The 57,671-nt window shown below is 59.5% G+C and carries 51 protein-coding genes; 16 read left to right on the forward strand and 35 right to left on the reverse strand.

Going from position 1 to position 57,671, the window contains the following annotated elements; translation table 11 throughout:
* Positions 1–255 precede the first annotated feature (255 nt).
* From dtd to hutC, 16 genes are all read right to left on the reverse strand, one after another.
* Entirely contained in the window at positions 256–693 is a 438-nt protein-coding gene (dtd, locus tag ACIQU2_RS04910) for a D-aminoacyl-tRNA deacylase (protein ID WP_347802184.1), read from the reverse strand.
* Complete coding sequence (pip, locus tag ACIQU2_RS04915; protein ID WP_403139037.1) at positions 690–1,661, reverse strand: prolyl aminopeptidase; 972 nt, start codon at positions 1,659–1,661, stop codon at positions 690–692. The genes dtd and pip overlap by 4 nt, the downstream gene beginning before the upstream one ends.
* Before the next feature lie 113 nt (positions 1,662–1,774).
* Positions 1,775–2,695, reverse strand: a complete 921-nt coding sequence (locus ACIQU2_RS04920; protein ID WP_403139039.1) for an alpha/beta hydrolase — start codon at positions 2,693–2,695, stop codon at positions 1,775–1,777.
* A gap of 147 nt (positions 2,696–2,842) precedes the next feature.
* Positions 2,843–3,790, reverse strand: a complete 948-nt coding sequence (locus ACIQU2_RS04925; protein WP_403139042.1) for a choline ABC transporter substrate-binding protein — start codon at positions 3,788–3,790, stop codon at positions 2,843–2,845.
* Positions 3,791–4,021: 231 nt separating this feature from the next.
* A complete protein-coding gene (hutG, locus tag ACIQU2_RS04930) occupies positions 4,022–4,825 on the reverse strand; it encodes an N-formylglutamate deformylase (RefSeq protein ID WP_347802180.1) in 804 nt (267 codons plus the stop codon).
* A gap of 10 nt (positions 4,826–4,835) precedes the next feature.
* The gene (gene hutI / locus ACIQU2_RS04935; RefSeq protein ID WP_403139044.1) at positions 4,836–6,041 is read right to left on the reverse strand and encodes an imidazolonepropionase; all 1,206 of its coding nucleotides are present in this window, start codon (positions 6,039–6,041) and stop codon (positions 4,836–4,838) included.
* 17 nt (positions 6,042–6,058) lie between these two features.
* Positions 6,059–7,468, reverse strand: coding sequence for an amino acid permease (locus tag ACIQU2_RS04940; protein ID WP_403139047.1), 1,410 nt, complete (start codon positions 7,466–7,468; stop codon positions 6,059–6,061).
* Positions 7,469–7,578: 110 nt separating this feature from the next.
* Positions 7,579–9,111, reverse strand: a complete 1,533-nt coding sequence (gene hutH, locus ACIQU2_RS04945) for a histidine ammonia-lyase (RefSeq protein ID WP_403139049.1) — start codon at positions 9,109–9,111, stop codon at positions 7,579–7,581.
* Between the two features lie 129 nt (positions 9,112–9,240).
* Positions 9,241–10,764, reverse strand: coding sequence for a histidine ammonia-lyase (hutH, locus tag ACIQU2_RS04950; protein WP_403139051.1), 1,524 nt, complete (start codon positions 10,762–10,764; stop codon positions 9,241–9,243).
* A gap of 142 nt (positions 10,765–10,906) precedes the next feature.
* The gene (locus ACIQU2_RS04955; protein WP_403139054.1) at positions 10,907–11,737 is read right to left on the reverse strand and encodes a glycine betaine/L-proline ABC transporter ATP-binding protein; all 831 of its coding nucleotides are present in this window, start codon (positions 11,735–11,737) and stop codon (positions 10,907–10,909) included.
* Entirely contained in the window at positions 11,734–12,585 is an 852-nt protein-coding gene (locus tag ACIQU2_RS04960) for a proline/glycine betaine ABC transporter permease (RefSeq protein ID WP_283189675.1), read from the reverse strand. Before ACIQU2_RS04960 ends, ACIQU2_RS04955 begins: the two co-directional genes overlap by 4 nt.
* Before the next feature lie 70 nt (positions 12,586–12,655).
* The gene (locus ACIQU2_RS04965; protein ID WP_347802175.1) at positions 12,656–13,624 is read right to left on the reverse strand and encodes an ABC transporter substrate-binding protein; all 969 of its coding nucleotides are present in this window, start codon (positions 13,622–13,624) and stop codon (positions 12,656–12,658) included.
* A 67-nt stretch (positions 13,625–13,691) separates the two neighbouring features.
* Positions 13,692–15,164, reverse strand: coding sequence for a purine-cytosine permease family protein (locus ACIQU2_RS04970; RefSeq protein WP_403139058.1), 1,473 nt, complete (start codon positions 15,162–15,164; stop codon positions 13,692–13,694).
* 151 nt (positions 15,165–15,315) lie between these two features.
* Entirely contained in the window at positions 15,316–17,004 is a 1,689-nt protein-coding gene (gene hutU, locus ACIQU2_RS04975; protein WP_403139060.1) for a urocanate hydratase, read from the reverse strand.
* A gap of 450 nt (positions 17,005–17,454) precedes the next feature.
* The gene (locus tag ACIQU2_RS04980) at positions 17,455–18,024 is read right to left on the reverse strand and encodes a HutD family protein (RefSeq protein WP_403139063.1); all 570 of its coding nucleotides are present in this window, start codon (positions 18,022–18,024) and stop codon (positions 17,455–17,457) included.
* Positions 18,025–18,034: 10 nt separating this feature from the next.
* A complete protein-coding gene (gene hutC / locus ACIQU2_RS04985) occupies positions 18,035–18,745 on the reverse strand; it encodes a histidine utilization repressor (RefSeq protein WP_177326944.1) in 711 nt (236 codons plus the stop codon).
* Positions 18,746–18,891: 146 nt separating this feature from the next.
* Here hutC and ACIQU2_RS04990 point away from each other — a divergent pair, with 146 nt between their 5' ends.
* The gene (locus ACIQU2_RS04990; RefSeq protein ID WP_403139066.1) at positions 18,892–20,256 is read left to right on the forward strand and encodes a formimidoylglutamate deiminase; all 1,365 of its coding nucleotides are present in this window, start codon (positions 18,892–18,894) and stop codon (positions 20,254–20,256) included.
* A 122-nt stretch (positions 20,257–20,378) separates the two neighbouring features.
* Here the strand turns inward: ACIQU2_RS04990 and ACIQU2_RS04995 are convergent, their stop codons facing one another.
* Together ACIQU2_RS04995 and ACIQU2_RS05000 are read right to left on the reverse strand one after the other, a co-directional pair.
* Positions 20,379–20,948, reverse strand: coding sequence for a lipocalin family protein (locus ACIQU2_RS04995; protein WP_403139068.1), 570 nt, complete (start codon positions 20,946–20,948; stop codon positions 20,379–20,381).
* Between the two features lie 31 nt (positions 20,949–20,979).
* Positions 20,980–21,234: a lipoprotein gene (locus ACIQU2_RS05000; RefSeq protein WP_046052167.1), complete on the reverse strand. Its 255-nt coding sequence runs from the start codon at positions 21,232–21,234 to the stop codon at positions 20,980–20,982.
* A 30-nt stretch (positions 21,235–21,264) separates the two neighbouring features.
* On the opposite strand from ACIQU2_RS05000, the gene ACIQU2_RS05005 reads away from it, so the two are divergent.
* Both ACIQU2_RS05005 and ACIQU2_RS05010 read left to right on the forward strand, forming a co-directional pair.
* Entirely contained in the window at positions 21,265–21,474 is a 210-nt protein-coding gene (locus ACIQU2_RS05005; RefSeq protein WP_347802169.1) for a hypothetical protein, read from the forward strand.
* A gap of 40 nt (positions 21,475–21,514) precedes the next feature.
* A complete protein-coding gene (locus tag ACIQU2_RS05010; RefSeq protein WP_403139071.1) occupies positions 21,515–23,407 on the forward strand; it encodes a methyl-accepting chemotaxis protein in 1,893 nt (630 codons plus the stop codon).
* A gap of 135 nt (positions 23,408–23,542) precedes the next feature.
* Here the strand turns inward: ACIQU2_RS05010 and ACIQU2_RS05015 are convergent, their stop codons facing one another.
* The 5 genes from ACIQU2_RS05015 to ACIQU2_RS05035 form a co-directional block, all read right to left on the reverse strand.
* A complete protein-coding gene (locus ACIQU2_RS05015) occupies positions 23,543–24,145 on the reverse strand; it encodes a DUF924 family protein (RefSeq protein ID WP_403139074.1) in 603 nt (200 codons plus the stop codon).
* Between the two features lie 3 nt (positions 24,146–24,148).
* The gene (locus ACIQU2_RS05020) at positions 24,149–25,159 is read right to left on the reverse strand and encodes a class 1 fructose-bisphosphatase (protein ID WP_403139077.1); all 1,011 of its coding nucleotides are present in this window, start codon (positions 25,157–25,159) and stop codon (positions 24,149–24,151) included.
* A 238-nt stretch (positions 25,160–25,397) separates the two neighbouring features.
* The gene (locus ACIQU2_RS05025; protein WP_403139080.1) at positions 25,398–26,771 is read right to left on the reverse strand and encodes a DUF3999 domain-containing protein; all 1,374 of its coding nucleotides are present in this window, start codon (positions 26,769–26,771) and stop codon (positions 25,398–25,400) included.
* A complete protein-coding gene (locus tag ACIQU2_RS05030; RefSeq protein ID WP_403139082.1) occupies positions 26,768–30,355 on the reverse strand; it encodes a DUF2339 domain-containing protein in 3,588 nt (1,195 codons plus the stop codon). Before ACIQU2_RS05030 ends, ACIQU2_RS05025 begins: the two co-directional genes overlap by 4 nt.
* A 185-nt stretch (positions 30,356–30,540) precedes the next feature.
* Positions 30,541–32,991: a glycogen/starch/alpha-glucan phosphorylase gene (locus ACIQU2_RS05035; RefSeq protein ID WP_403139083.1), complete on the reverse strand. Its 2,451-nt coding sequence runs from the start codon at positions 32,989–32,991 to the stop codon at positions 30,541–30,543.
* Positions 32,992–33,245: 254 nt separating this feature from the next.
* Between ACIQU2_RS05035 and ACIQU2_RS05040 the strand changes: the two genes are divergently transcribed.
* Positions 33,246–33,689: a YkgJ family cysteine cluster protein gene (locus ACIQU2_RS05040; RefSeq protein ID WP_223431148.1), complete on the forward strand. Its 444-nt coding sequence runs from the start codon at positions 33,246–33,248 to the stop codon at positions 33,687–33,689.
* A gap of 216 nt (positions 33,690–33,905) precedes the next feature.
* Here the strand turns inward: ACIQU2_RS05040 and typA are convergent, their stop codons facing one another.
* A complete protein-coding gene (typA, locus tag ACIQU2_RS05045) occupies positions 33,906–35,726 on the reverse strand; it encodes a translational GTPase TypA (RefSeq protein ID WP_403139085.1) in 1,821 nt (606 codons plus the stop codon).
* 139 nt (positions 35,727–35,865) lie between these two features.
* Positions 35,866–37,320, reverse strand: coding sequence for a tRNA uracil 4-sulfurtransferase ThiI (gene thiI / locus ACIQU2_RS05050; protein ID WP_347802162.1), 1,455 nt, complete (start codon positions 37,318–37,320; stop codon positions 35,866–35,868).
* A gap of 330 nt (positions 37,321–37,650) precedes the next feature.
* Between thiI and glnA the strand changes: the two genes are divergently transcribed.
* The 6 genes from glnA (at position 37,651) to ntrC (ending at position 43,754) form a co-directional block, all read left to right on the forward strand.
* The gene (gene glnA / locus ACIQU2_RS05055; protein ID WP_403139089.1) at positions 37,651–39,057 is read left to right on the forward strand and encodes a type I glutamate--ammonia ligase; all 1,407 of its coding nucleotides are present in this window, start codon (positions 37,651–37,653) and stop codon (positions 39,055–39,057) included.
* Positions 39,058–39,229: 172 nt separating this feature from the next.
* Positions 39,230–39,817: a hypothetical protein gene (locus ACIQU2_RS05060; RefSeq protein WP_403139092.1), complete on the forward strand. Its 588-nt coding sequence runs from the start codon at positions 39,230–39,232 to the stop codon at positions 39,815–39,817.
* 66 nt (positions 39,818–39,883) lie between these two features.
* Entirely contained in the window at positions 39,884–40,393 is a 510-nt protein-coding gene (locus tag ACIQU2_RS05065; protein ID WP_403139094.1) for a DUF4124 domain-containing protein, read from the forward strand.
* Positions 40,390–41,010, forward strand: coding sequence for a DUF4124 domain-containing protein (locus ACIQU2_RS05070; protein ID WP_403139096.1), 621 nt, complete (start codon positions 40,390–40,392; stop codon positions 41,008–41,010). Before ACIQU2_RS05065 ends, ACIQU2_RS05070 begins: the two co-directional genes overlap by 4 nt.
* Positions 41,011–41,235: 225 nt before the next feature.
* A complete protein-coding gene (gene glnL / locus ACIQU2_RS05075) occupies positions 41,236–42,321 on the forward strand; it encodes a nitrogen regulation protein NR(II) (RefSeq protein ID WP_008024908.1) in 1,086 nt (361 codons plus the stop codon).
* Positions 42,318–43,754, forward strand: coding sequence for a nitrogen regulation protein NR(I) (gene ntrC, locus ACIQU2_RS05080; protein WP_046052178.1), 1,437 nt, complete (start codon positions 42,318–42,320; stop codon positions 43,752–43,754). The genes glnL and ntrC overlap by 4 nt, the downstream gene beginning before the upstream one ends.
* A gap of 551 nt (positions 43,755–44,305) precedes the next feature.
* Here the strand turns inward: ntrC and ACIQU2_RS05085 are convergent.
* Complete coding sequence (locus tag ACIQU2_RS05085; RefSeq protein ID WP_111449420.1) at positions 44,306–44,746, reverse strand: hypothetical protein; 441 nt, start codon at positions 44,744–44,746, stop codon at positions 44,306–44,308.
* Between ACIQU2_RS05085 and ACIQU2_RS05090 the strand changes: the two genes are divergently transcribed.
* Positions 44,745–45,200: a tRNA (cytidine(34)-2'-O)-methyltransferase gene (locus tag ACIQU2_RS05090; protein WP_007949025.1), complete on the forward strand. Its 456-nt coding sequence runs from the start codon at positions 44,745–44,747 to the stop codon at positions 45,198–45,200. The two genes, ACIQU2_RS05085 and ACIQU2_RS05090, sit on opposite strands and share 2 nt — an antisense overlap.
* Positions 45,201–45,312: 112 nt before the next feature.
* Here the strand turns inward: ACIQU2_RS05090 and secB are convergent, their stop codons facing one another.
* Genes secB through ACIQU2_RS05105 form a run of 3 tightly spaced genes read right to left on the reverse strand, consistent with a single transcriptional unit; the run spans position 45,313 to position 46,509 of the window.
* Positions 45,313–45,798 (reverse strand): protein-export chaperone SecB, encoded by a 486-nt coding sequence (gene secB, locus ACIQU2_RS05095; RefSeq protein ID WP_403139101.1) that lies wholly within the window; start codon positions 45,796–45,798, stop codon positions 45,313–45,315.
* Positions 45,799–45,839: 41 nt separating this feature from the next.
* Positions 45,840–46,094 carry a glutaredoxin 3 gene (gene grxC, locus ACIQU2_RS05100; protein ID WP_008149430.1) on the reverse strand — a complete coding sequence of 85 codons (255 nt, stop codon included), beginning with the start codon at positions 46,092–46,094 and terminating at the stop codon, positions 45,840–45,842.
* Position 46,095: 1 nt separating this feature from the next.
* Positions 46,096–46,509, reverse strand: a complete 414-nt coding sequence (locus ACIQU2_RS05105) for a rhodanese-like domain-containing protein (protein WP_347802156.1) — start codon at positions 46,507–46,509, stop codon at positions 46,096–46,098.
* A 153-nt stretch (positions 46,510–46,662) separates the two neighbouring features.
* On the opposite strand from ACIQU2_RS05105, the gene gpmI reads away from it, so the two are divergent.
* From gpmI to ACIQU2_RS05130, 5 genes are all read left to right on the forward strand, one after another.
* Positions 46,663–48,192 carry a 2,3-bisphosphoglycerate-independent phosphoglycerate mutase gene (gene gpmI, locus ACIQU2_RS05110; protein WP_347802155.1) on the forward strand — a complete coding sequence of 510 codons (1,530 nt, stop codon included), beginning with the start codon at positions 46,663–46,665 and terminating at the stop codon, positions 48,190–48,192.
* 253 nt (positions 48,193–48,445) lie between these two features.
* Positions 48,446–49,750, forward strand: coding sequence for a murein hydrolase activator EnvC family protein (locus tag ACIQU2_RS05115; RefSeq protein ID WP_403139105.1), 1,305 nt, complete (start codon positions 48,446–48,448; stop codon positions 49,748–49,750).
* 31 nt (positions 49,751–49,781) lie between these two features.
* Positions 49,782–51,101, forward strand: a complete 1,320-nt coding sequence (locus tag ACIQU2_RS05120; protein WP_056745477.1) for a S41 family peptidase — start codon at positions 49,782–49,784, stop codon at positions 51,099–51,101.
* Between the two features lies 1 nt (position 51,102).
* Entirely contained in the window at positions 51,103–51,870 is a 768-nt protein-coding gene (locus ACIQU2_RS05125; RefSeq protein ID WP_403139108.1) for a divergent polysaccharide deacetylase family protein, read from the forward strand.
* 340 nt (positions 51,871–52,210) lie between these two features.
* Positions 52,211–53,611, forward strand: a complete 1,401-nt coding sequence (locus ACIQU2_RS05130) for a trypsin-like peptidase domain-containing protein (protein ID WP_403139111.1) — start codon at positions 52,211–52,213, stop codon at positions 53,609–53,611.
* A 75-nt stretch (positions 53,612–53,686) separates the two neighbouring features.
* Here ACIQU2_RS05130 and ACIQU2_RS05135 read toward each other — a convergent pair whose 3' ends face one another.
* From ACIQU2_RS05135 to hisB, 6 genes are all read right to left on the reverse strand, one after another.
* The gene (locus ACIQU2_RS05135; RefSeq protein WP_403139113.1) at positions 53,687–54,442 is read right to left on the reverse strand and encodes a substrate-binding periplasmic protein; all 756 of its coding nucleotides are present in this window, start codon (positions 54,440–54,442) and stop codon (positions 53,687–53,689) included.
* A gap of 78 nt (positions 54,443–54,520) precedes the next feature.
* On the reverse strand, positions 54,521–55,291 hold the full coding sequence (gene hisF / locus ACIQU2_RS05140) for an imidazole glycerol phosphate synthase subunit HisF (RefSeq protein WP_403139115.1): 771 nt from the start codon (positions 55,289–55,291) through the stop codon (positions 54,521–54,523).
* A gap of 9 nt (positions 55,292–55,300) precedes the next feature.
* Positions 55,301–56,038: a 1-(5-phosphoribosyl)-5-[(5-phosphoribosylamino)methylideneamino]imidazole-4-carboxamide isomerase gene (hisA, locus tag ACIQU2_RS05145; RefSeq protein ID WP_008149420.1), complete on the reverse strand. Its 738-nt coding sequence runs from the start codon at positions 56,036–56,038 to the stop codon at positions 55,301–55,303.
* Positions 56,039–56,080: 42 nt separating this feature from the next.
* Positions 56,081–56,341 (reverse strand): DUF2164 domain-containing protein, encoded by a 261-nt coding sequence (locus tag ACIQU2_RS05150; protein ID WP_054616495.1) that lies wholly within the window; start codon positions 56,339–56,341, stop codon positions 56,081–56,083.
* The gene (hisH, locus tag ACIQU2_RS05155) at positions 56,342–56,980 is read right to left on the reverse strand and encodes an imidazole glycerol phosphate synthase subunit HisH (protein WP_347802150.1); all 639 of its coding nucleotides are present in this window, start codon (positions 56,978–56,980) and stop codon (positions 56,342–56,344) included.
* A complete protein-coding gene (gene hisB, locus ACIQU2_RS05160) occupies positions 56,980–57,573 on the reverse strand; it encodes an imidazoleglycerol-phosphate dehydratase HisB (protein WP_129439274.1) in 594 nt (197 codons plus the stop codon). The genes hisH and hisB overlap by 1 nt, the downstream gene beginning before the upstream one ends.
* Positions 57,574–57,671 lie beyond the last annotated feature (98 nt).

The following is a 57,671-nucleotide window of genomic DNA, read 5'->3' on the forward strand; positions in this document are numbered from 1 at the left end:
CATGGAAAAACCGACCCTACAGACCACTCTTGCCAAGTTGGCGAGCATTGTTCCGACTCCTGTGGGGCTAAATGATTCCCCAAGAGGTCCAGGACAAGTCTCTACCTAAGTCAAAATGGACCAACGAACGCTGATCCCCGTAGCGCGCGATTATCTAGTAGGCCGCGTTACAACGCATCAGGGGTAACAAAGTATTTATCTTGAAAAACGCCTGTTTTCAGTCGAAAAGGGCTTAAAAACATGTTTCAAGCGCTTTCAGGTCTGTAACAGGAAGGTTACCGGGCCGTCGTTGACCAGGTGCACCTGCATATCCGCGCCGAATCTACCTGATGCCACAGTGCCATGCACCTGTTTCGCCTTACCTAATAGATAGTCGAAAAGTTCCTCGCCCAGGGCCGGAGGGGCAGCGGTCGAAAAACTCGGACGCAACCCGCTCCGGGTATCGGCGGCCAGGGTGAACTGTGAGACCAGCAGCAACCCACCGCCTACATCCGCCAGGGACAGATTCATCTTGCCCTCGGCGTCACTGAACACACGATAGTTAAGCAGTTTCTGCAGAAGTTTGTCGGCGCTGGCCCGAGTATCCTCGGGCTCGACCGCCACCAGCACCAGCAAACCCTGATCAACGGCGCCAACCACCTCCCCCGCTACCTCGACTCGCGCACCACGCACGCGTTGCAGCAGGCCCTTCATGCTTCTTCAGGGGCCAGGTCGAGCAGACGATGGGCCATCAGATCGGCGGCGCGAACCAGTGCGTCAGTAATGCCAGGTTCGGAGGCGGCATGGCCGGCGTCACGGATCACCTTCAATTCACTGTTCGGCCAGTTCTGATGCAGTTCCCAGGCGTTGTCCAGCGGGCAGATCACGTCGTAGCGACCGTGGACGATCACGCCAGGCAAATGGGCGATCTTGCCCATGTCGCGGATCAGCTGGTTGGGCTCAAGGAACGCATTGTTGGTGAAGTAGTGGCATTCGATGCGCGCAATCGACAGTGCGCGCTGTGGCTCGGAGAAACGATCGACCACCAGCGGGTTCGGGCGCAGGGTAGCAGTCCGGCCTTCCCAGGTGGACCAGGCCTTGGCCGCGTGCATCTGGGCAATCTGATCGTTGCCGACCAGGCGTTTGTGGAAAGCCGAGAGCAAGTCTTCGCGCTCGTCCAGCGGGATCGGCGCGATGTAGTCCTGCCAGTAATCGGGGAACAGACGACTGGCGCCACACTGGTAGAACCACTCGATTTCCTGCGGGCGGCAGAGAAAAATCCCGCGCAGAATCAGACCGTGCACACGCTCCGGGTGGGTTTGCGCGTAGGCAAGCGCCAGGGTCGAGCCCCATGAACCGCCGAACAACACCCACTTATCGATGCCAAGGTGCTGGCGAATTCGCTCAAGGTCGGCGACCAGATCCCAAGTGGTGTTGTTTTCCAGGCTGGCGTGGGGCGTGGAACGACCGCAACCGCGCTGGTCGAAGGTCACAATGCGATACAGGTTCGGATCGAAATACCGACGGCTCTGGGCATCACACCCGGCGCCGGGGCCACCGTGAATGAACACCACTGGCAAACCTTTCGGCGAACCGCTTTCGTCGACATACAGCGTGTGGGTTTCATCGACGGCCAGATCGTGCCGGGCGTGGGGTTTGATCTGCGGGTACAAAGTCTGCATTGCGCGCTCCGTAAGGGGTCGAGGTCATCCCTGGGGGGACTTCTATTATTCTGCCGTCCGGCATCATAAACCCGAATTACGCCAATGAGCATGCCTTGCAGAGTCAGAGTTCTTCAGCCCGTTTTTTCAGACAAATAGCCGAGCAGCGTTTCATAGAGTGCGTCGACCTCGGCGACCTGCCCCCGAGCCCGCAGACAACCGTGGACCAACCCCTCGCCGTAGTACAGCGTCGCTGCCACACCTGCTGCGTTCAGTCGCTCGGTGTAGAGCATGCCGTCATCGCGCAGTGGGTCGAATTGCGCCACGGCGATCAAGGCCGGCGGCAGCCTACTGAAATCCTCGGCGAGCAACGGCATCGCATAGGCCCCTGGCTGCCCAGTGCCGCGCAAGTACAGGGCGTGATAACAATCCAGATCGCTGCTGCTGAGCAAGGGAGCATCGACGCATTCACTGCGCGACGGCAATCGGTGATCACCGCCCAGCCCCGGATAAATCAGCACCTGCGCCGCCGGCAATGGCTCGCCCGCATCGCGCAACGCCAGGCACAACGCAGCCGCAAGGTTGCCACCGGCGCTGTCCCCGGCCACCAGCGTTCGCTCGGGATCGAGCCGGAATGGCCCGGTCCGTAGCGCGCGCCAGACACCCAGGCAGTCTTCAAACGCCGCCGGAAACGGATGTTCCGGCGCCAACCGATAATCGACGGCGATCACCAGCACACCGAGCGTCGACGCCAGTTCGGCGCAGATGAAGTCGTGGGAATCCAGGTCCCCCACCACCCACCCACCGCCGTGCAGATACACAATGCACGGGCAACCGCTGGTCGGTGGCGAAACCGGCGGTTGATAAGACCGCACCGGCACGCCGGCCAATTCAAAGTCGACCACATAAAGCCCGTCGGGACGTGACGGAGTGAACGCCCGGCACATGTCGCTGTAGGCCTGGCGCAAACCACCGAGACTGCTGTCGGTACTGTTGAAGCTGACGGTTTTCTCGACGAAAGCCGTCATCTGTGCAGAAAGCGGGTAAGGAGCCATGAGCCGGTGCCCGTTCAAGGAGATAGGTAGGGTCAACCCCCTGTGGGAGCGAGCCTGCTCGCGAAGAGGGCGTGTCATTCAAATTGATGTTGCCTGACACACCGCCTTCGCGAGCAGGCTCGCTCCCACAGGGTTTTGCGGTTACGGTCAGTTTTTCAAACTGGCCTGAACCGTTGCCACGCCATCCTTTCCATCAAAACTATTGACACCTGCCAACCAGCGCTGGAGATCGTCCGGATGATCACGCAGCCATTGCTTGGCAACGTCCTGAGGCGTCTTGCGCTCCATGATCGGCACCATCAACTGGCTTTCCTGGGCGGCGGTGAAGGTCAGGTTTTCCAGCAGACGGTTTACGTTCGGACAGCGCTGGGCGTAGTCCGGGGCGGTCACGGTGGAAACGGTGGCGGCGCCTTCGTTCGGGCCGTAAACGTCTTCGCTGCCAGTCAGGTAGGCGATTTTCATGTTGATGTTCATCGGGTGCGGGGTCCAGCCGACGAACACCACGAATTCCTTGCGATTCACCGCCCGCTGTACAGCGGCAAGCATGCCGGCTTCACCCGACTCGATCAGCTTGAAGTCTTTCAAGCCAAATTGATTGGTCTCGATCATGGTTTTGATGGTGGTGTTGGCGCCACTGCCGGGCTCGATGCCGTAGATCTTGCCGCCGAGTTGATCCTTGAATTTGGCGATATCGGCGAAGGTTTTCAGGCCCGCTTCGGCGACATATTCAGGTACGGCGAGGGTTGCCTGAGCGTCGGCCAGGCTCGGTTTGTCCATGACCTTCACCTGATTGGCAGCCAGGAACGGCGCGATGTTTTTGTCCATCGCCGGTTTCCAGTAACCGAGGTAGATGTCCAGGCGCTTGTCGCGGATGCCGGCGAAGATGATTTGCTGCACGGCGCTGGTTTGCTTGCTTTCGTAACCGAGGCCGTTGAGCAGTACGTCAGCCATGCCGCTGGTGGCGATCACGTCGGTCCAGTTGACCACGCCCATGCGCACGGCCTTGCAGGAAGCGTCGTCACTGGCCAGAACGCTGGTGCTCAGGAGAGCAGTGCCGCAGAGGACTGAGAGACAGCGGGTGAACAGTCTTTTCATTGGGGGAGTCTCGTGCGGCAGATTATTGTGAGGGCCGATGTCTTCGTGCACCGTGCCCAGAACATTACGCAGCGTCGAGAAGGTAAAAGCGAACTGTAGCGACCGTGTTTTGCACGGTGGCGACAGCCCGAAAAGATCGCAGCCTTCGGCAGCTCCTACAAGATCGGGTTTTCACACGGCCAATGTAGGAGCTGCCGAAGGTTCGGGCCGCGTTCGGACGATCTTTTGATCTTATGCGCTGTAGTGCTTTTGGCCCCAGGCCAACAGCCCTTGCAGCAATTCCTTGAGCACCACCTGTGTCGGCGCCGCCAGGTCCGGGCGATAACGGAACGGCTCGAACTCTTCCATGTACGTGCACTGGCCCAACTCCAGTTGCACCGCATGAATATTCTCGGCCGGATTGCCGTAATGCCGGGTGATGTGCCCGCCCTTGAAGCGACCGTTCAGCACATGGCTGTAATCGCCGTGGCGCGCGCAGATGGCTTCCAGCTGAGTGGCCAACTGTGGATCGCAACTGGCGCCGTTAAAGGTGCCAAGGTTGAAGTCCGGCAGTTTGCCGTCGAACAGGTGCGGGATGATCGAGCGGATCGAGTGCGCATCGAACAGCAGCGCGTAGCCGAACTCAGCCTTCAGTCGCGCCAGCTCGTTCTGCAAAGTGCTGTGGTACGGCGTCCAGACTTGCTCCAGATACGTCGCCCGCTCCGCCGCTGACGGCTCATGCCCTTCGCGGAACAACGGAATACCGTCGAACAGCGTCGCCGGGTACAGGCCGGTGGTGGCACCGACATACAAAGGCTTGTCGTCAGACGGTCGATTCAGGTCGATGACAAAACGCGAGTACTCGGCGGCCAAGGTGCTGGCACCCAGCTCGGCAGCAAATTCATAGAGCTGCGGGATATGCCAGTCAGTGTCCGGCAGGCTTTTCGCGTCGGGGATCAACCCGGCTTCGACCGCCGGGGTCAGGCGCAGGCCGGCGTGGGGCATGCTGATCAGCAGCGGCACGCGACCTTGTTTGAAGTTCAGAACCTTATCCACAACTGTTCTCCTAAATGCTCACTTCAACGCCGTGACGCACGACGCGTTTTTCCAGGTCACCGCCCAGCCAGTACGACAGGTCGGCCGGACGATCGATTTGCCAGGCGACGAAATCTGCACACTTGCCGACTTCCAGCGAACCGTGGGTTTCAGCCATGCCCAACGCGGTGGCAGCATGAATCGTTGCACCGGCCAGCGCTTCTTCCGGAGTCATGCGAAAACAGGTGCACGCCATGTTCAGCATCAAGCGCAACGACAGCCCCGGTGAAGTTCCAGGATTGAGGTCGCTGGCGATGGCGATTTTCACCCCGTGTTTGCGCAGAGCCTCCATCGGCGGCAATTGGGTTTCCCGCAGAAAGTAGAAGGCGCCGGGCAGCAGCACCGCGACGGTGCCGGACTTGGCCATGGCGATGGCGTCGTCTTCGGTCATGAATTCCAGGTGATCGGCCGACAGTGCGTGGTAACGCGCCGCCAGACTCGAACCATGCAACGACGACAACTGTTCGGCGTGCAGCTTCACCGGCAGACCGAGTTGTTGCGCGGTGATGAACACCCGTTCAACCTGCGCCGGCGAAAACGCCAGGTACTCGCAGAACGCATCCACCGCATCCACCAGCCCTTCGGCGGCCAGGGCCGGGAGCATCTCGGCGCAGATGTGATCGATGTAGTCGTCGGCACGATCCGCGTATTCCGGCGGCAAGGCATGAGCGGCCAGGCAGGTGCTGCGCACGCTGACCGGCAGTTCGGCGCCGAGACGGCGGATGACCCGCAGGATCTTGCGTTCGCTGGCCAGGTCCAGACCGTAGCCGGATTTCATTTCGACCGTGGTCACGCCGTCGCGCATCAGGCTCTTCAGACGCTTGGCGGCGCTAGCGAACAGCTCGTCTTCAGTGGCCGCGCGAGTGGCGCGCACGGTGCTGGCGATGCCACCACCGGCCGCTGCGATTTCTGCATAGCTGACGCCTTGCAGACGCTGTTCGAATTCACCGCTGCGGTTACCGCCGAACACCGTGTGGGTGTGGCAGTCGATCAGGCCCGGCGTCACCCAGGCCCCTTTAAGATCATTGACTGCCGGGTACTCACCCGGCGGCAGTTCACCGCGCGGGCCGATCCACTCAATGTGCGCACCTGACGTCACGATGGCCGCATCCTCGATGATCGAGTAGACGCCTTGCGCCATGGTTGCGACGTGGCAGTGTTGCCAGAGAGTTTTCATCCGTGGCCTCCGTTAGGTTATCGATGAGAAAAAGAAGGTTCCTGCTCCACCGGTACTGCCTTCCCTGCCGCCGGTTTCACCCACGTCAGGTAGGCCAGCACCAGCAATACAATCCAGACCACACCGACGATCAGCGCCGCCTGGGTGTCCGGGAAATAGCCCAGCACGCCAAAGATGAACAGCATGAAGGCAATCGCCGCCATCGGCGCATAGGGCCAGAACGGCACCGGGAATTTCAGTTGGGCGACCTGCTCGGCACTCATGGAACGACGCATGGCCACTTGGGTGAACAAAATCATCAACCAGACCCACACCGTCGCAAAGGTGGCGATGGAGGCGATCAACAGAAATACGTTTTCCGGAATCAGGTAGTTCAGCAGCACGCCCAACAGCAACGCGACACTCATTACCACCACGGTCATCCATGGCACGCCATTGCGCGACAAGCGGGCGAAGCCCTTGGGCGCATGCCCTTGCTGGGCCAGACCGTACATCATGCGGCCAGCGCCGAAGATGTCACTGTTGATCGCCGACACCGCCGCCGAGATCACCACAATATTGAGAATGGTCGCCGCCGAGCTGATCCCCAGGTTGTCGAAAATCTGCACGAATGGACTGCCTTGGCTACCGATCTGCTGCCATGGAAAGATCGACATCAGTACGAACATCGTCAGTACGTAGAACAGCAGGATACGCAACGGTACGGCATTGATCGCCCTGGGCAGCACGCGCTGCGGGTCTTTGGCTTCACCGGCTGTCACGCCGATGATTTCAATGCCGCCAAACGCAAACATCACCACCGCGAACGAAGCGATCAGGCCGCCCACGCCATTGGGCATGAAGCCGCCATGGCTCCAGAGATTGCTGATGTCGGTCGCCTGGGCGCCAGGCGCCGTGCTGATGCCGAACAGCATGATGCCGAAGCCACCCAGGATCATCGCGACGATGGCCGCGACCTTGAGCAACGACAGCCAGAACTCCATTTCACCGAAGACTTTGACGTTGCACAGGTTCAAGCCGCCGACCACCGAAACGATGCCCAGTACCCAGATCCAGCGGGCCACTTCCGGAAACCAGAAGCCCATGTAAATACCAAATGCGGTGACGTCGGCCATGCCGACGATGACCATTTCAAACGCGTAGGTCCAACCGAGAATGAAGCCCGCCATTGGCCCCAGGTAGGTGCTGGCGTAGTGGCCGAAAGAGCCGGTCACCGGATTGTGCACCGCCATCTCGCCGAGGGCGCGCATGACCATGAACACCGCCGCGCCACCGATCAGGTAAGCGAGCAGCACCGCGGGCCCGGCCATTTGAATGGCCGAGGCAGAACCGTAAAACAGCCCGGTGCCGATCGCCGACCCCAGTGCCATGAAGCGAATATGTCGGGCAGAGAGCCCGCGTTTCAAACCCTTTTCTGTCTGATGCATTGCTCGTCCTTAATTATTCTTATTCGACGCAAAATCGAATCGCGAGCAAGCTCGCTCCCACAGGTTCAACGCAATCCAATGTGGGAGCGAGCCTGCTCGCGAAGAGGCCATTACAGGCTAGGCAGCAACTTCGCCGTCACCAACTCGTTCAAGCAACGCGTGGCCAACAACTCGCTCGCCGCATTGATATCCGGGGCGAAAAAGCGATCCTTCTCATAGAAAGGCACTTCTGCACGCAGAATCCCGCGAGCTTTTTCCAGTTTTGGCGAGGTTTTCAGACCATCGCGCAGATCCAGACCTTGGACCGCAGCCAACCATTCAACCGCCAGAACGCCACGGGTGTTTTCGGCCATTTCCCACAGGCGCTTGCCGGCAGCCGGGGCCATGGAAACGTGGTCTTCCTGGTTCGCGGAAGTCGGCAGGCTGTCCACCGAGTGCGGATGAGACAGCGCCTTGTTCTCACTGGCCAGTGCCGCAGCAGTCACCTGGGCGATCATGAAGCCGGAGTTCACACCGCCATTGGCCACCAGGAACGGCGGCAGTTGCGACATGTGCTTGTCCATCATCAGCGAGATACGACGCTCGCTCAGGGAACCGATTTCAGCGATGGCCAACGCCATGTTGTCGGCAGCCATCGCGACCGGTTCGGCGTGGAAGTTACCGCCGGAGATCACGTCGCCTTCAGCGGCGAATACCAGCGGGTTGTCCGAAACGGCGTTGGCTTCGATGGCGAGCACTTCGGCGGCCTGACGGAACTGGGTCAGGCAAGCGCCCATGACTTGCGGCTGGCAGCGCAGGGAGTACGGGTCCTGGACCTTTTCGCAGTTCTGGTGCGAGTCGGACACTTCGCTGCGCTCGCCCAGCAGGTCGCGGTAAGCGGCAGCGGCGTCGATCTGGCCTTTCTGGCCGCGCGCGGCGTGGATGCGGGCGTCGAACGGCGAGCGCGAGCCCAGCACGGCTTCAACAGTCATACCACCAATGGCCAGGGCGCCAGCAAACAGGTCTTCGCCTTCGAACAAACCACGCAATGCATAAGCGGTAGAAACCTGAGTGCCGTTGAGCAGCGCCAGACCTTCTTTGGCAGCCAGGGTCAGCGGAGTCAGACCGGCCACTTTCAGCGCTTCGGTGGCTTCCATCCACTCGCCTTTGTAGCGCGCCTTGCCTTCGCCCAGCAGCACCAGCGACATGTGGGCCAGAGGCGCCAAGTCACCGGAGGCACCGACCGAACCTTTCAATGGAATGTGCGGGTAAACCTCGGCGTTGATCAGTGCGATCAGCGCGTCGATCACTACGCGACGAATGCCGGAAAAACCGCGGCTCAGGCTGTTGACCTTGAGCACCATGACCAAGCGAACCAGCGCATCGCTGATCGGCTCGCCGACACCGGCGGCGTGGGACAGCACCAGCGAGCGCTGCAGGTTTTCCAGGTCTTCGCTGGCGATACGGGTCGAAGCCAGCAGGCCGAAACCGGTGTTGATGCCATAAGCGGTGCGGTTCTCGGCGAGGATCTGTTCCACGCAGGCAACGCTGGCTTCGATCTGCGCCGAGGCACTGTTGTCGAGGGTGATTTTGACCGGCTGCTGATAGATATCACGCAGTTGGGCAAGGCTCAGTTGGCCGGGAATCAAATTAAGAGCAGTCACATCATTCTCCTTTTGAGAGTTTTCTTCTTTTGTTAAGAAGAGTACTAACCAGACGCTCCGGAGATTTCCGTTGTCCGTCGCTTCCCTCCTTTTGGGGGGCTGCGCCTTGGCACGCTGGTGTGGTGGAAATCAGTTCAGGTTCGGTAAAGCGTTGTGCAGCAAAATCGGGTCTTTCAACACGCCGGCAGCCGCGGCGATGTCCGGCGCCAGCCAACGGTCCTGGTCGTAGGCCGGGACCCGCTCGCGCAGCAGACGCCACGCCGCATCGGTGCCAGCGCCGAAGCGTTGATCTTTCAGGAATTCAAACGCCTGGGCCGCCAGCAAGTACTCGATGGCAAGGATCTGCGTGCAGTTTTCCAGGGCGCGATGCAGCTTCAACGCGGCGTTGGTGCCCAGGCTCAGGTGGTCTTCCTGCAGGCCCGAGGTGACGTAGTTGTCGAGCACCGCCGGTTGCGCCAACTGGCGGTTTTCCGCACACAGCGAAGCGGCGACGTACTGGACGATCATCATCCCGGAGTTCACCCCCGGGTTGGCCACCAGAAACGCCGGCAGACCACTGACGTGAGGATTGATCAAGCGATCCAGCCGACGTTCGGCGATGGAGCCGATTTCAGCCATGGCGATGGCCAGCAAATCCGCCGCCAAGGCTACGGATTGACCGTGCGGGTTGGCCTGGGACACCACCCGGAAGTTGTCCGGTGTGCCCAGCAGCAACGGATTATCGGTGCAGCCGTTGAGTTCGGTTTCGATCTGTTGAGTCGCGTGCGCCAGTTGATCCCGTGCAGCACCGTGGACTTGCGGAATAGAACGGATGCTCAGCGCATCCTGCGTGCGGATGCCTATGCTCGAAGCAATCACTTCACTGCCATCCAGCAACGCCCGCAGATTCGTGCCAACTTGCTGCATGCCCGGATGCGGCTTGAGCGCGATGATCTCGGCATCGAACGCAGCAATCTGCCCGCGCTGGGCCTCGAAGCTCATGGCGCCGATTACGTCAGCCCATTGCAGCAGGCGAGTGGCATCAGCAATCGCCAGGCAGCTGAGGCCGGTCATGCACGGCGTGCCGTTGACCAGGCACAAGCCGTCCTTGGCACCGAGCTGAACCGGTTGCAAACCTTCTTCAGCCAAAGCCTGCTGCGCAGAAACGATCTGCCCGCGATAGCTGACATTGCCGACACCCAGCAGCGTGATGCTGATGTGGGCCATGTGGGTCAGGTAACCGACCGAACCCTGAGATGGCACTTGCGGGGTGATGCCGCGATTGAGCAGCGCCAGCAACGCTTCGACCACCCGGCGGTGAATGCCGGATTTGCCTTGGCTGTAATTGAGGATTGCCGCACACATGATCGCGCGGGTCTGCTCGTCGGCCAATGGAGCGCCAACGCCACAGGCGTGACTGAGCAAGGTGTTGCGCGACAGTTGGCTGAGTTGCTCGTCTTTCAACGAGACGCTGCACAAGGCGCCGAGGCCCGTGTTGACGCCATAAGCACGTTCGCCGCTGACGACGATGCGCTGGACGATCGCTTGGGCATTCTCGATCCGCGCCCAGGCCTGTGGCGACAGCTCAAGCTGTGCGCCATGGCGGGCTACGGCGACCACATCCTGCCAACGCAGGTGGTCGCCTGCGATAACGATTTTTTCAGCCTGGGACATCATTAACCTCAACCGTACAACCTGAATATTGATGCAGCCCTACCGGCCCCATCGCGAGCAAGCTCGCTCCCACATTTGGAATGCATTCCCCTGTGGGAGCGAGCTTGCTCGCGATGGGGCCAGCACAGTCACCACAAATTTGTCAGACCACCGCAGCCCGCCGCTGTACGAACCGATCCACATACTCATCCGCCGGCGAATGCAGGATCTCTCGCGGCGTACCCACCTGAATCAGGCGCCCGTCCTTGAGAATCGCAATCCGGTTACCAATCCGCACCGCCTCATCAAGGTCGTGGGTGATGAAGACGATGGTCTTGTGCAGGGTCTTTTGCAGCTCCAGCAACTGGTCCTGCATCTCCGCGCGGATCAGCGGGTCGAGCGCACTGAACGCTTCGTCCATCAGGATGATGTCGGTGTCCGCCGCCAACGCGCGAGCCAGGCCCACACGCTGACGCATGCCGCCCGAGAGCTGATGCGGGTATTTGTTTTCGTAGCCCTTGAGGCCCACGGTGTTGATCCAATGCAGCGCGCGCTCGGAGCACATTTGCTTGGTCTCGCCACGCACTTTCAGGCCGTAGGCGACGTTATCCAGCACGGTCTTGTGCGGCAGCAGGCCGAAGCTCTGGAACACCATGCTGATCTTGTGCCGGCGAAATTCGCGCAGGGCTTCCATGTCGTATAGCAGGATGTCCACGCCGTCCACCAGGATCGCGCCGCTGGTCGGGTCGATCAGGCGATTGAAGTGGCGCACCAGGGTGGACTTGCCGGAACCCGACAGGCCCATGATCACGAAGATCTCGCCGGTGCCGATGCTCAGGGACAAGTCGTTCACGCCGACCACGCAGCCGGTTTCGGACAGCACCTGATCTTTGGTTTTGCCCTGGCCGATCATGGCCAGCGCATCCTTGGAACGGTTGCCGAAAATCTTGAAGACGTTTTTGACTTCGATTTTGCTGATGGCTTCGTTGTTCATTTGCTCACCTCATGCCGTGGCCGACCGTACGCTTGAGTAATGCGGTCGATAACCACTGCCAGAATCACGATCGCCAGACCGGCTTCAAGACCACGTCCGACGTTGAGGGTCTGAATCCCCACCAACACGTCTTCACCCAGGCCACGGGCACCGATCATCGAGGCAATCACCACCATCGACAGGGCCATCATGGTCGTCTGGTTGATCCCGGCCATGATGCTTGGCAGGGCCAGCGGAAGTTGCACGCCAAACAGTTGCTGCCAACGGTTGGCACCGAAGGCATTGATCGCTTCCATCACTTCGCCGTCGACCTGGCGAATACCCAGATCAGTCAGGCGAATCAGCGGTGGCGCAGCGTAGATCACGGTGGCGAAAATCGCCGGGACCTTGCCCAGGCCGAACAGCATCAGCACCGGGATCAGGTACACGAAACTCGGCATGGTCTGCATGATGTCCAGCAGCGGCATCAATATCGAACGCAGGCGATTGCTGCGCGCCGAAAGAATGCCCAGTGGAATGCCGATCATCACCGAAATGATGGTCGCCACCATCATCAGTGCCAGGGTCTGCATCAGCTTGTCCCAGAGGCCGACCGCACCCACCAGAAACAACAAGCCAACGATCACGGCGGTGGTCACGACTTTGCGGGTCGCGTGCCAGGCAACGCCCGCCACGATCGCCAGCATCAGCCACCAGGGCGCCGCGCGCAGCAGGCCTTCAAGATTGACGATGGCCCACAACAGGGTGTCGGAGATGCTGCGGAACACATCGCCGTAGTTGGTGACCAGCGAATCGACCCAACTGTTGACCCAGTCGGCGATGGAAAAGGTAAAGCTTTCGGGAAACATAAGAGACTCTCAATCAAGGGGTTGCGATCAAGCATCCGACTGCCGCTCAGGGCAGTCGGAGAGGCTCAACCTACAAGGCCGCGTCGATCTTTTTGGCTGCGTCTTCGCTCACCCATGCGTGCCAGACTTCAGGATGTTCCTTGAGGAAGATTTTCGCCAGTTTTGGTGACTCGATCCGCTCTTTGGCCATGCGCCCGAGGTTCTGGTTAAGCAGGTCGATTGGCAGGTTGACTTTTTCCAGCACGGCCACCAGCTCCGGGGCTTGCTCGTGGAAGGTCTTGGACAGGCCGACCTTGATGGTCACGCGCTTGTCCACGCCTGGTTTCTCTTCGAGTTTCACCAGGTCAACCTGGCCCATCAGCGGGGTTGGCGACCAGTAGTAGAACAGGATCGGCTCGCCACGTTTGTAGCTCGACAGCACCGCGGCATCCAGTGCCGGACCGGTGCCCGGACGGAAGTTGGTGTAGGTGCTTTCCAGGCCGTAGCTTTTCAGCATTTCGCTGTTATCCAGCTCACAGGTCCAGCCCGCCGGGCAGTTATAGAAACGGCCCTTGGATGGCTCTTCCTGATCCTTGAACACTGCAGCGTATTTACCCAGATCGGCGATCGCTTTCAGGTCCGGAGCTTTAGGCTCCAGCTTGCGCTTGGCGTCGCCTTCGATCACGTAGCGCGGCACGTACCAGCCTTCGACAGCACCCACGACAGGCGCGCCGACACCGACAACTTTGCCGGCCTTCTCAGCCTTGTTCCAGACCTCGCTGCGGCCGACCCACTCTTCGGCAAACACTTGAATGTCGTTGCTGCTCAGGGCGTTTTCCATGGTGATGGAGTTGCCTGGGAGGCTGTCGACCTTGCAGTCGTAACCTTTCTCCAGCACGACTTGCATCACGTCGGTCAGCAGCATGGCGCTTTCCCAGTTCAGACCGGCGAACTTCACCGGTTTGCCCGACTCGCACCAACCCGCCGCCTGAGTGGCGCCGGCGCTGGCCAGCAGGCCCATGGAAAGCAATGTGGTCAGCAGGGTCTTGTTCGATTTCATTGTGTGACGCTCCTAATCATGAGTTGGCTTACGGCAGTCAAGAGGCATCCAGCCCTGTCCACGTCCATCAGGCCCGCGCCGCAGCGCGACTGGCCCCGCTTGTTATAGGTGCTGCATCGCTGTCCTGCTCGACTGGCAGGATCAGGTGATCGGGTACGGCGCTGTGCCATTTTTTCGCGCACACGTAATACAGGGCTGCGGGAAGCACCAGACCGATGATCCAGGAAATATCCACACCACCCAGAGCGTCCACCAGCGGACCGGTATAGAACTTGGTAGAGATGAACGGCAGTTGCACCAGCACACCGAAGACATAGACGCTGATACCGAGGGGGTTCCAACGGCCGTAGCGACCGTTCGGATCGGCCAGCGCCGGCACGTCATAGCGCTCGCGGGTGATGCAGTAGTAGTCCACCAGGTTGATCGCGCTCCATGGCGTGAAAAAAGCCAGCAAAAACAGGATGAAGGACTTGAACGCACCGAGGAACGAGTGCTGACCGAGCAACGCGATCAGGGTCGCAGTGCCGACGATGACCAGCACGAAGACCAGACGCTGCAAGCGCGTTACCCGCAGGTCACCACGGAAACCGCTGATGACGGTCGCAATGCACATGAAGCTGCCGTAGGAGTTCAGCGTGGAGATGGTGACCTTGCCGAACGCGATGCTGAAGTACAGCAGCGCAGCGGTGGCACCGCTGCCGCTCAAACCAACGATGTAGGCCACTTCGTGGCCGGCGAATTGCCCGTTGGCCATGGCGGCGGCAAACACGCCGAGGATCATCGCCACCTGTGCGCCAATGACCGAACCCGCGCCAGCGGCGAAAAAGGTTTTCACCGAGGAAGTCTTGCTCGGCAGGTAGCGTGAATAGTCAGCCACGTAGGGGCCGAAGGCGATCTGCCAGGACGCCGCGAGCGATACCGCGAGCAGGAAGCTGCTCCAGCTGAAGTGGCGGATTTGCAGGAGTGCGCCAATGTCAGTCTGGCTCATCAGGCGACTGAACAGGTAAACGAAGGCAATCACGCCAATGACGCTGGCGACACGGCCGATGAAATGAATCACCCGATAACCGAGCACCGTGACCAGCACGATGACACTGGCGAAGATGAGGATACCGACGCTGTCGCTAACGCCAAACAACTGGCCCAGCGCCTGGCCGGAAAGTACGGTGCCCGTTGCGGTGAAACCGAGGTACATCAGACAGACCAGTACGATCGGAATGGCTGCGCCATACACGCCGAACTGTACCCGGCTGGAGATCATCTGCGGCAGGCCAAGCTTGGGCCCTTGCGCTGCATGCAGCGCCATTACGCCACCGCCGAGCAGTTGACCGATCAACAGACCGATCAACGACCAGAACACGTCACCACCCAGCACCACGGCCAGGGCCCCGGTGACAATCGCGGTGATTTGCAGGTTGGCCCCCATCCACAGGGTGAACTGGCTCAACAGACGACCGTGTCTCTCCGCTTCCGGGATGTAGTCGATCGAACGTTTCTCGATCAACGGCTTACTGCCTGCACGATCGCTGTTAACAGCCATGATTCAACCTCTGTGGATTGTTATTGGAATTCGCTCGGTCCCTGTAGGAGCTGTCGAGTGAAACGAGGCTGCGATCTTTTGATCTTGATCTTCGGCGTCCGTAACGACGCCAAAAGATCGCAGCCTGCGGCAGCTCCTACAGGGTTTTGCGTTACTTGCCGGTAATCATCGGCAGGTTCAGCCCTTGTTCCTTGGCGCAGTCGATCGCGATCTGGTAACCCGCATCGGCGTGACGCATGACACCGGTAGCCGGGTCGTTGTGCAGGACGCGAGCGATACGCTCGGCCGCTTCGTCAGTACCGTCGCAGACAATCACCATGCCCGAGTGCTGGGAGAAGCCCATGCCGACGCCGCCGCCGTGGTGCAGGGAAACCCAGGTCGCGCCGCTCGCGGTGTTGAGCAGAGCGTTGAGCAGTGGCCAATCGGACACGGCATCGGAACCGTCCTGCATCGACTCGGTTTCGCGGTTCGGGCTGGCTACCGAACCGGAGTCCAGGTGGTCGCGCCCGATCACGATTGGCGCGGACAATTCACCGCTGCGAACCATTTCGTTGAACGCCAGACCGAGCTTGGCGCGCAGGCCCAGACCCACCCAGCAGATACGTGCCGGCAGACCCTGAAAGCTGATGCGCTCGCGCGCCATGTCCAGCCAGTTGTGCAGGTGGGCGTCGTCCGGGATCAGTTCTTTTACTTTGGCGTCGGTTTTGTAGATGTCTTGCGGATCGCCCGACAGCGCAGCCCAACGGAACGGGCCGATACCGCGGCAGAACAGCGGACGGATGTAAGCCGGTACGAAACCCGGGAAGTCGAATGCGTTCTCGACGCCCTCTTCTTGGGCCATCTGACGGATGTTGTTGCCGTAGTCGAAGGTCGGAATGCCCATTTTCTGGAAGTCCAACATCGCTTTAACGTGCACAGCCATCGATTGCTTGGCGGCTTTGACCACGGCAGCAGGCTCGGTCTTGGCGCGAGCGCGGTACTCTTCCCAGGTCCAGCCGGCTGGCAGGTAACCATTGAGCGGGTCGTGGGCGCTGGTCTGGTCGGTGACCATGTCCGGGCGCACGCCGCGCTTGACCAGTTCCGGCAGGATTTCAGCTGCGTTGCCGAGCAGGGCGATGGAAATCGCTTTGCCTTCCTTGGTGTATTTGTCGATGCGGGCCAGCGCGTCGTCGAGGTCGGTGGCTTGCTCATCGACGTAACGGCTGTTCAGGCGGAAATCGATGCTGACCTGCTGGCATTCGATGTTCAGCGAGCACGCGCCGGCCAGGGTCGCGGCCAGCGGTTGAGCGCCACCCATGCCACCGAGGCCTGCGGTCAGGACCCAACGACCTTTCAGGTCATCGTTGTAGTGTTGGCGACCGGCTTCGACGAAAGTTTCGTAGGTGCCCTGGACGATGCCCTGACTGCCGATGTAGATCCAGCTGCCGGCGGTCATCTGGCCGTACATGGCCAGGCCTTTGGCGTCGAGTTCGTTGAAGTGTTCCCAGCTCGCCCAGTGTGGCACCAGATTGGAGTTGGCGATCAGTACGCGCGGGGCATTGCTGTGTGTTTTGAACACGCCGACCGGCTTGCCGGATTGCACCAGCAGGGTCTCGTCGTCATTCAGGTTGGTCAGGCTTTCGACGATCTTGTCGTAGCATTCCCAGTTACGTGCCGCACGACCGATACCACCGTAAACCACCAGTTCTTTAGGGTTCTCGGCGACTTCCGGGTCGAGGTTGTTCATCAACATGCGCAGCGGCGCTTCAGTCAGCCAGCTCTTGGCGGTCAGCTTGTTGCCGCGAGCGGCACGAATTTCAACGTCACGATACTTTGTAGGTTTCTGGGTATTGTCAGTCACGAAAAAGACTCCTCAGCGATCAATCCAAACCAACCCTGGCGGTGGGTAAGCCAGCCTGTGCGCGTCAAAGCGCCACAAGCGAATCAGTGGACGTTGCGAGGAGTCTCGATCGACTCATACGCATACGTCTTTACTTGTACATACAAGCATATGCAATCAAGCGGCCAACTTGCTGGATGAGTGTTCAAGAAAAGTTTTTTGAACGCTGGAAGGCCCTTGGATCAAGGGTTTAGACGAAGATGAAATTTTTCGCGGGGGATTTTGCGGAGGGAGGCAGCTGTTACTTGAGTGTGATTTTGCGCCACGCTGGGGCGTTCGGTAACAAAGTGGTGCGCGTTGGGGAACGGATTTATGGCGACGAAAAGCATCGCGGGCAAGCCCGCTCCCACAGGATCTTCACTGGACCTGTGGGAGCGGGCTTGCCCGCGATAGTGTCGCTTGAGTTCTGGATCAGCGCGCAGTCAGCTCAATCACGCAGCATGGGCCATTGCTGGAGACTTCCAGCAGACCGGCATTACCATCGAGTTGCAGGCAATCATGCCGCCCCAGTTGTGCGTCGCTGTTACCGACCTTCACTTCAAGCTCGTCGGTGACACTAAATACGAGCACGGTGCCTGCCGAGCTGAAAAACCGCTGCTCGCCGTCCAGCCACTGCAATCGTGCGCCATAACGCTGCGGTGCATAAATCAGGTTGAAGTCGCGGATCGGCCCACCGAGCAATGTGCAGGAAACCTGGCTCTCGCCGCTGAAAGCAAATGGGTCCAGCGGTAACAATGGCCGAGTGTCCTGACCATCAACCCGCAAGGTCATGCCGTCGCCTTGCAATACGGTGATCACCCGCTCATAGCCGGCGAACGTCGAGAAACCGCCCGACTCGCCGATATCGGCAATCGACAGGCGCCAGCCGAAACCATCAAGACCGGTGCCCGCATCGCGGGTGATTTCTTCGGTGCTGCCGCCGCCATTTTTCCATGGCATGCGTGGGTAATCTATTGCGCGTAGAACCTTGAACTGACTCATTTATGGCTCTCTATTTATGGAACCGTCCTTCCAGACGATGACGGGAACCTGGGTGGATCAAACGGGCGGCGGTCACCGGTTGACGGCCGGACCAGGTGCGGCGGCGAATCAGCAGGCACGGCTCGCCCTTTTCAATCTGCAGCAACTTGCACTCGCTGGCTTCGGCCAGAATCGCCTCGACCACATGCTCGCCTTCGGTCAGCGGCGCGACCTGGTTCAGATAGGCGTATGGCGTTTGCAGGGTGAAGTCCTGCTTGAGGTAGTCCGGCGCCACGAGTGCGTTGACGAAACGGTCTTCGATTTGCACCGGGATGTCATTTTCGAAATGCACGATCAGCGAGTGAAAGACTTTCTGGCCTTCGCGCATGTCCAGCGCCAGCGCCCGCTCGGAACCGGCGGCCTCTTCTTCGAGGGTGATGACCTTGCAGGTGTGGCGATGGCCACGGGAGGCGATTTCGTCGGCGATGTTGTGTACTTCAAACAGCGCGGACTGACTTTTCGGCTCGGCGACAAAAGTGCCGACACCCTGCATGCGCACCAGCAGACCGTCGGCGGTCATCTCGCGCAGGGCGCGGTTGATGGTCATGCGGCTGAAACCCAGCTGGTTGACCAACTCGCTTTCCGACGGAACGCGGTAGTGCGGCGGCCAGTTTCCACTGTCGATTTGCTGGGTGATCATCTGTTTGACGCGGGCGTACAAGGGCGCCGGACTGTCGCCCATGTGTGCGGCCAACGGAGAGACTGCAGGCGGAGTCGGCACGGTTAATCCTTGGTCGTTTGGTTGAAGTTGCTAGCTTGCCGGAGTTTACCGAGCAGGCAAACGTCTGTATATGTATATACAAATAACACACGATGGGGTGCTGAACCATGTCCGCCTTCTTTGCCGAACGCGCGCTGCTGCCTAGTGGATGGGCCAACAATGTACGTCTTGAGGTCAGCGCCGATGGCGTGTTGACCCATATCCAGGCCGATTCCAACGCAGATGGCGCCGAACGGCTGAGCGGTCCGCTGCTGCCGGGTATGCCGAATCTACACTCCCACGCCTTCCAGCGGGCCATGGCCGGGCTGGCGGAAGTGGCGGGTAATCCGAATGACAGTTTCTGGACCTGGCGCGATTTGATGTATCGCCTCGTCGGAAAAATCAGCCCGGATCAACTCGGCGTCATCGCCCGTCAGCTGTACATCGAAATGCTCAAGGCCGGTTACACCTCGGTCGCGGAATTTCACTACGTACACCACGACACCAACGGCCAGCCTTACGCGGACCCGGCCGAACTGGCGCTACGTATCAGCCAGGCCGCCAGTTCCGCCGGGATCGGCCTGACCCTGCTGCCGGTGCTCTACAGCCATTCCGGTTTCGGCGGCCAGGCCCCGAACGAAGGCCAGCGCCGCTTTATCAATAGCACCGAAAACTACCTCCAGCTTCAGTCGCGCTTGCAGCCGATCCTGGCGCAGCAACCGGCGCAGTCGCTGGGTTTGTGTTTCCACTCGTTGCGCGCGGTAACACCGCAGCAGATCAGCGAAGTGCTGGCGGCCAGCGACCAGCAGTGCCCGGTGCACATTCACATTGCCGAGCAGCAGAAAGAAGTCGATGACTGCCTGAGCTGGAGCGGCCGCCGTCCGCTGCAATGGCTGTACGAGAACACCGAAGTCGATCAGCGCTGGTGCCTGGTTCACGCCACCCACGCCAACCCGGAAGAAGTCACGCTGATGGCCAAGAGTCGCGCTATCGCCGGCTTATGCCTGACCACCGAAGCCAACCTCGGCGACGGGATCTTCCCGGCGGTGGATTTCCTCGCTCAGGGCGGGCGCATGGGCATCGGTTCCGACAGCCATGTGTCATTGAGCGTGGTGGAAGAATTGCGTTGGCTGGAATACGGCCAGCGTCTGCGCGACCAACGCCGTAATCGTTTGTATGGCGCGGATCAGCCGATGGTTGGCCGCACGCTGTACGACGCGGCGCTGGATGGCGGGGCTCAGGCGTTGGGTCAGCCCATTGGTGCGCTGGAAGTTGGCAAACGTGCGGATTGGCTGGTGCTGGATGGCAACGATCCGTACCTGGCGACAGCCAGTGGCGATGGGATTCTCAATCGTTGGTTGTTTGCCGGTGGTGATCGCCAGGTGCGGGATGTACTGGTCAATGGCCAGTGGGTTGTGCGTGATGGGCGTCATGCGGACGAAGAAGAGAGCAATCGGGCTTTCACCAAGGTCCTGCGCGATCTGTTGGGCTAACACCGGAAACAAAAGTGGGAGCGAGCTTGCTCGCGATGGGGCCGTCAGATTCAACATCAATGTTGACTGACAGTCCGCTATCGCGAGCAAGCTCGCTCCCACATTTGGTTACTGGTAACCCGTTAGTTAGAGGTCTGGGCCATCTGCGTATCTGTCGCACGCCAGATCAACCGGGTAGTGTCGTAACCCTGCTGACGTGCCTTGCTCAGCAGTTCTTCACGCACTACACCATTGACCGTCGGGGTCCGTGACAGCAGCCATAGATACTTGCGGCCCGGATCGCCAACAATGGCGGTCTTGTAGTCATCGCTGACGTACAACACCCAGTACTCTCCCTTCGCCACACCCGGAATCAGCCGCGAAAACCAGGTATCGAACTCGACCCACAGCTTGTCGGTTTTGCCCGGCTCCTGTGGCCAGGCCACGCCTTTGGCCTCTTCCCATTGCCAGTCTGCCGTCAGGCAGCGGTTCAGCACCAACACCTTGCCGTCAGGCTTGAGTGTGTAATGGGCTTCGGATTGCGCGCAGTTGCGCTGGAAATACATCGGCAGACGGGCCAACTCGTACCAGGTCCCTTGGTACTTCTTGAGATTGACGCTGTTGTCAGTTTTCGGTGCCAACGGATCTACGCCAGACGTGGCGCAGCCGGCCAATACCAGGCCGGCTAAAAGGACTATCAGTAACCGCTTCATTGTTTTTCTCCCGTGGGCGCATAGCCCCGGATTACTTCAGGCCTTGGCCGGAAAACATCAGCACTTTGTCACCGGCGTACTGCACGCTGATAAAGCTGTTTTTGTCGCCCCAGGTACAGCTGGACATGCCGAGCGCGCCCGAGCAATCGGCGGGTTTGCCCAGCAAGGTTTCTACTTCGGCCTTGGGCATGCCTGACGACAGCTTCGAGTAGTTTTCCTGATTAACCTTGCTGCACGCGGCCAACAACACGCAGAACGAAAGCAGGGCAATAGAACGCAGCGACATGGTGTAGCTCCTGGGGCGAAGGGGAATGGCATGGCTGCCAAGCTGAAGCTTAGAAGAGAAAACCCCTGTCTGGTTCCGTGGCTGGCCGGCTATTTGTGGGCCGCTCGTCTGTCTTTCGTGAAATATCAGGAACTTTCATTTGCTGTTGAGTGTTTCGTTAGTTTTCGCAAAACCCGCCTAATCTTTGCCGCCGCTCAGTCGACATATAAGCAGCGCAAGCCCACGACTGTGGCAAATTGACGCCCCTTTGTTGACCAGCCTCTTCGCGGTAGTACATTTAATGACCAGAAACATGAAGTTCAGCCACAAGATCTTGTTGGCTGCTGCCCTCGTGGTGGCGGTTGCATTCGCTTGTTTCATCCTCTTCAACGACTACCGCCAGCGGCAAACCCTGCGCAGCAGTACCGAATCCTCGATGCAGGAACTCGGCAGCCTGACCACCAGCAATATCCAGACCTGGCTGGAAAGCCGCATTCAGTTGCTGCAATCGCTGTCCCAGCAGATCGCCGTGGACGGCAGCGCCCTGGCCAACCTCAAGCGCGCCATCGACCTGCCGGCCTACACCAGCAACTTCCAGCTGAGCTACTTCGGTGGCACCGACGGCGTGATGTTCTCGGTCCCGGCCGGCAATCGTGCCGCGGATTACGACCCCCGCGCCCGTGGCTGGTACAAGGCGGCCAACAACGCGCAAACGACCATCGTCACCGAACCTTATATCGCCGCGTCGTCGGGCAAACTGGTGATCACCGTCGCCACGCCGGTGAAACATCAGAATCAAATGATCGGCGTCGCCGGCGCAGACATCGACCTGTCCAGCGTCAGCGCGATCATCAACTCGCTGAACTTCGGCGGCCACGGCCATGCGTTCATCGTCAGCGCCGACGGCAAGATCCTGATTCACCCGGACAGCAAACTGGTGCTCAAGAGCCTGACGGACGCCTACCCGAACGGCGCGCCAAAAGTCAGCCCGGGCATGAAAGAAGTCGAACTCGACGGCAAGACCCAATTCATCTCCTTTACCCACGTCAATGGTGTGCCCTCGGCAGACTGGTACGTGGCGCTGGTGCTGGATCATGACACCGCGTTCTCGATGCTCAGCGAGTTCCGCACCTCGGCGATCATCGCCATGGTCATTGCCGTGGTGATCATCATCGCGTTGCTGGGCATGCTGATCAGCTTCCTGATGCAGCCGCTGCTGACCATGGGCCGCGCCATGCATGACATCGCCGAAGGCGAAGGTGACCTGACCAAACGCCTGACCATTCACGGCCAGGACGAATTCGGCGCGCTGGGCACCTCGTTCAACCGTTTCGTGGAGCGTATTCACACCTCGATCCGCGAGGTGTCCTCGGCCACTGGCCTGGTCAATGAAGTCGCGCTGCGTGTGGTTGCCGCGTCGAACTCGTCGATGTTCAACTCCGACCAGCAAGCCTCGCGCACCAGCAGCGTGGCCGCCGCCATCAACGAACTGGGCGCCGCCGCCCAGGAAATCGCCCAGAACGCCGCCCTCGCCTCTCAGCATTCGAGCGATGCTCGCGCATTGGCCGAAGACGGCCAGCAAGTCGTCGATAAAACCATCGCGGCGATGCAGCAGCTCTCGACGAAGATCAGCGATTCGTGCGGCAACATCGAAACGCTCAACAGCAACACCGTAAACATCGGGCAGATTCTGGAAGTGATCACCAGCATCTCCCAGCAGACCAACCTGCTGGCACTCAACGCCGCCATCGAAGCGGCCCGTGCCGGTGAAGCCGGTCGCGGTTTTGCCGTGGTAGCGGACGAGGTGCGTAACCTCGCGCACCGTACTCAGGATTCGGCGCAGCAAGTGCAGAAGATGATCGAGGAACTGCAAGTCGGCGCCCGGGAAGCCGTGATCACCATGACCGACAGCCAGCGCCAGAGCGAAAGCAGCGTCGGCATCGCCAACCAGGCGGGCGAACGTCTGGGCAGCGTGACTCAGCGTATCGGTGAGATCGACGGGATGAACCAGTCGGTGGCCACTGCGACAGAAGAGCAAACAGCTGTGGTGGAGTCGATCAACGTCGACATTACCGAGATCAACACGTTGAACCAGGAAGGCGTGGAGAACTTGCAGGCGACGTTGCGTGCGTGCTCAGACCTTGAGCAGCAGGCGGCGCGGTTGAAGCAGTTGGTCGGAAGCTTCCGGATCTAAGGCGTTCTCTGCGGCCTCATCGCGAGCAAGCTCGCTCCCACAGGGGATTTTCATTGGACACAAATTATGTGTACGACATAGAACCCATGTGGGAGCGAGCTTGCTCGCGATGACGGCCTAAGCCGCAACGAAGAGTTAGAACCGAGACCCAGGCCCGCTCAGAAACTCAATTTCCTCAGCCGTAGATTCCCGCCCCAACACCGCATTCCTATGCGGAAACCGCCCAAACCGCGCAATTACTTTCTGATGCCGCTCGGCATAATCCAGGTTATCGGCAAACACCGCCCGATCAGCCTCAGGCTGCTGCGCCACCAGCTCGATAAACCGCGAAACCGCTTCGTTCTGCACCGCCAGATTCTCGCAATGCTCAAACACCAGGTAGATGAACACCCGCTGGATCGGCCGCAACTGCCGATCGAAATCCGCAGCAATGCCTTGCGCCACCAGTGCCTGAGCCCTGAGATCGCCTGAAAAGGATTTGGGAGTGTCGCGAAAGATCATTCGCGGGAGTTGATCGAGCAGCAGCACCAGAGCCAGCCAACCTTCGGGGCGTTGCGCCCACTCGGTCAATCCGCCGGCCAGTGCCTGCTCGACAAAGTCCCCGAAACGCGTGCGCGCTTCGAGGTCCTGACTGTCGCGCTTGCCGAACCATAACTTGCCCTTGTCAGCCGCTATTTCGTTGGGGGATTCGAGCGTTCCGAACCACCATTCGAGCAACGGCTGCCAGGGCGCGGTCATGGTTTATTCCTTGTGGTAAGCCGTGACGCGTTCGACTTCTTCTTTCGAACCGAGGAACACTGCTACGCGCTGGTGCAAGCCTTCAGGCTGAATGTCGAGGATGCGCTGATGGCCATCGGTGGAAGCGCCGCCGGCCTGTTCAACCAGGAACGACATCGGGTTGGCTTCGTACATCAGACGCAGCTTGCCCGGCTTGGAGGGTTCGCGACTGTCGCGTGGGTACATGAACAAGCCACCACGGGTCAGGATGCGGTGCACGTCCGCGACCATCGCGGCGACCCAACGCATGTTGTAGTTCTTTTTCAGCGGGCCTTCTTCGCCAGCCAGCAATTCGCCGACGTAGCGTTGTACCGGAGCTTCCCAGTGACGCTGATTGGACGAGTTGATCGCGAATTCCTGCGTGGACTCCGGGATTTTGATGTCTTCATGGGTCAGCACGAAGCTGCCCATTTCACGGTCCAGGGTAAAACCTTTCACGCCGTCACCCAGGGTCAGCACCAGCATGGTCTGCGGGCCATAGATGGCATAACCGGCAGCTACTTGCTCGGTGCCTGGCTGCAGGAAGGCCTTTTCGTTCAAGGCTTCGTTCTGGCTCAGGTATTCGCTCGGGCAACGCAGCACCGAGAAGATAGTACCGACCGGTGCGTTGATATCGATGTTCGACGAGCCGTCCAGTGGGTCGAACACCAGCAAGTACGCGCCTTTCGGGTATTTGCCCGGGATCTGGTAGGCATTGTCCATTTCTTCGGACGCCATGCCGGCCAGGTGACCGCCCCATTCGTTGGCTTCGAGCAGGATCTCGTTGGAGATCACGTCAAGTTTCTTCTGCACTTCGCCTTGGACGTTTTCGGTGCCCATGCTGCCCAGGACACCACCGAGGGCGCCTTTGGACACGGCGTGGCTGATTTCCTTGCAGGCGCGCGCCACCACTTCGATCAGGAAACGCAGATCGGCAGGGGTGTTGTTGCTACGGGTCTGCTCAATCAAATAGCGACTCAGGGTAACGCGGGACATGGAAGGCTCCGGTGGAATGGGGGGCTAAAAACCCGCGCAGTTTAACGCGAGTCGGGGCGCATTTCCTCCTATCAGACGTGTTACACCCAATAGAGTTCATGCGCCCGGTTGAGCGTAGTTCGAAACCGGCATTTTTACCGACCTGGAAACCGCTATCGCGAGCAAGCTCGCTCCCACAGAGAAACGCGGACCCTGTGGGAGCGAGCTTGCTCGCGATTGGGGTGCGCAGCACCCGCCTTCAGGGTTTGACTGGTGGCTTGCGCAACAGACTGAACGCCATCGCGGCCAGAAACAAAACACTGAGCAGCAACACCGCCCACAACCCGAATTTCTTCCAGTTTGTGTCCATCGTCGCAGCCGTTGTCACTGTCGACGCTGGCGTGGCCACCGCCCCGCCGTCCACCGTAGCCTTGCCCAACGTCGCCAACTTTGCAGCACTGTAATCCGGAATCAACGTCGACAGCGGCAGGTTCGCCGCCTTCACCGTGGCACTTCCCAGTGCGAGCGTATAAGGCCCCGCTCCGCGCGCCAGGAACACCAATTGAATGGAGCGCACGGCGAATCGCACTGTCGGTGCCTCTGCCCCCAAGCCGCCGCCGCGCTCGTCCACCGTCAGCTTCAACTGCTGCACGGTTTGCCCCGACAGCTGCAATTCGTTCTGCACCACGTCCTGGCCACTTTGGGTCAGGCGATAGAGCAAACCGCTGCTCAGCGCCTGCCACGGCAGGCTGCTTTCCCGACGACCGGACAAGGTCACGGGCGCCAAACTGTTGGGCTGACTCAACTCGACCTGCAAGCGCTCGACATTCAGCCCCATGGGTAATTGCCAGGTGTATTCACCGGCCTTTACGCTGCTGCCAGCCAGCGGTTGCGACCAGACAAGCGGTAGCGGCAGGCTGCGGGTCTTGGCGCTTTGCAGTTGCGCCGAGGTCAATGTCGGTGCCGATTGCGGCGTGCTCCATAGCAAGCGCAGATAACGGGCCGACTGACCCGGCAAGGCAACTTCATGTTGTTCGACCCGCTCGTCGGCAAACGTCAGGCGCGCCACCTGACCTTCGCCCCACGACTGCCAATGCTGCAAGTCGTCACTGGCTTCGATGGTGAAACGCTGGAAGCCGTCGCGTTCGCTGGTCCAGTCGAGGATCAACTGCTGCAACGGTGCTTTGATGCTGCTGGCGTCGAGCAACCAACCACGCAGCATTTCTTCACCCGCCTCCAGCTGACTGGACGGCTGCACTTCGACCAGCGTGCCGTTGGCGCTCGATTGCACCCGCACGCTCGGTGCGTGCTCAGTGGAGTCCGCCGAGTTGTACAGCGGGAACCACTTCACGTCGGTCAGGGTACGGTTGTCGCTGGTCTGCGCCGGCGCGCGCGCCAAGGCATACGCCTGAGCCTCACCGGCGGCATTGAACACGCGCACATCGCTGAGATCGGTTTGCCGCGCATTCAATTGCACGCTCAACGGCAATTCGAGGCGATACCACGGACCTTCGCCACTGACCGACAACGGCACCTGTGTGGCGAAGTCCGCCAGTTTTTCCTGAGCACTGGCCGACAGCGCCACACCCAGCGCAACAGCGCCCAACCAGACACGGTTCAGCTTCTGACTCAAGACGACACTCCTTCGGTTTGCGGGGCCGGGTTTTCAGCCTCCGGCACAGCATCAAAGCGCTTGGGCGGCAACGGGGCGAAATAGCCCACCACCAACAGCAACACGCCAACGCCGATAAACGAGACGATCCGGGCGAGTCCGCCGCGGTTACTCAATTCGACAAAGAACAGTTTGGCCACCACCACACCGATCAGCGCCGCACCGATCAGCCAGACTTCTCGGCGATGACGCAGATGGCCGCCGATCATCAGACTCAGGGCCATCAAGGTCCAGACGATGGACAGACCGGCCTGCACCCGCATGGATTCGAGCAACGCCTCCAGCTCGAACGGCACACCGCCCCAATGGTGGGTAGTGCGCATCACCAGGGCCGTGAAGAACACAAACAGCGAGGCGCCAGCGATCAGTTGCGTGGCGTGATCAAAGTAGTCCTTGCGAATCGCCAGTTGCGTCACGGCGCTGCGGGACCACACGTAAACGCCGAACAGCGCAAACAGCAGACCCAACTCCAGCGGGTTGATCAGCGGCACGTAAGGCAACGGCTCGGCGGCGCCGTCGCTGACGACGTTCGCCAGCCAGAACCAGCCGAGCATCAGCAACGCCAGCGGTGCCGCCGCGTACACACGGTACTCGCGCGAATAAGCCGACACCGGCCATGGCCAGGCCCGGGGTGCCGCCATCAGCACCAGATACAAGCTCGGCAAAATCGCCCAACCCAACCAGCGCCAGGCGTTGTACTGCTCGGACAACAGCAACAGGCCGTAACGCAGCTCCAGGGCCAACACACCGATCAATAGCCAGCAGCCGAGCACATGGGCCGCGCTCAGGGCACGCTCCGGCAACATCGGCGCCAAACGCCGCAGGGAGATGAAGTGCACAACGAACACGGCCGCCCAAACCAGCCAACCGACGTTGGCCGCCGGGTGATAACGCGAGTGCCACGCAGCCAACAACACCAAACCGGTAGCAGGCATCAGCAAAGTGCAGAGCAAGGCCAGCGACGACCATTTCAGGCGCAGCGCCAACACCGCCCACAGCGCCACGCTCAGCGCCGCAACGGCCAGCAACAACGTCGCTTGCAGATTCAACGGTGCGAATCGCAGCACTTCACTGATCCACGCCAGCGCCCACCACCCCGCGCCCCACACCAGCAGCACTTCGGACAAACGCTGCAAGCTCAGCACATCGAAGGCCGAAGCATGATTGCCGAGCTGCAAGCGCCAGGCGCCAATCATCGCAGCCAAACCCAACACCAGCGGTGTCCAGAAACCGCTATGAGCCAGAGGCTTCAATCCTTCGCTCGCAAGTGGTCCTAGCAAATCAGGCCCGGCCATCAGGAACGCCGCGCCGCCGATGACCTGCAACAGCAAACCGAAGACAAAACTCACGCGCTGCTTCAGATACAGACTCAGCCAGATAATGAACAGACCGCTGGCCGCCCATACGGCACTCGCCGCTTGCCAAGGCAAGACGAACAGCACCGCCAGATTGATCAACACCAGACCGGCGAGCAACACCACCGACAAGCCGCGCAGCAAGCGCACGTCGCTTCGGACCATCTCATCGCGCGCCGCCAGCAACATCCCGGCGATCAGCGCCAGGCCGATCAACGATGCGCTCAGCAGACCGCTCCAACCCGCGTTGAACACAGCGGCGGACTCACCGCTCGAACCTTGCAGCCGCAGCAGGAACAACGCACCGCCGAGCAACTGCACGGCAAACGCGGTGAACAGGAACGTGCGCGATTGCAGACGCAAGCCAACGAACAACGTCGCCAACCCCGCCAGCGCCCAACTGATCGCCGTGCCGTGAGTGAAGAAGAACAACGGCGCCAGCAGATAGAGGAAGGTCAGACCGAGGCAGGCCAATACGGGCAGCCCTTTGCGTTCCCATTCCGACGCTTGTTCGGGCAAGGCTTTGCGCATTTGATAGAAGCTGAACAACAACGCCACGCCGAGCATCAACGCGCCGAGCGGCGCACCGTCGAGCAAGCTGCTTTCACCGATCCGCAGCTCACTGATAAACGCCAGCGCCGAGCCCAGTTGCAGCAGCAAGGCAAAGGCTCGGGCCAGCGGTCGTTGCTGACGCAGGCCAAGCCAGAAGATGCCGGCGCCTTCGACGGCCCAGGCAGCAGCAGTCCAGCGCGCATCGAGCCCCAACGGAATCGCGAGGCTGGCGAAGATCACCCCCAGCGCCAGACAGGTTTCCGCCAGCAGCAACGCTCGTCCGCCCATCAACAACCGCGCCAGGCCCATGTAAATCATGCCCAACGCCAACGCGCTGAAGGCTGCGGCGAACTCCAAGTGCTGGACCAACGCGAACTGCAAGCCGAAGCCCACCAACGGAGGACCGAACAGCATTGTGCCGTCGACGTAATCGCCCTTGCGCGCCGACCAGTGCAGCAGCGCCTCACGGCTGCCGTCCTCGGGTGCGTCGCTCATTTCCAGCAATTTGCGCCGGGCGAACAGCAGACCAATGGCCAGGTACATCAGGAAAAACACAATCAGGAACGGCTCAGTGCTCCATAACAGTTCCGGGGTATAGGAACGCAGGCCCCAGGCGAAACCGATGCCGAAGGTGCCGACGAAGCCGATCAAGTTAAGCAGCCGCCAGGCCTTGAACCAGGCGATGGCGAGGATGCCGGCGTTGAGTAAGGCGAAGTAGCTGAACAGCGCGACATGGTTGCCGGCACCGGTGGAGGTCAGGATCGGCGCCGCGAAACCACCGAGTGCCGCAGCGGCAGCCAGACCCAAGGCATCCTGGGTGATGGCGAGGATCGCCGAGAACACCGTCACCGCGACCAGCAGGCCTAACGCCGCCGTGGGATCAAGCAGCGGATGCAGGCGCATCGCGGCAAACACGGTCAGGTACAACACCGCGATCCCGGTACCCTGCAACATCAACGCGTAATGGCTGTTGCGTGCTCTAAGCCACCAACCCAGCCCCAGAAGACCCAATGCCGCCGCCGCAACACCGGCGTAACGCAACTCGATCGGCACCACCATGCCTTCGGTGGCGTAACGCAGCAGGAAGGCCAGGCCGAGAAACAACAGCACCACACCGACCCGCAGCACCGTGTTGCCGCCGAACAGCCAGTTGCGTGCGCCGCTGATGGCGCGGTCGATGAAGTTCGGGCCACGTGGGATGGCGGGTTGTTGCGGCTCGCGGGCGACCGGTTCGGGTTTCCAGGCATCGACGGGCACTGGACGGCTGCTTTCGGCGGCGGCCGCGGTAATCGGTTCCAGTGCGGGAGGGAGTTCCCAGATCAGCTCCGGGGCTTCGACAGGGATTTCGTCGAGAATGAATTCAGGAGATGCAGCAGCTTCGCTGGCAATCGGCTCGCTGATTTCCGACGCCTTGACGCCTGATACCTCCAGCAACGCCAACCGTTGCTCGACCGCATTCAGCGCCACCTGCGCCTGTTCAAGCAGCCGGCGCTGCTCGTCAGCTTGTGAACCCAAGCGGCCGATGCGAATGGCCTGGGCAATGCCCAACCCGAGCAGCGCGCCCAGCAGCGCATCGCTGAACGACTCGTCGAGTATCCAGCCCAGCACCAGCCCAATCAGCATGAACATCCATTGCATGGTCGATATCCCTAAGCGCAGAGGCCAATCCAAGAAGATTAGCGCAGCCCGTACAGCAAAGATCGCAGCCTTCGGCAGCTCCTACACCGACCGCGTTCACCCAATGTTAGGTGAACGCTGACGGTAGGAGCTGCCGAAGGCTGCGATCTTTTCCGGGGCGTCAGTATATCGACCCGAACGAAGGCTTACTCCAAAGCTTTCCAGATATCCGTGGCGTACTCACGAATGGTCCGGTCGGAGGAGAACCAGCCCATCCGGGAGGTGCTCAGCACCGCCGAACGCCACCATTCCTTCGAATCGTGCCAATGGGCTTCTACCCGCATCTGCGCGTCCCAGTAGGAGTCGAAGTCGGCGCAGACCAGGAAGCGATCGTAGTCGATCAGCGAATCGATCAATCCTGTGTAACGGGAAGGATCATCCGGCGAGAACACCCCGCCGCGAATCGCTTGCAGCACGTCATTCAGCCGGTGGGATGCCGCAATATCCGGCGTCGCGTTGAACTCGTGGTTCTGCTTGCGCGCTTCAACCTGCTGAGCGCTGAGGCCGAAGATGAACATGTGTTCGACGCCAATACGTTCGCACATTTCCACGTTGGCCCCGTCCATGGTGCCGATGGTCAGCGCGCCGTTCAGGCCGAACTTCATGTTGCTGGTGCCCGAGGCTTCGAAGCCTGCGGTGGAGATCTGCTCCGACAAATCCGCTGCCGGGATGATGCTTTCCGCCAGACTGACGTTGTAGTTGGGCAAGAACACCACTTTCAGCAAACCGCGCACGGTCGGGTCGTTGTTCACCACCCGGGCGATGTCGTTGGTCAGCTTGATGATCAGCTTGGCCTGGTGATAACTGGCCGCCGCCTTGCCGGCGAAGATCTTCACCCGCGGCACCCAATCGATTTCCGGCTCGGCGCGAATGGCCTGGTACAGCGCAACGGTGTGCAACAGGTTCAGCAACTGACGTTTGTATTCGTGGATCCTTTTGACCTGCACGTCGAACATCGCTGCCGGGTTGACCGCAACGCCAAGTCGCTCGTGAATGATGTACGCCAGGGCTTTTTTGTTGTGCAGCCGCTGTTCGGCGAATGCTTTGCGGAACGCGGTTTTCTCGGCGAACGGCTCCAGATCAAGCAAGCGTTCTTCGGGGTTATCCAGCAGTTCCGGGCCGAGGGCATCGACCATCATCGAGGTCAGTTGGGGGTTGGACTGGTAGAGCCAGCGTCGGAAAGTAATGCCGTTGGTTTTGTTATTGATCCGCTCCGGATAGAGCTTGTGCAGTTCGGAGAACACCGTCTCGCGCATCAGTTGCGTGTGCAAGCCGGACACGCCGTTGACGCTGTGGGAGCCAAGGAACGCGAGGTTGCCCATGCGTACACGACGGCCGTTGTCTTCCTCGATCAGCGACACCGCGCGCAGCACGTCGAAGTCGTGAATACCTTTGGCGCGCAGCGAATCGATGTGTTGGGCGTTGATCAAGTAAATGATCTGCATGTGCCGCGGCAACATCCGCTCCATCAAACCCACCGGCCAGGTTTCCAGCGCTTCCGGCAGCAGCGTGTGGTTGGTGTAGGACAGCGTGTCGACGGTGACCTGCCATGCCGCATCCCACGCGACGTCATAGACATCGACCAGTTGCCGCATCAGTTCGGCCACGGCAATCGAAGGGTGGGTGTCGTTGAGCTGGATCGCTGCATGATCGCCCAGGGTCAGGACCGAGGTATGCATGTTGCGATGACGACGCAGCAAGTCCTGCAAGGACGCGGCGACGAAGAAATACTCCTGTCGCAGGCGCAGTTCCTGGCCCGCTTCGGTGCTGTCCGCCGGATAGAGCACCCGGGAAATACTTTCGGCCCGGGCGACTTCTGCCACGGCGCCCAAGTGGTCGCCGGCGTTGAAGCGTTCGAGGTGCAAATCTTCCATGGCCCGGGCGCGCCACAGGCGCAGCGTGTTGACGCTCGCTCCGCGCCAGCCGACAACCGGCGTGTCATACGCAATCGCGCGAACGGTTTCCGCCGGGGTCCAGACTTGCTTGGACTTGCCCGCTTCGTCGGTGACGGTTTCGACACTGCCGCCGAAACCGATCGGGTAAACGACCTCTGGTCGCTCGAACTCCCAAGGGTTACCGAAATCCAGCCAGTTTTCGGTCTGTTCCTGTTGCCAGCCGTCGACGATGGCCTGCCGGAACAAGCCGTGTTCGTAACGAATGCCGTAACCGTGGCCGGCGATTCCGAGGGTCGACATGCTTTCCATGAAGCACGCGGCCAGACGACCGAGGCCGCCGTTGCCCAGCGCTGCGTCGGGTTCCAGCAGGCGGATGCGTTCAAGGTCGACGCCGAGCTCAGTCAGGGCTTCGCGGGCCACGTCAAGCAGGCCGAGGTTGCTCAGACTGTCGTAGAGCAGACGGCCGATCAGAAATTCGAGGGAGAGGTAATAAACCCGCTTTTGACCTTTGCGGTAGATCTGCCGGGTGTGATCCATCCAGTGCTCGACCATGTGATCGCGCGCCGCCAGGGCAATGGCTTCGAACCAGTCGTGGTCGAAGGCGTGATCCGGGTCTTTGCCCACCGCGTAGGTGAGTTTGGTCAAGACGGCGTCGCGGAATGCGGCCACCTCTGCTTCGCGAACAAGTGGTTCTTGAGTCATCGATAGGACCTCGAGCGAGCGTGGAGTTGTTGAGCCTAGACGGTCTGACAGGCCGTTGGAACTCTGGTTCGGCAGATTTTCCCGTTAGTGTGAGATAGATCGACATTACCTTGTCGCGCACCGGAAAGAATGCAGGGGCCGTGCCGGGTTACAGGTGTTATTGGGCGGAATACGAAAAAATCTGGCGAAAGGTTGTTCAAAAATCCACCAGTCCCGGTATGATCGCGCGCCCTGATGCACGCTGGTAACAACCGATGATGAAGTCCAACCTGATCGCCGCCGCGGAGATCGATCGCCTCGATACCTGGGCCAAGTACTCCGCCCCGATGTGTGGTTCGTGCGTTTCCAGCTGCTGCACCCTGCCGGTCGAGGTCAAGATCAAGGATCTGATCCGTATCGGCATCGTCGATGAATTCGAGCGCGGCGAGCCGCCGAAGAACATCGCCAAGCGTTTGCAGAAGGAAGGGATCGTCGAGCGTTACAACCAGAAGTCCGAGATCTTCACCCTTCAGCGCATGAGCAACAACGATTGCCTGTACCTGGATCGTAAGAGCCGTCTGTGCACTATTTATGAAAAGCGCCCGGATACTTGCCGCAACCACCCGAAAATCGGGCCGCGGCCGGGGTATTGCGCGTATAAGCCGAAAGAAGTGGCGCGAGAGACCAGCGAGAGCCGTCGCACGTTCGAGAAGTTCTGATGCGGAATCTCGCTGCCTGAACCGGCCTCATCGCGAGCAAGCTCGCTCCCACAGGGTTCAGTGCTGACCACAGATTTTGTGAACACCACCATTCACTGTGGGAGCGAGCTTGCTCGCGATGAGGCCGGCACAAACACCGCACAAATCCCGGACATACAAAAACGCCCCCGACCTTGCGGTCGGGGGCGTTTTTTTAGCTGTTAACTAAGTCGAGACTCAGTTACCGGCTTTCTTGGCAGCGCGGGTACGCTCGCTTTCGCCCAGGATCTTCTTACGAAGACGGATGGACTTAGGAGTGACTTCGCACAGTTCGTCTTCTTGCACGAACTCAAGAGCTTGTTCCAGGGTGAAACGGATAGGCGGAACCAGAGCGATGGTTTCGTCTTTACCCGAAGCACGCATGTTGTCGAGCTTCTTGCCTTTGGTTGGGTTAACGCCCAGGTCGTTGTCGCGGCTGTTGATGCCGACGATTTGGCCTTCGTACACGTCTTCACCGTGACCCAGGAACAGTTTGCCGCGAGCTTGCAGGGTTTCCAGCGAGTAAGTCAGAGCCTTACCGGTAGCAACCGAAACCAGCACGCCGTTTTGACGGCCGGACATGTCGCCGGACTTCATCACGTCGTAACGGTCGAAGATCGAGGTCAGGATGCCTGCACCGGAGGTCAGGGTCAGGAACTCGTTACGGAAACCGATCAAGCCACGAGCCGGGATGTTGTACTCAAGGCGCACACGGCCCTTGCCATCCGGAACCATGTTGGTCAGGTCGCCTTTACGGATACCGATCTGTTCCATGATCGAACCTTGCGATTCTTCCGGCAGGTCGATGGTCACGTTTTCGTACGGTTCGTGCTTGACGCCGTCAACCATGCGGATGATCACTTCCGGACGACCAACACCCATTTCGAAGCCTTCGCGACGCATGGTTTCGATCAGTACCGAGAGGTGCAACTCACCACGGCCGGAGACTTTGAACTTGTCGGCGGTGTCGCCTTCTTCAACGCGCAGAGCAACGTTGTAGAGCAGTTCTTTGTCCAGACGCTCTTTGATGTTACGGCTGGTGACGAACTTGCCTTCACGACCGCAGAACGGCGAGTCGTTAACCTGGAAGGTCATGGAAACGGTTGGTTCGTCAACGGTCAGCGGCTTCATCGCTTCGACGTTCAGTGGGTCGCACAGAGTGTCGGAGATGAACAGCTGGTCGAAGCCGCTGATGCAGACGATGTCGCCGGCAGCTGCTTCGTCAACGTCGATACGGTGCAGACCGTGGTGACCCATCAGCTTCAGGATACGACCATTACGGCGCTTGCCGTCGGCGTCGATAGCCACAACTTGAGTGTTCGGCTTGACGCGACCACGGGCGATACGGCCAACGCCGATAACACCCAGGAAGCTGTTGTAGTCCAGTGCCGAGATTTGCATCTGGAACGGACCGTCACGGTCAACTTTTGGAGCCGGTACGTGGTCAATGATCGCCTGGTACAGCGGGGTCATGTCTTCAGCCATGTCGGTGTGTTCCAGACCGGCAATGCCGTTCAGGGCCGAGGCGTAGACGACTTTGAAGTCCAGCTGTTCTTCGGTAGCACCCAGGTTGTCGAACAGGTCGAAGATCTGGTCCAGAACCCAGTCCGGTCGCGCGCCTGGACGGTCCACCGTGTTGATGACCACGAGTGGACGCAGGCCGGCTTCGAAAGCCTTCTTGGTCACGAAACGGGTTTGCGGCATAGGGCCGTCTTGAGCGTCAACCAGCAGCAGAACGGAGTCAACCATCGACATTACGCGTTCAACTTCGCCGCCGAAGTCGGCGTGGCCCGGGGTGTCCACGATGTTGATGTGGTGGCCGTTCCAGTTGATGGCGGTGTTTTTCGCCAGAATGGTAATACCGCGTTCTTTCTCCTGGTCGTTGGAGTCCATCACGCGCTCGTCGTTGAGCTCGTTGCGCTCCAGGGTGCCGGATTGACGCAAGAGTTTGTCTACCAGGGTGGTTTTACCATGGTCAACGTGAGCAATGATGGCGATGTTGCGTAGATTTTCGATCACTTGTGTATCTCGATCAGAGGATTCGGTGTGCTGACAAGTCTTGGCAGCGATTAACAGTAGAGTCCGGCAAAGCCGTTACAGCTTGACGGCGGCGTCGGGGGGCCGGTGACGCAGGCCACAGGCAAACAGCCCCGGGCACTTAGCTCGGTCGATAAACGCGCACATTGGCATGCCCCTCACTGAGCAAATGGTGGGCATGCAGGCGACTCATCACGCCTTTGTCGCAATACAGCAGGTACTGGCGAGTAGGGTCCAGTTCCTTGAAACGAGCGTTCAATGCATAAAACGGCATCGTTTGTACCTCAATGCCAACGAGTCCCAGCGGGTCGTCTTCAGCGGCATCCGGATGACGGATGTCGATGACGATCTGACCAGCCAGCGCTTCGCTGACTTCTTCGATCTGCAAATCCTGGCCCAATTCATCGATCACGCGATCGATCGGCACCAGTTTGGCGTTCTCGAGCGCACGCTCAAGTACTGCCATGTCGAACTGTTGTTCTTCGTACTCCACGCGTGGACGCTTGGCGTGGGTCTTGGGGTTCACCGAGATGACCCCGCAATATTCCGGCATGTGCTTGGCGAAGTCGGCAGTACCGATTTCGTTGGCCAGGTCGATGATGTCCTGCTTGTGACTGGCGATCAGCGGACGCAAGACCAGCTTGTCGGTCACGCAGTCGATCACGGACAGGTTCGGCAGCGTCTGGCTCGACACCTGGGAAATCGCTTCGCCGGTGACCAGCGCATCGATGTCCAGCCGATCGGCAATACGGGAAGCAGCGCGCAACATCATACGCTTCAAAACTACGCCCATATGACTGTTATCGACTTTACCGAGAATTTCTCCCAGTACTTCCTCGAACGGCACACTCACAAATAACACGCGTTGGGAGCTGCCGTACTTCTTCCAGATGAAGTGCGCGACTTCCATAACGCCCAGTTCATGGGCTCGTCCGCCCAGATTGAAGAAGCAGAAATGGCTCATCAGCCCTCGCCGCATGATCTGGTAAGCAGCAACGGTGGAATCGAAGCCGCCGGACATCAGCACAAGCGTCTGTTCCAGGGCACCCAGCGGATAACCGCCGATGCTGTTGTGCTGGCTGTGGATCACGAACAACCGTTTGTCGCGAATTTCGATGCGAACTTCGATTTCCGGGTCTTTCAGCGAGATTCCGGCGGCGCCGCACTGACGACGCAATTGGCTGCCGACGTATTTCTCGACGTCCATCGAACTGAATTCATGCTTGCCGGCACGCTTGCAGCGCACCGAAAAAATCTTCCCGGCCAACGCATCACCAAAGTGCTGCTTGCACTTGGCGACGATGTCGTCGAAGTCACCCAACGGGTATTCGTCGACCTGCAGGAAATGTGCGATGCCCGGCATGCAGCTCAGGCGCTCGGTCATCTCCTTCAGGGCTTTGGGCTCGCTGACCCGGGTTTCCAGCTCGAGATTGTCCCACACACCGTTCACCACCACAGCCGGGTCCAGGTCGCGGAGCACAGTACGGATGTTTTTGGCCAACTGGCGGATGAAACGCATCCGTACCGGGCGGCTCTTGATGGTGATCTCGGGGAAGACTTTTACGATTAGTTTCATGAAAACAGCGCGCGCTGGGCCAGCCGAAAAAGGGGGGCGCGGATTATAGCGGAAATTGCTCAAGGTTTAACCAGTTAATGTGCAGAAGGTTTTGCGCGCACCAAAACAGGTCATTTGTTGAATTTAACGCTACATTGTAGGGCGAGATTTTCCGCTTACAGATGCTTTGTGCCTTTATAAGCGTGAAATTGGGGCAAAAAACCCATGGTGGGGCACTGGCATGCAATTTGCTCCCTTGTGAGGCGGGTTGCCTTGGCAGAGTATTCGCGCCGGCATCACCCACATTCCAAGGGCATCCACTACTAAGCCCGAAGCCACCCGGAGGACACTATGTCGAAGTCGGTTCAACTCATCAAAGATCATGACGTCAAGTGGATTGATCTGCGCTTCACAGACACCAAAGGCACTCAGCACCACGTGACCATGCCGGCTCGCGACGCGCTGGATGAAGCTTTCTTCGATGAAGGCAAAATGTTCGACGGTTCCTCCATCGCCGGCTGGAAAGGCATCGAAGCTTCCGACATGATCCTGCTCCCGGACGACAGCACTGCCGTTCTCGACCCGTTCACCGAAGACCCAACGCTGATCATCGTTTGCGACGTCATCGAGCCTTCGACCATGCAAGGCTACGATCGCGATCCACGTGCGATCGCCAAGCGTGCCGAGGAATACCTGAAGTCGACCGGTATCGGCGACACCGTTTTCGTTGGCCCGGAGCCTGAGTTCTTCATCTTCGACCAGGTTAAGTTCAAGTCGGACATTTCCGGCTCGATGTTCAAAATCTTCTCCGAACAAGGTTCGTGGATGTCCGACCAGGACATCGAAGGCGGCAACCATGGCCACCGTCCAGGTATCAAAGGCGGTTACTTCCCGGTTCCACCGTTTGACCACGACCACGAAATCCGTACCTCCATGTGCAACGCCATGGAAGAAATGGGCCTGGTCATCGAAGTTCACCACCACGAAGTGGCAACTGCCGGTCAGAACGAAATCGGTGTGAAGTTCAACACCCTGGTAGCCAAGGCTGACGAAGTTCAGACCCTGAAGTACTGCGTACACAACGTGGCTGTCGCTTATGGCCGCACCGCGACCTTCATGCCTAAGCCGCTGTACGGCGACAACGGTTCGGGTATGCACGTTCACCTGTCCATCGCCAAAGATGGCAAGAACACCTTCGCTGGCGAAGGCTATGCCGGCCTGTCCGATACCGCTCTGTTCTTCATCGGCGGCATCATCAAGCACGGTAAGGCCCTGAACGGCTTCACCAACCCGTCGACCAACTCCTACAAGCGTCTGGTCCCAGGTTTCGAAGCTCCGGTAATGCTGGCCTACTCGGCTCGCAACCGTTCCGCTTCGATCCGTATTCCTTACGTGTCCAGCCCTCGTGCTCGCCGTATCGAAGCTCGCTTCCCGGATCCGGCAGCCAACCCGTACCTGGCCTTCGCTGCCCTGGTAATGGCCGGCCTGGACGGTATCCAGAACAAGATCCACCCTGGCGACGCAGCTGACAAAAACCTGTACGACCTGCCGCCTGAAGAGGCGAAAGAGATCCCACAAGTTTGCGGCAGCCTGAAAGAAGCCCTGGACGAGCTGGACAAAGGTCGTGCGTTCCTGACCAAAGGCGGCGTTTTCAGCGACGACTTCATCGACGCTTACATCGCTCTGAAAAGCGAAGAAGAAATCAAGGTACGTACCTTCGTACACCCACTGGAATACGAGCTGTACTACAGCTGCTGATCCGGTAGCGCCTGCGCAAGCGGCGTGACAAAAAAGAGGCCTCCTTCGGGAGGCCTTTTTTGTGGGCGGGAATTTTCAGGCAAAACGCTTTTGCATTTTTTTGAAAATAGTTCTGTGAAACTTTCAAGCAATTTTCATTTACTGTCCCGGGACTTTTCGGAAGGAACCTCAGATGAAATCAGCATCAGCCTCTCTTTATTCGCTAGCGTTGTTTTTTGCGGCGCTAACACCTGCCTGGGCTGCGACTGAAAGTTCCCATTCCTCTGATCAGGGCAAACACTGGCTGATGGAAAAATCTTCCGACGACAGCCGGTTTCAAACTGCCCTTCTCAGCGGAAATACGCGCTATGACGGCAAAACCGGCGAAGCCCTATTGGCGATAAGTTGTCATCCTGATAACCCGATGAGTATGTCCCTGACTATCCCGACACAGCGACTTGGCTTCAATGCCGATGATTATGAAGGCCCGGGCGCGCCGGCAAACGGACCATTGCGCCTGACAACCAGCACGCGCGCGCCCATCAGCTATCTGGTTAGCGGTTGGGGCTCAGTAAGGAGCCTGCAAGGAGATGGTTGGGTGTTTGAGTTTGGTATGACCATCAACAAGCGCGAGTTGCATTACTGGCTCACTGACACTGCCCATGGTCAACGTGTAACTTTGACACTGCCTTCCCGCAAGAGTGATACCCCACTGATTGCAGAGTTTGTATTGCCAGAAGACGACAGCGGGTTGCGCAAGGCTATCGGGCCTTGCCTGTAACCAACTATGCCAACCCACGCCCGTAACCTATGCTGCAATCCAACGCTTTCGTTTCTGGTCGATTTTATGGGTCGTGGTTTTCTACTGATGTTGCTGTTGATCGCCCTGCCCGCCGCAGCGCAGATCTACAAGTACACCGACGCCGACGGCAACACCGCCTATAGCAATCAACCGCCCGATGGCGTGAAGGCTCAGCCGGTCGAGTTGCCACCGCTGAACAGGGTTGTGCCCCAAGCCCCTTCTGCGCCATCTGTCGAAGCCACAAGTCGAGAACAGCCGCGCAGCGTTTACGAGGTGCTGGAGCTGACCAACCTACCCACTACCGAAGCGCTGCGTGCCAACAACGGCACCTTCACCGTCAACGTGCTGATCAAACCACGCCTGCAAGGCCCTCATCTGTTCAGGCTGTTGCTGGACGATCAACCTTACGGCCAGCCGAGCAACGTGCCGATCCTGCAACTGGTGAACGTTGATCGCGGCGAACACAACCTCGCGGTGCAGGTGATCGATGGAGAGAACATCGTCCAGCAAAGCCCCGCCGTAACGTTCACCGTACAACGGGTGCATAAGCCGTGAGGCTGTGGCTGCTGATCACCTGCTTGATCGCCCTGCCGGTGACGGCCGAGGTGTTCACCTACGTCGACGCTCAGGGCAATCGCGTCTACACCGACCAGCCAGGCTCCGGCAACGCCAAGCGCGTGCCGATGGCAACGAGCAATCGCATGTCCGCCAACCCTGGCGGCGCAGCACCGGTGATGGCTGGAAAGAAGGCCGAAACAAAACCACTGTTCCACTACGACATGCTGAGGGTACTGGTGCCGGAGCCAGACGCCACGGTGCGCAGCAGTGCTGGCGAGATTATCGTCAGCGTTACCAGCGAACCCGGCCTGCAACGAGGCCATCGCTACCAACTGCTACTCGACGGCCAACCCACCGCAGCGCCCGGCCTGAGCCCGGTATTCGCCCTGAGCAACATCGATCGCGGCAGCCATAACCTCTCCGTGGAAATCCTCGACGAGCAGGGCCGCACGGTCGAGCGCACAGCCAACCAGCCGTTCCACATGCTGCGCATCTCCCTCGCGCAGAAACGCCAGGTCAAACCCTGCGCCCTCACCGATTTCGGCCAACGGCCGGAATGTCCGACCAAAGACAAACCCGCGGAAGAAAAAAATCCCTTCCTGCGCTTCTTCTAACGCCGCTCAGCTTTGCGCACTATATTGGTGCAATAGGCTGCACCGTACCCACATTCCAACCCATTTTGGTTCGAAAGTACCCGTCAAAGCTGGCAGAACGCCACGCAAACGAGCGTCAAACGCCCGTTTCAGGCCTTAAACGCTTCTTTTCGGAGCCTTGGTTTGGTTTTTGCATTTTCCTCGTATCGGCGCGTTATTCACGCGCATGCTCCAAAAGAGGTCCTGATGACCATTAGTGACGCACTGCATCGATTGCTACTCGACAACCTGACCACCGCCACCATTCTGCTCGACGCCGAACTGCGCCTCGAGTACATGAACCCGGCAGCGGAGATGCTCCTGGCCATCAGCGGTCAGCGTAGCCATGGGCAGTTCATCAGTGAGTTGTTCACCGAATCTACCGAAGCGCTGAACTCCCTGCGCCAGGCGGTCGAGCAGGCCCACCCGTTCACCAAGCGCGAAGCGATGCTCACCGCCCTCACCGGCCAGACCCTGACCGTCGACTACGCGGTAACCCCGATCCTCGCCAATGGCGCCACGATGCTGTTGCTGGAAGTCCACCCCCGTGACCGCTTGCTGCGAATCACCAAGGAAGAAGCGCAACTGTCGAAGCAGGAAACCAGCAAGATGCTGGTGCGCGGCCTCGCTCACGAAATCAAGAATCCTCTCGGCGGGATACGCGGCGCAGCGCAATTGCTTGCCCGCGAGCTGCCGGAAGAAAGCCTGCGCGACTACACCAACGTGATCATTGAAGAGGCCGACCGCCTGCGCAATCTGGTCGATCGCATGCTCGGTTCCAACAAACTGCCGTCGCTGGCCATGTGCAACGTCCACGAAGTTCTGGAACGCGTTTGTCATCTGGTGGAGGCCGAAAGCCAGGGCTGCATCACTTTGGTGCGCGACTACGACCCAAGCATTCCCGACGTGTTGATCGACCGCGAACAAATGATTCAGGCCGTACTGAACATTGTGCGCAATGCGATGCAGGCCATCAGCAGCCAGAACGAGCTGCGCCTTGGCCGCATCAGCCTGCGCACCCGCGCCATGCGCCAGTTCACCATCGGCCACGTGCGCCATCGTCTGGTGACCAAGATCGAAATCATCGACAACGGCCCGGGCATTCCCGCGGAGTTGCAGGAAACCATCTTCTTTCCCATGGTCAGCGGCCGTCCGGACGGTACCGGGCTGGGCCTGGCCATTACCCAGAACATCATCAGCCAGCACCAGGGCCTGATCGAATGTGACAGCCATCCAGGCCACACCACCTTCTCGATCTTTCTGCCACTGGAACAAGGAGCCACATCGACATGAGCCGTAGTGAAACCGTGTGGATCGTCGATGACGACCGTTCTATCCGTTGGGTCCTGGAAAAAGCCTTGCAGCAAGAAGGCATGACCACGCAAAGCTTCGACAGCGCCGATGGCGTGATGAGCCGCCTGGCGCGCCAGCAGCCGGACGTGATCATTTCCGACATCCGCATGCCGGGTGCCAGCGGTCTGGACCTTCTGGCGCGGATTCGCGAACAACACCCACGGCTGCCGGTCATCATCATGACCGCTCATTCCGATCTGGACAGCGCTGTCGCGTCCTATCAGGGCGGCGCGTTTGAATACCTGCCAAAACCGTTCGACGTTGACGAAGCAGTGTCGCTGGTCAAACGCGCGAACCAGCACGCTCAGGAACAGCAAGGCCTGGAAGTCCCGGTCGCCTTGACCCGCACCCCGGAAATCATCGGTGAAGCGCCGGCGATGCAGGAAGTGTTTCGCGCCATCGGGCGCTTGAGCCACTCCAACATCACCGTGCTGATCAACGGCGAATCCGGTACCGGTAAAGAACTGGTGGCGCACGCACTGCACCGTCACAGTCCGCGTGCGGCTTCGCCGTTCATTGCGCTGAACATGGCGGCGATCCCGAAAGACCTGATGGAATCCGAGCTGTTCGGCCATGAGAAAGGCGCATTCACCGGCGCGGCCAACCTGCGACGCGGGCGCTTTGAGCAGGCTGACGGCGGCACGCTGTTCCTCGATGAAATCGGCGACATGCCGGCAGACACCCAGACTCGTTTGCTGCGGGTGTTGGCGGACGGCGAGTTCTACCGCGTCGGCGGCCATGTGCCAGTGAAGGTCGATGTGCGAATCATCGCCGCGACTCACCAGAATCTGGAAACCCTGGTGCACGCCGGGAAATTCCGTGAGGACTTGTTCCACCGCCTCAACGTGATCCGCATCCACATTCCACGGTTGTCGGACCGTCGCGAAGACATCCCGACCCTGGCCAAGCATTTCCTCAGCCGCGCCGCGCAAGAACTGGCGGTGGAGCCGAAGCTGCTGAAAAGCGAAACCGAGGAATACCTGAAGAACCTGCCGTGGGGCGGCAACGTGCGTCAGCTGGAAAACACCTGCCGCTGGATCACGGTGATGGCTTCGGGTCGCGAAGTGCACATCAGCGACCTGCCGCCGGAGCTGCTGAACCTGCCGCAGGATTCGGCGCCGGTGACCAACTGGGAGCAAGCGCTGCGCCAGTGGGCCGATCAGGCGTTGGCTCGTGGCCAGTCGAGCCTGCTCGACAGCGCCGTGCCTGCCTTCGAACGGATCATGATCGAAACCGCCCTCAAACACACCGCCGGCCGCCGCCGCGATGCCGCCGTTTTGCTGGGCTGGGGGCGTAATACCCTGACTCGCAAGATCAAGGAATTGGGGATGAAGGTTGATGGTGGGGATGATGATGAAGGGGAAGAAGGCTAAGCAGCCTTTAGCTCTTCGCTGACAGTTACATCCAATCGCGAGCAAGCTCGCTCCCACAGTGGATTTCAGTGTTTTCACGATTGAGTGAACCCCCTGAACCCTGTGGGAGCGAGCTTGCTCGCGATGCTTTTGGGGCCATCGTGCACCGACTGAATGCACCGTGAACCGCAATCGCGCACGGCAACAGATCCGAAATCCCGCCGGCTTTCGCAATCGAACCCCTATCGAAAAAACACGAAAGCCCCGGAATACGGGGCTTTCGACGTTTCAGCGAGACATTCTGTTTCAACTTGTTAAAACCTGGCACGCCCCCTGCAATAGTCCATTCAGTGATTCAGTTCACTACCCGGTTTCGGGGACCTTGGTACAGGCAGGCCGGGGATTCCCCTCTTTACACCGGGCTCACACCGCACAAGCGACGAGCCCAAGCAGTTTTGGGGCCCTTGATACAGGCAGGTCAGGGGTTCCTTCTTTACACCGGGCTCACGGCGCAATGCGCGAGCCCTGCCGTTTTGGGGACCTTGGTACAGGCAGGCCGGGGATTCCCTCTTTTATTGCTCTCGGAGATGGATCTCCAGCCGCCAGCGGTCATCGACCTCGCTACCGGCCCACTCGCCCTGCAGTGGCCGAGCCGCCACCACCGTCAGCAACAATCCCCCATCACTCAAACGTACCCGCCAGTTCACGCTCTTGTCGTTGATTTTGAGCTGACCTTTCTGTGCCTTTCCTTCAGCCTCGAACAGCAACGCGAGGCTACCGTCGACGAACTCGCCGTGAGCCTTGGGTTCGTTGTTGAACCACACCACCAGCCCATCGCTCGTGACCTCGACCTGCTGCAATTCGCTGGGGTCGGGAGTGGTCAGGCGACCGATCATCAGCCCCACCATCACCCCGACAATCGCCAGCGAAGCCATCACTCGCGGGAATAGCTTCGAACGCGGGTCCGCTTCAGGCGTAGAATGCCGCTCATCTTTACCTTCGGAGCCGTGCATGTTTCACGTCATCCTTTTCCAACCAGAAATTCCGCCGAATACCGGCAACGTTATCAGGCTGTGCGCCAACAGTGGCTGCCACCTGCATTTGATCGAACCGCTGGGCTTCGAGATGGACGACAAGCGCCTGCGCCGGGCCGGCCTCGATTACCACGAGTATGCCACCCTGCAGCGCCACGCAGACCTCGCCAGCTGTCTGGAAAGCCTCGGTCATCCTCGGCTGTTCGCCTTCACCACCAAGGGCTCGCGGCCGTTCCACGATGCCAGCTTCGCCGAGGGCGATGCGTTCCTCTTCGGCCCGGAAAGCCGTGGTTTGCCGGCAGAAGTACTCGATGCCCTGCCCGGCGAACAGCGCCTGCGCCTGCCGATGCGCGAAGGTTGCCGCAGCCTGAACCTGTCGAACACCGTGGCGGTCGCCGTGTACGAAGGCTGGCGCCAACTCGGGTTCAAGTAACACCACAAAAAAATGTGGGAGCGAGCTTGCTCGCGATGGCGGCCTGTCAGTCAACACTAATGTTGAAGCTGATGACCCCATCGCGAGCAAGCTCGCTCCCACATTGGACCGCTTACTGAACGATTGGAGTCTCGCCCGCCGCCTGCATGCGTTGCAGTTCTTGTGCGTACAGCGCGTCGAAGTTCACCGGGGCCAGCATCAGGGCCGGGAACGAACCGCGGGTGACCAGGCTGTCCAGGGTTTCGCGAGCGTACGGGAACAGGATGTTCGGGCAGAACGCGCCGAGGGTGTGGCTCATCGAAGCGTCGTCGAGGTTCTTGATCAGGAAGATCCCGGCCTGTTGCACTTCAGCAATGAACGCCACTTCTTCACCGTTCTTCACGGTGACGGACAGGGTCAGTACGACTTCGTGGAAGTCGCCTTCCAGAGCCTTTTGACGGGTGTTCAGATCCAGACCGACGCTCGGTTCCCACTGCTGGCGGAAGATGGCCGGGCTTTTCGGGGCTTCGAAGGACAAGTCACGTACGTAGATGCGCTGCAAGGAGAATTGCGGTGCGGTTTCTTCTTCGCTAGCTGCAGTGTTCTGTTGGTCAGTCATCTCAGATCCTTTCTGATCTTGGGGTCTTATAGGGAAGGCATTCAGGCCTTGAGCATGGCGTCGAGCTTGCCGGCGCGCTCAAGGGCAAACAAATCATCACAACCACCCACGTGGGTGCTGCCGATCCAGATCTGCGGCACGGACGTACGTCCGGCCTTCTGAGCCATGGCGGCACGCACCTGCGGCTTGCCATCGACCTTGATCTCTTCGAAGGCCACGCCTTTGTTCTCGAGCAGGTACTTGGCTCGCGAACAGTAAGGGCAGTAATCGCTGGAATAGACGACGACGTTGCTCATATCACTTCACCAGCGGCAGGTTGTCGCCTTTCCAGCTGGAAATACCGCCGGAGAGCTTGGCGGCGGTGAAGCCGGACTTCATCAGTTCGCGGGCATGAGTGCCGGCAGTCTGGCCCATGGCGTCGACCAGGATGATGGTCTTGGCCTTGTGCTTTTCCAGTTCGCCGACGCGAGCGGTCAGTTTGTCGTGAGGAATGTTCACCGCGCCAACAATGTGACCGGCGGCGAAGTCCTTGTTCGAACGAATGTCGATCACAACGCCCGCGTCCTTGTTGACCAGCCCGGTCAATTCACCGGTGCTCAGGCTGCGGCCGCCGCCTTGCATCTGATAAGCGATCAGCAACGCCAGCAGTACGACGAAGATACCGACGAGCAGATAGTGGTTAGTGGCAAATTCAATCAGGTGAGCAACCATCGAAGGAGGTTCCAGGGCGTTAAAATGTCGGCCAGTATACACAGCCACTATGGTGGGCCAAACCCCGTCCGGCGGTGACGCGGTTGGAACTTCGCTTTAAACTGCCACTCCCTTTTCCATCGCCCTCTTTTAACTCAGCCACGAGTGGAATCCATGACTACCACGCCTAAACCTTTGGTCCTGATTATTCTCGACGGCTTCGGTCACAGTGAGAGCCCTGAATCCAACGCCGTGTTTGCGGCGAAGAAGCCCGTACTGGACCGCTTGTGGGCCACCGTGCCGAACGGCCTGATCTCCGGCAGCGGCATGGACGTCGGTCTGCCCGACGGCCAGATGGGCAACTCCGAAGTCGGCCACATGAACCTCGGCGCTGGTCGCGTGGTGTATCAAGACTTTACTCGCGTAACCAAATCGATCCGCGACGGCGAGTTCTTCGAGAACCCGACCATCTGCGCCGCTGTCGATAAAGCCGTTGCTGCCGGCAAAGCCGTGCACTTCATGGGCCTGCTGTCGGACGGAGGCGTTCACAGCCACCAGGATCACTTGGTTGCCATGGCCGAACTGGCCTTCAAGCGCGGTGCCGAAAAAATCTATCTGCACGCCTTCCTCGACGGCCGCGACACGCCGCCGAAAAGCGCTCAGTCGTCCATCGAACTGCTGGATGCGGCCTTCCAGGCCCTCGGCAAAGGCCGGATCGCCAGCATTGTCGGCCGTTACTTCGCCATGGACCGCGACAACCGTTGGGACCGCGTGTCCCAGGCTTACAACCTGATTGTCGATGGAAACGGCGAATTCGACGCCGCCACCGCTCAGGAAGGCCTGCAAGCGGCGTACGAACGCGGCGAGAGCGACGAATTCGTCAAAGCCACCAGCATCGGTGAGCCGGTGAAAGTCGAAGACGGCGACGCCGTGGTGTTCATGAACTTCCGCGCTGACCGCGCCCGCGAACTGACCCGCGTGTTCGTCGAAGACGATTTCAAGGAATTCGAACGTGCCCGCCAGCCAAAACTGGCCGGCTTCGTCATGCTGACCCAGTACGCCGCCAGCATTCCCGCCCCATCGGCCTTCGCCGCGGGCAGCCTGGATAATGTGCTGGGCGACTACCTGGCGAAAAACGGCAAGACCCAACTGCGCATCGCCGAAACCGAGAAGTATGCCCACGTAACCTTCTTCTTCTCCGGCGGCCGTGAAGAACCGTTCCCGGGCGAAGAACGCATCCTGATCCCGTCGCCAAAAGTCGCCACTTATGACTTGCAGCCCGAGATGAGCGCCCCGGAAGTCACCGACCGCATCGTTGATGCGATCGAAAACCAGCGTTACGACGTGATCGTGGTCAACTACGCCAACGGCGACATGGTCGGCCACAGCGGCGTGTTCGACGCGGCCGTAAAAGCCGTTGAATGCCTCGACCTGTGTGTTGGCCGCATCGTCGATGCCCTGGAAAAAGTCGGTGGTGAAGCCCTGATTACTGCCGACCACGGCAACGTCGAGCAGATGTCCGACGAATCCACTGGCCAGGCGCATACCGCCCACACCACCGAACCGGTGCCGTTCATCTATGTCGGCAAGCGTGACTTCAAAGTTCGCGACGGCGGCGTGCTGGCGGATGTGGCGCCGACCATGCTGATGTTGATGGATCTTGAGAAACCTGCCGAGATGACGGGTACTTCGATACTGGTGTAACCCGCCCCATCAAACACCACCAAAACCCTGTGGGAGCGAGCTTGCTCGCGATAGCAATCTGACAGCCAACATCGATGTTGAATGTCATCACGTCATCGCGAGCAAGCTCGCTCCCACAGTGGTTTGTAGTGGTTTCGAAGGCTAATTGCCCCTACATCCCACTCCAGTCATCACACAGCCCCAATTGGGCGTTTTTTTTGCAGCGCTTGGCGGGCATACTAGGGCGTCCCTTTCCCTGGTGTCACCCGCCTCTATGCTTCGCGTCCTGATAGCCCTTGCTCTGACATGCCTGCTCCAACCGGCCTTTGCTGACGAGCGCGCGCAAACCCAACAACAGTTGGACGCCACGCGCCAGGACATTGCCGAGCTGAAAAAACTGCTGGGCAAGCTCCAGGAAGAAAAAACCGGTGTGCAGAAAGACCTCAAAGGCACCGAGACCGAGATGGGCAAGCTCGAGAAGCAGGTCGAAGCCCTGCAAAAAGAGCTGAAGAAAAGCGAAACCGAGCTGCAGCGACTCGATGCCGAGAAAAAAAAACTCCAGAGCGCGCGCATTGAACAGCAGCGACTGATCGCCATTCAGGCCCGCGCGGCCTATCAGAACGGCCGTCAGGAGTACTTGAAGCTGCTGCTCAACCAGCAGAACCCGGAAAAATTCGCCCGCACCCTCACCTATTACGATTACCTGAGCCAGGCCCGCCTGGAGCAGCTGAAGAATTTCAACGAAACCCTGCGCCAACTGGCCAATGTCGAAAAAGACATCGCCATGCAACAGGCGCAATTGCTGGTGCAGAAAAGCAGCCTCGACAGCCAGCGCGACGAACTCGACAAAGTCCGCAAGGAGCGCCAGCAAGTCCTGGCCAAGCTCAGCGACGACGTGAAGGCCCGCGATCAGAAGCTGGCAGCCCGCGAGCAGGATCAGGCAGACCTGTCTAAAGTCCTTAAAACCATTGAAGAAACCCTGGCCCGTCAGGCCCGAGAGGCAGAAGAAGCGCGGCAAAAAGCGCTGATCGCCCAGCAGGAAGCCGAAAAAAAGCGTTTACGTGAGGCTCAGGCTGCAGCAGACGCAGACGCAGACGCCACTGACGCCCCACGCAAACCCGTTAAATCGACGCCCGGCGCTCTGGTATCAAGCTCAGGCGAGACCTTTGGTGGCCCTTTCGCGTCAAGCCGGGGAAAACTTCCTTGGCCCGTTGATGGTCGACTGCTGGCACGCTTTGGCGAAACCCGTGGCGATGACGCCCGCACCAAGTGGGACGGCGTGATGATCAGCTCCTCCGCCGGCAGCCAGGTGCACGCCGTGCATGGCGGTCGCGTGGTGTTCGCCGACTGGTTGCGTGGCGCCGGGCTGCTGGTGATTCTCGACCACGGCAACGGTTTTTTGAGTCTTTATGGTCACAACCAGACGCTGCTCAAGTCTGCGGGTGACGTGGTAAAAGCCGGTGAGTCCATCTCCACTGTGGGTAGCAGTGGCGGGCAGGACACACCAGCGCTGTATTTCGCTATTCGTCAGCAGGGTCACCCGAGTGATCCGGCGCAATGGTGTCGTGCGCAAGGATAAGCACGTTACCTAATTCAGGAGTTCGTTCGACATGCTGCATTTGTCCCGCCTTACCTCGCTGGCCCTGACGATCGCCCTGGTGATCGGCGCGCCTCTGGCGTTCGCCGCTCAACCGGCTCCGGCAGTCGCGCCTGCGGGCACTGCAGCGACCACCAAGGCGCCGTTGCCGCTGGAAGAGTTGCGCACCTTTGCCGAGGTCATGGATCGGATCAAGGCCGCCTATGTCGAACCGGTGGACGACAAGACACTGCTGGAAAACGCCATCAAAGGCATGCTCAGCAACCTCGACCCACACTCCGCCTACCTGGGCCCGGAAGACTTCGCTGAATTGCAGGAAAGCACCAGCGGCGAATTCGGCGGCCTGGGCATCGAAGTCGGTGCCGAAGACGGTTTCATCAAGGTCGTTTCACCGATCGATGACACTCCGGCCTCCAAGGCTGGCATTCAGGCCGGCGACTTCATCGTCAAGATCAACGGCCAACCGACCCGCGGCCAGAGCATGACCGAAGCCGTCGACAAGATGCGCGGCAAGATCGGCCAGAAAATCACCCTGACCCTGGTGCGCGACGGCGGTACGCCGTTCGACGTGACCCTGGCCCGCGCCATCATTCAAGTGAAGAGCGTGAAGAGCCAGCTGCTGGAGTCCGGCTACGGCTACATCCGCATCACCCAGTTCCAGGTCAAGACCGGTGACGAAGTCTCCAAGGCTCTGGCCAAGCTGCGCAAGGACAACGGCAAGAAGCTCAAAGGCATCATCCTCGACCTGCGTAACAACCCGGGCGGCGTGCTGCAAGCGGCGGTGGAAGTGGTCGACCACTTCATTACCAAGGGCCTGATCGTTTACACCAAGGGCCGTATTGCCAACTCCGAACTGCGCTTCTCCGCCACCGGCAAGGACGAAAGCGAAGCCGTGCCAATGGTCGCACTGATCAACGGCGGCAGCGCCTCGGCCTCGGAAATTGTCGCCGGTGCCTTGCAGGATCAGAAACGCGCGGTGGTCATGGGCACCACCAGTTTCGGCAAAGGCTCGGTGCAAACCGTGCTGCCGCTGAACAACGAACGCGCACTGAAGATCACCACGGCGCTGTATTACACGCCGAACGGCCGCTCGATCCAGGCTCAGGGCATCGTCCCGGACATCGAAGTGCGCAAGGCCAAGATCACCAACGAGCAGGACGGGGAGTACTTCAAGGAAGCCGACCTGCAAGGTCACCTGGGCAATGGCAACGGCGGCGCCGACAAACCGACCAGCTCCAGCGGCAAAGCCAAGGCGATGCCGCAGGATGACGATTACCAGCTGGCCCAGGCCTTGAGCCTGCTCAAAGGGTTGAGCATCACCTCCGGCCGCTGAGATGCGCCTGCGGTTAGTCCTCGGTCTGTTGTGCTGTCTGGCGGGTGTTGCTCACGCGGCGCCCGCCCCTCAAAAGGCCTACATCACTCTGATCATCGATGACCTGGGGCAGAACCTGCCCCGGGATCGCCGCGTGCTCGCCCTGCCCGGTCCGGTGACCACGGCGATCATGCCTGACACACCCCACGCCACCGAATTCGCCCGCGAAGCCCATCGCGCCGGCAAGATCGTCATCCTGCACATGCCCATGGACCCGGCCACCGGTCCGTTTGCCTGGCATCCCGACTTGCCCATCGAAGAGCTTGAGAAACGGCTGAACGCCGCGTTCGAAAGGGTGCCGTACACCGCTGGCATCAATAACCACATGGGCAGCCGCATGACCGCCCAGCCGGTGGCGATGGCGTGGTTGATGGCCGAGTTGCAGCGCCGCCACAAATTCTTCGTCGACAGCCGCACCAGCGCGCAAACCGTTGCCGCTCAACAGGCGCAGAAGATCGATCTGGCGAGCGTTTCGCGGGATGTGTTTCTCGATGACGAACGCACCGAGGCGGCGATTTTTGCTCAGTTGCAGACCGCAATCAGCCTGGCGCGCAAACAGGGTTCAGCCGTCATGATCGGCCATCCGTACCCTCAAACGTTGGCGGTGCTTGAGCGGGAATTGCCCAAGCTCAAGGCTCAAGGGATTGAGTGGATCGATATTAGCCAGATGATCAGCGTACGCGGCAATCGCGCAACGGCCGCGCATGGCCAAAGCGGCGTGTATCGGTAATACCCTGTAACGACCTATACATAGTTACCGCCAGGCGCCTCGCCCGTTTCCCGATAGTGAGACCTCCAACAGGTCGCGACTCCCCGAGTCGCCTTTCTCTATCAGGACAGACTATGACTACCAATGAAAATGGCGCATTGCCCACCAGGCAAATGGAATCCATAAAGCCATTGACGTCAACATCACCCCGAAGCCGGTGGAAGACTTGCCAACACCTACAGAAACCGTCTCATGATTTCGAATGAGCCCGGTTACCCTGTCCTGGCGCACCAGATAGCGCCCGGCGGGGTCTCCACTAGCCTGATTAAAATGCTATGAGTGCAAACGCCAAGGAATGGCCATGAACTACACACTCGCTACATCATTGATTTTCTCGCTGTACAGTTTTACTACTCCTGTCTGCGCCGAACCCAGAGATATCGGTGAGGGACTCAGGAATGACACCCCCGCAAAAATATTGAATAACGGTGGAGAAACATATTCACGCTGGAGTGGCATTGGCCTGCTGAAAACACCGGAAAACACCACCTGCACTGCCACTCTTATCGATACAAGACAATCCGGACAAAAAGCCGACGGACCTGCCTATTTAATAACGAGCGGACACTGCGCTGGTGCCGCCATCGGCAGCTCCACTCTAAATCAGAGTTATGGTGGAACTATCACCTTCAACTATTTCCATGACACACCCGGTCGTCACAAAACCTATAAGGTTGGAACGACCAACTGGGCAAGTCTGGTGGGTATGGATATGGCCATACTGGAAGTCGAAAAAAGCCTCGCATCACTTATCCTGGATGGCATTACTCCACTCAACCTTGCACCCCCACCCGCCCTGGGCCCTCATGATGTGCTTTTTGTTGGCGCACCTGGCGGGCTCCCTGAAAAAGGCCTTCGCTTGAGCGCATGCTCTCAAGAACTGGCCAGAACCAACATTGGTCACCTTCAACGCTTTCCCGGCGGCTTTGTGAATCAATGCCAAGGTTTGCAACATGGCAGTTCCGGCGGACCGATACTTGATCGTCGCACAAACAAAATCATCAGTATCATTTCGGAGGCTCACTACAGTTTCGCTGCCAGTTTCCTGTCGCCCTGCTTCATCAATGGCGTGTTCAGCAGCAACGCCAGTAACTGCGCATTGCAAGAAGTCGACATTGAAATCGATCTGCAAACATTATTCAGAACGACCGTCCGCTCTCAGCTGAACGCGGGCCTGGAACTCTTGCCCACATGGGATTTCAGGTTCGAAATCAATACGCCCTACTATCGCTATAAAGCGACACGCGATGCCTTGAGTTGCCAAGACCCCAACCAATACAGCGCAGCGATCAGCGCCACCGATGCTTACATCAACAGCGCTATCGGTCCTGAGACACGCATGCACGTTCTGTGCATCATCGGTGTCAATTCAGCAGAGCAACAACTTGTCAGCGGGCTACTCAGGAACGTTTTCACGCACGCCGTCCATTTAGCCGAGCCAGCCCCGGCACCGAGCATTACGCTAGACGCCAATCGCAACGCTCACTTGTCATGGAGCAATGCGTACCCGGCATTCACTTCTCATTTCTTTCACGCAGGCCCGGCTGATATCACCCAATGCGGTGACTTCGATGATGCGCGCTACCAACCAGTGGCAGGCAGCCTAACGCTGCGGATAACCTCGGCCACCAAGGTCTGCAGCTATGCGCAAGGCGATTCCGGGCCGCAACCCTCGGCAGTGCGTTTCGATCTGATTGAATAGTGCACGGCCACAAGGCGGTGGCCGGGCATGAAAAGGATGGGATTGACCGCTGAACGGGCGATCTTTTGACTCACACTACAAATACTTCGCCATGATGTCGTCCACCACACCTTCCTTGCGTAGCTGATCCAGCGCCGCCTGTAATTTGGCAACGGTTTCGTCCGGCACCTGCCTGTTCAGCGCCAGGTACAGTTCGGCGCTGTTGAAGCGCAGCACGGTCTTGAGCCCGGTTACCCCGTCCTGGCGCGCCAGGTAGCGCCCGGCGGGGTCGCCGGTAGCCCACAAGTCGATCTGGCCGTTGACCAGTTTTTTTGCGTTGTCCTGATCCCGCAGCACAACGATCGGTTTCAGTCCTTGCTTGGCCAGCGTCTCGGCAATCGCATCGCCCTTGTAGGCGCCGATCTTGTATTTGCGCGCCTGCTCCAGCGACACAAGGCTGATCTTGCTATCGGCCTTGGCCAGCATGATCCAGTCATCCGGCCCGATCGGGCCAACCCACTTGAACAGGTTCTCGCGATCCGGCAACCGCGCCATCACAAATACGCCGTAACCGGGCTTCTCCAGGGCGAGCTTGTAGATTCGCTCCCAAGGGAAACGCAACGTCAGGCTGTAGGTGACTTCGGCGCGTTTAAACATCTCGCGGACGATGTCCACCGCGATGCCATTGATGTTCTCGTCTTGAGCGAAGTTCTTGCCGTTCTTCGCCATGTTGTAGGGGGGGAAATTTTCAGTCAGCAACACCAGACCGGTGTCGGGATTTTCTGCGGCATGCGCTCCATTGACGAGCAATAGAGAAGCGCTGGCGAGGACAAGAAGAAGGCGTTTAAGCATGTCTGGCTACCGAGATCCATGGCGTACCCAAGAGTGCCCTGAGCCCGCCATGATGTCCACTGGCCTGTATCGGTTTGTTTAGCGCATCACGATGCCGCGATGAGCCATGTAGGCCTTGGCTTCCTGCACGGTGTATTCGCCAAAGTGGAAAATGCTCGCCGCCAACACTGCACTGGCGTGGCCTTCTAGAATGCCGTCAGCCAAGTGCTGCAGGTTGCCGACGCCGCCCGAAGCAATCACCGGAATACCCAATGCATCGCTGATCGCGCGGGTAACGCCCAGATCGAAGCCGTTTTTCATGCCGTCCTGGTCCATGCTGGTCAGCAGGATTTCACCGGCGCCCAGGCCTTCCATCTTCTTCGCCCATTCAACGGCGTCGAGACCGGTTGGCTTGCGACCACCGTGGGTGAAGATTTCCCAGCGCGGGGTCTCGCCCGGGACGGAAACCTTCTTGGCGTCGATGGCAACGACGATGCACTGCGAACCGAAATGCTGAGCCGCTTCACCAACAAACTCAGGATTGAATACCGCAGCAGTGTTGATCGAAACCTTGTCCGCGCCAGCATTCAGCAGATTGCGAATGTCCTGCACGGTACGCACACCGCCACCCACGGTCAGCGGGATGAACACCTGGCTGGCCATGCGTTCGACGGTATGCAGCGTGGTGTCGCGACCGTCGACGCTGGCGGTGATGTCGAGAAAGGTAATCTCGTCGGCACCTTGCTCGTCGTAGCGACGGGCGATTTCCACCGGGTCGCCGGCGTCGCGAATGTTCTCGAACTTGACGCCCTTGACCACCCGGCCGTTATCCACGTCCAGGCAAGGGATGATGCGTTTGGCCAGCGCCATGGTCAGTCCTCAGCCTTTGTACGAATCGCAGAAAGCTTGCGCTTCAGCGACATCGAGGGTGCCTTCATAGATCGCACGGCCGGTGATCGCGCCGATGATGCCTGGTGCTTTCGCGTCGAGCAGCGACTTGATGTCACCCAGATTGTGGATACCGCCCGAAGCGATGACCGGAATCTTCGTCGCGGCGGCCAGCGCAGCGGTGAACGGTACGTTGCAGCCCTGCATCATGCCGTCTTTGGCGATGTCGGTATAAACGATCGCGGATACGCCGTCGGCTTCGAATTGCCTGGCCAGGTCAATCACCTGAATGGTGCTGATTTCAGCCCAGCCGTCAGTGGCGACAAAACCGTCTTTGGCATCCAGACCGACGATCACTTTGCCCGGGAACGCGCGGCAGGCTTCAGCAACGAAAGCCGGATCTTTCACGGCTTTGGTGCCGATGATCACGTAGCTCACGCCGGCCTTCACGTAGTGTTCGATGGTTTCCAGGGAACGGATACCGCCGCCGATCTGGATCGGCAGGTTCGGGTAGCGCTTGGCGATGGCGGTGACCACTTCGCCGTTGACCGGCTGGCCTTCGAAGGCGCCGTTCAGGTCGACCAGATGCAGACGACGGCAACCGCCCTCCACCCACTTGGCAGCCATGCTCACCGGATCATCGGAGAACACCGTGGAATCTTCCATGCGGCCCTGGCGCAGACGAACACAGGCACCGTCTTTGAGATCGATAGCGGGAATAATCAGCATCTGGCAAACCTTCAAATTCGATTGTTCAGCTTCGCTCGAAAATCAGTTTTTCTCGAGCGCCCACAAGTCGCTTTCGATGCTTTCGAACCTTTCTTTAAGGTGCGTCTGCACATCGAAAATCGCCCTGTTGTAATAGTGCGGCGCAATTTCGCGGGTAAACAGCTCAAGGATTTCCGCCGCTTCGAACGAACCCAGGTCCAGTTCGAAACGATCCTCCATGAACCGCTTGATCTTGTGATTGGCCTCGTTCTCCTGTTCAGGAGTGAGGGTCAGGATCGGCGGTTTGGATTTCTTGACGGCCATTTACCAGCGACCATCCCACGCGGCGAAGTTCTGCAGCAATTGCAGGCCATGGGTATGGCTTTTCTCCGGGTGGAACTGCACGGCGAAACGCGAGCCATCGGCCAGCGCGGCGGCGAAATCGACACCGTAGTGACCGCCACCCACCACTTGCCGCGGGTTGCCGGCAGCGATGTAGTAGCTGTGCACGAAGTAGAAACGCGCCAGGTCCGGAATGTTGTGCCACAGCGGATGACTCACCGTCTGCTTCACTTCGTTCCAGCCCATGTGCGGGACTTTCAGGTGCTCACCGTCTTCGTGCAGGCCTTTTCCGAAGAACTTCACTGCGCCTGGAAACAGGCCGATGCAGTCGACGCCGTCGTTCTCTTCACTGCTGTCGAGCAAGGCTTGCATGCCCACGCAGATGCCGAGGAACGGACGGTCCTGGCTGACTTCGCGCACCAGCGAATCGAAGCCCAGGCGACGGATCTCCGCCATGCAATCGCGAATCGCGCCGACGCCGGGGAATACCACCCGGTCGGCTTCGCGAATCACATCGGCATCGCTGGTGATCAGGACCTTGCCGGCACCGACGTGCTCGAGGGCCTTGGCCACCGAGTGCAGGTTGCCCATGCCGTAATCGATTACCGCGACCGTCTGCATTACAGAACGCCTTTGGTCGACGGCATCTGACCGGCCATGCGGTCATCCAGCTCTACGGCCATGCGCAGGGCGCGGCCGAAAGCCTTGAACACGGTCTCGATCTGGTGGTGGGTGTTGTGCCCACGCAGATTGTCGATGTGCAGGCTGACGTTGGCGTGGTTGACGAAGCCCTGGAAGAATTCCTGGAACAGGTCAACGTCGAAACCGCCGACGGTGGCACGGGTGTAGGGAACATGCATCTGCAGGCCCGGACGGCCGGAGAAGTCGATCACCACGCGCGACAGCGCTTCATCGAGCGGCACGTAGGCGTGGCCGTAGCGACGGATGCCTTTCTTGTCGCCGATGGCTTTGGTGAAGGCCTGACCCAGGGTGATACCGACGTCTTCCACCGTGTGGTGGTCGTCGATATGCAGGTCGCCCTTGCTGACAATATCCAGGTCGATCAGCCCGTGACGGGCGATCTGGTCCAGCATGTGCTCAAGAAAAGGAACACCGATATCAAATCGGGCCTTTCCGGTGCCATCCAGGTTGATCGAGGCTTTGATCTGGGTTTCCAGAGTGTCGCGCTCGACTGACGCCTTACGTTCGGCCATCACCAGCTCCGCAAAATCATTGGGCGAAAAAGGCAGTCATTATAGGGGCGCGGGCGCCAAACAGAAACACGGGAGGTGATTTCACTGACGGACTGAAT

This window comes from Pseudomonas sp. NPDC098740, assembly GCF_044760065.1.
In the GTDB taxonomy this organism is placed as follows: Bacteria; Pseudomonadota; Gammaproteobacteria; order Pseudomonadales; family Pseudomonadaceae; genus Aquipseudomonas; species Aquipseudomonas rossensis.

Excerpts from the sequence above, each read along its gene's own strand:
- dtd (WP_347802184.1), bottom strand. The coding sequence starts at position 693 with ATGAAGGGCCTGCTGCAACGCGTGCGTGGTGCGCGAGTCGAGGTAGCG.
- pip (WP_403139037.1), bottom strand. The coding sequence starts at position 1,661 with ATGCAGACTTTGTACCCGCAGATCAAACCCCACGCCCGGCACGATCTG.
- ACIQU2_RS04920 (WP_403139039.1), bottom strand. The coding sequence starts at position 2,695 with ATGGCTCCTTACCCGCTTTCTGCACAGATGACGGCTTTCGTCGAGAAA.
- ACIQU2_RS04925 (WP_403139042.1), bottom strand. The coding sequence starts at position 3,790 with ATGAAAAGACTGTTCACCCGCTGTCTCTCAGTCCTCTGCGGCACTGCT.
- hutI (WP_403139044.1), bottom strand. The coding sequence starts at position 6,041 with ATGAAAACTCTCTGGCAACACTGCCACGTCGCAACCATGGCGCAAGGC.
- ACIQU2_RS04940 (WP_403139047.1), bottom strand. The coding sequence starts at position 7,468 with ATGCATCAGACAGAAAAGGGTTTGAAACGCGGGCTCTCTGCCCGACAT.
- hutH (WP_403139051.1), bottom strand. The coding sequence starts at position 10,764 with ATGTCCCAGGCTGAAAAAATCGTTATCGCAGGCGACCACCTGCGTTGG.
- ACIQU2_RS04955 (WP_403139054.1), bottom strand. The coding sequence starts at position 11,737 with ATGAACAACGAAGCCATCAGCAAAATCGAAGTCAAAAACGTCTTCAAG.
- ACIQU2_RS04960 (WP_283189675.1), bottom strand. The coding sequence starts at position 12,585 with ATGTTTCCCGAAAGCTTTACCTTTTCCATCGCCGACTGGGTCAACAGT.
- ACIQU2_RS04965 (WP_347802175.1), bottom strand. The coding sequence starts at position 13,624 with ATGAAATCGAACAAGACCCTGCTGACCACATTGCTTTCCATGGGCCTG.
- ACIQU2_RS04970 (WP_403139058.1), bottom strand. The coding sequence starts at position 15,164 with ATGGCTGTTAACAGCGATCGTGCAGGCAGTAAGCCGTTGATCGAGAAA.
- ACIQU2_RS04980 (WP_403139063.1), bottom strand. The coding sequence starts at position 18,024 with ATGAGTCAGTTCAAGGTTCTACGCGCAATAGATTACCCACGCATGCCA.
- hutC (WP_177326944.1), bottom strand. The coding sequence starts at position 18,745 with ATGGGCGACAGTCCGGCGCCCTTGTACGCCCGCGTCAAACAGATGATC.
- ACIQU2_RS04990 (WP_403139066.1), top strand. The coding sequence starts at position 18,892 with ATGTCCGCCTTCTTTGCCGAACGCGCGCTGCTGCCTAGTGGATGGGCC.
- ACIQU2_RS04995 (WP_403139068.1), bottom strand. The coding sequence starts at position 20,948 with ATGAAGCGGTTACTGATAGTCCTTTTAGCCGGCCTGGTATTGGCCGGC.
- ACIQU2_RS05000 (WP_046052167.1), bottom strand. The coding sequence starts at position 21,234 with ATGTCGCTGCGTTCTATTGCCCTGCTTTCGTTCTGCGTGTTGTTGGCC.
- ACIQU2_RS05005 (WP_347802169.1), top strand. The coding sequence starts at position 21,265 with ATGGCTGCCAAGCTGAAGCTTAGAAGAGAAAACCCCTGTCTGGTTCCG.
- ACIQU2_RS05010 (WP_403139071.1), top strand. The coding sequence starts at position 21,515 with ATGACCAGAAACATGAAGTTCAGCCACAAGATCTTGTTGGCTGCTGCC.
- ACIQU2_RS05015 (WP_403139074.1), bottom strand. The coding sequence starts at position 24,145 with ATGACCGCGCCCTGGCAGCCGTTGCTCGAATGGTGGTTCGGAACGCTC.
- ACIQU2_RS05020 (WP_403139077.1), bottom strand. The coding sequence starts at position 25,159 with ATGTCCCGCGTTACCCTGAGTCGCTATTTGATTGAGCAGACCCGTAGC.
- ACIQU2_RS05030 (WP_403139082.1), bottom strand. The coding sequence starts at position 30,355 with ATGCAATGGATGTTCATGCTGATTGGGCTGGTGCTGGGCTGGATACTC.
- ACIQU2_RS05035 (WP_403139083.1), bottom strand. The coding sequence starts at position 32,991 with ATGACTCAAGAACCACTTGTTCGCGAAGCAGAGGTGGCCGCATTCCGC.
- ACIQU2_RS05040 (WP_223431148.1), top strand. The coding sequence starts at position 33,246 with ATGATGAAGTCCAACCTGATCGCCGCCGCGGAGATCGATCGCCTCGAT.
- thiI (WP_347802162.1), bottom strand. The coding sequence starts at position 37,320 with ATGAAACTAATCGTAAAAGTCTTCCCCGAGATCACCATCAAGAGCCGC.
- glnA (WP_403139089.1), top strand. The coding sequence starts at position 37,651 with ATGTCGAAGTCGGTTCAACTCATCAAAGATCATGACGTCAAGTGGATT.
- ACIQU2_RS05060 (WP_403139092.1), top strand. The coding sequence starts at position 39,230 with ATGAAATCAGCATCAGCCTCTCTTTATTCGCTAGCGTTGTTTTTTGCG.
- ACIQU2_RS05065 (WP_403139094.1), top strand. The coding sequence starts at position 39,884 with ATGGGTCGTGGTTTTCTACTGATGTTGCTGTTGATCGCCCTGCCCGCC.
- glnL (WP_008024908.1), top strand. The coding sequence starts at position 41,236 with ATGACCATTAGTGACGCACTGCATCGATTGCTACTCGACAACCTGACC.
- ntrC (WP_046052178.1), top strand. The coding sequence starts at position 42,318 with ATGAGCCGTAGTGAAACCGTGTGGATCGTCGATGACGACCGTTCTATC.
- ACIQU2_RS05090 (WP_007949025.1), top strand. The coding sequence starts at position 44,745 with ATGTTTCACGTCATCCTTTTCCAACCAGAAATTCCGCCGAATACCGGC.
- ACIQU2_RS05085 (WP_111449420.1), bottom strand. The coding sequence starts at position 44,746 with ATGCACGGCTCCGAAGGTAAAGATGAGCGGCATTCTACGCCTGAAGCG.
- secB (WP_403139101.1), bottom strand. The coding sequence starts at position 45,798 with ATGACTGACCAACAGAACACTGCAGCTAGCGAAGAAGAAACCGCACCG.
- grxC (WP_008149430.1), bottom strand. The coding sequence starts at position 46,094 with ATGAGCAACGTCGTCGTCTATTCCAGCGATTACTGCCCTTACTGTTCG.
- ACIQU2_RS05105 (WP_347802156.1), bottom strand. The coding sequence starts at position 46,509 with ATGGTTGCTCACCTGATTGAATTTGCCACTAACCACTATCTGCTCGTC.
- gpmI (WP_347802155.1), top strand. The coding sequence starts at position 46,663 with ATGACTACCACGCCTAAACCTTTGGTCCTGATTATTCTCGACGGCTTC.
- ACIQU2_RS05115 (WP_403139105.1), top strand. The coding sequence starts at position 48,446 with ATGCTTCGCGTCCTGATAGCCCTTGCTCTGACATGCCTGCTCCAACCG.
- ACIQU2_RS05120 (WP_056745477.1), top strand. The coding sequence starts at position 49,782 with ATGCTGCATTTGTCCCGCCTTACCTCGCTGGCCCTGACGATCGCCCTG.
- ACIQU2_RS05125 (WP_403139108.1), top strand. The coding sequence starts at position 51,103 with ATGCGCCTGCGGTTAGTCCTCGGTCTGTTGTGCTGTCTGGCGGGTGTT.
- ACIQU2_RS05130 (WP_403139111.1), top strand. The coding sequence starts at position 52,211 with ATGAACTACACACTCGCTACATCATTGATTTTCTCGCTGTACAGTTTT.
- ACIQU2_RS05135 (WP_403139113.1), bottom strand. The coding sequence starts at position 54,442 with ATGCTTAAACGCCTTCTTCTTGTCCTCGCCAGCGCTTCTCTATTGCTC.
- hisF (WP_403139115.1), bottom strand. The coding sequence starts at position 55,291 with ATGGCGCTGGCCAAACGCATCATCCCTTGCCTGGACGTGGATAACGGC.
- hisA (WP_008149420.1), bottom strand. The coding sequence starts at position 56,038 with ATGCTGATTATTCCCGCTATCGATCTCAAAGACGGTGCCTGTGTTCGT.
- ACIQU2_RS05150 (WP_054616495.1), bottom strand. The coding sequence starts at position 56,341 with ATGGCCGTCAAGAAATCCAAACCGCCGATCCTGACCCTCACTCCTGAA.
- hisH (WP_347802150.1), bottom strand. The coding sequence starts at position 56,980 with ATGCAGACGGTCGCGGTAATCGATTACGGCATGGGCAACCTGCACTCG.
- hisB (WP_129439274.1), bottom strand. The coding sequence starts at position 57,573 with ATGGCCGAACGTAAGGCGTCAGTCGAGCGCGACACTCTGGAAACCCAG.